This is a genomic window from Pantoea sp. X-Soil-MYKO-1785 (assembly GCF_059730675.1).
Genome location: NZ_AP036000.1, coordinates 978,034 through 1,034,136 on the forward strand (window position 1 = coordinate 978,034; position 56,103 = coordinate 1,034,136).

The 56,103-nt window shown below is 56.5% G+C and carries 55 protein-coding genes, 1 other RNA gene and 1 other annotated feature (2 of these 57 cut by a window edge); of the genes, 34 read left to right on the forward strand and 22 right to left on the reverse strand.

Annotated features, from left to right (window positions below):
* Nucleotides 1–149 carry the beginning of a lipoprotein gene (locus AC6I8D_RS04425; RefSeq protein ID WP_094120188.1) on the reverse strand. Its footprint begins 430 nt before the window's first position, so the window shows 149 of its 579 coding nt (coding positions 1–149); it begins with the start codon at nt 147–149; its stop codon lies beyond the left edge, outside the window.
* Nucleotides 150–435: 286 nt separating this feature from the next.
* Here AC6I8D_RS04425 and bolA point away from each other — a divergent pair, with 286 nt between their 5' ends.
* From bolA to AC6I8D_RS04470, 9 genes are all read left to right on the forward strand, one after another.
* Entirely contained in the window at nt 436–750 is a 315-nt protein-coding gene (gene bolA, locus AC6I8D_RS04430; RefSeq protein WP_159859905.1) for a transcriptional regulator BolA, read from the forward strand.
* A 295-nt stretch (nt 751–1,045) separates the two neighbouring features.
* Nucleotides 1,046–2,350 (forward strand): trigger factor, encoded by a 1,305-nt coding sequence (gene tig / locus AC6I8D_RS04435; RefSeq protein WP_312758281.1) that lies wholly within the window; start codon nt 1,046–1,048, stop codon nt 2,348–2,350.
* A gap of 334 nt (nt 2,351–2,684) precedes the next feature.
* On the forward strand, nt 2,685–3,308 hold the full coding sequence (gene clpP, locus AC6I8D_RS04440) for an ATP-dependent Clp endopeptidase proteolytic subunit ClpP (protein ID WP_031374675.1): 624 nt from the start codon (nt 2,685–2,687) through the stop codon (nt 3,306–3,308).
* A 134-nt stretch (nt 3,309–3,442) separates the two neighbouring features.
* Nucleotides 3,443–4,714, forward strand: coding sequence for an ATP-dependent protease ATP-binding subunit ClpX (gene clpX, locus AC6I8D_RS04445; protein WP_031374674.1), 1,272 nt, complete (start codon nt 3,443–3,445; stop codon nt 4,712–4,714).
* Nucleotides 4,715–4,900: 186 nt separating this feature from the next.
* Nucleotides 4,901–7,255: an endopeptidase La gene (gene lon, locus AC6I8D_RS04450; protein WP_497819695.1), complete on the forward strand. Its 2,355-nt coding sequence runs from the start codon at nt 4,901–4,903 to the stop codon at nt 7,253–7,255.
* 215 nt (nt 7,256–7,470) lie between these two features.
* Nucleotides 7,471–7,743 (forward strand): nucleoid-associated protein HU-beta, encoded by a 273-nt coding sequence (gene hupB / locus AC6I8D_RS04455; RefSeq protein WP_014606441.1) that lies wholly within the window; start codon nt 7,471–7,473, stop codon nt 7,741–7,743.
* A gap of 247 nt (nt 7,744–7,990) precedes the next feature.
* Nucleotides 7,991–9,859 carry a peptidylprolyl isomerase gene (gene ppiD, locus AC6I8D_RS04460; protein ID WP_497819696.1) on the forward strand — a complete coding sequence of 623 codons (1,869 nt, stop codon included), beginning with the start codon at nt 7,991–7,993 and terminating at the stop codon, nt 9,857–9,859.
* 139 nt (nt 9,860–9,998) lie between these two features.
* Complete coding sequence (locus AC6I8D_RS04465) at nt 9,999–10,352, forward strand: helix-hairpin-helix domain-containing protein (protein ID WP_497820653.1); 354 nt, start codon at nt 9,999–10,001, stop codon at nt 10,350–10,352.
* A gap of 100 nt (nt 10,353–10,452) precedes the next feature.
* Entirely contained in the window at nt 10,453–10,851 is a 399-nt protein-coding gene (locus AC6I8D_RS04470; RefSeq protein ID WP_312758276.1) for a YbgC/FadM family acyl-CoA thioesterase, read from the forward strand.
* Between the two features lie 121 nt (nt 10,852–10,972).
* Here the strand turns inward: AC6I8D_RS04470 and queC are convergent, their stop codons facing one another.
* Both queC and AC6I8D_RS04480 read right to left on the reverse strand, forming a co-directional pair.
* A complete protein-coding gene (gene queC, locus AC6I8D_RS04475; protein ID WP_497819697.1) occupies nt 10,973–11,668 on the reverse strand; it encodes a 7-cyano-7-deazaguanine synthase QueC in 696 nt (231 codons plus the stop codon).
* Between the two features lie 41 nt (nt 11,669–11,709).
* Entirely contained in the window at nt 11,710–13,428 is a 1,719-nt protein-coding gene (locus AC6I8D_RS04480; RefSeq protein ID WP_497819698.1) for an SgrR family transcriptional regulator, read from the reverse strand.
* Between the two features lie 93 nt (nt 13,429–13,521).
* Between AC6I8D_RS04480 and cof the strand changes: the two genes are divergently transcribed.
* Nucleotides 13,522–14,343: an HMP-PP phosphatase gene (gene cof / locus AC6I8D_RS04485; RefSeq protein ID WP_497819699.1), complete on the forward strand. Its 822-nt coding sequence runs from the start codon at nt 13,522–13,524 to the stop codon at nt 14,341–14,343.
* A 34-nt stretch (nt 14,344–14,377) separates the two neighbouring features.
* Here cof and AC6I8D_RS04490 read toward each other — a convergent pair whose 3' ends face one another.
* A complete protein-coding gene (locus AC6I8D_RS04490) occupies nt 14,378–15,412 on the reverse strand; it encodes a PLP-dependent cysteine synthase family protein (protein ID WP_031374667.1) in 1,035 nt (344 codons plus the stop codon).
* 116 nt (nt 15,413–15,528) lie between these two features.
* Here AC6I8D_RS04490 and AC6I8D_RS04495 point away from each other — a divergent pair, with 116 nt between their 5' ends.
* The 5 genes from AC6I8D_RS04495 (at nt 15,529) to amtB (ending at nt 21,467) form a co-directional block, all read left to right on the forward strand.
* Nucleotides 15,529–15,990 carry an Lrp/AsnC family transcriptional regulator gene (locus AC6I8D_RS04495; protein WP_031374666.1) on the forward strand — a complete coding sequence of 154 codons (462 nt, stop codon included), beginning with the start codon at nt 15,529–15,531 and terminating at the stop codon, nt 15,988–15,990.
* A 24-nt stretch (nt 15,991–16,014) separates the two neighbouring features.
* Nucleotides 16,015–17,784, forward strand: coding sequence for a SmdA family multidrug ABC transporter permease/ATP-binding protein (locus tag AC6I8D_RS04500; RefSeq protein WP_312053420.1), 1,770 nt, complete (start codon nt 16,015–16,017; stop codon nt 17,782–17,784).
* Entirely contained in the window at nt 17,777–19,552 is a 1,776-nt protein-coding gene (locus AC6I8D_RS04505) for a SmdB family multidrug efflux ABC transporter permease/ATP-binding protein (RefSeq protein ID WP_312758269.1), read from the forward strand. Before AC6I8D_RS04500 ends, AC6I8D_RS04505 begins: the two co-directional genes overlap by 8 nt.
* A gap of 257 nt (nt 19,553–19,809) precedes the next feature.
* Nucleotides 19,810–20,148 carry a P-II family nitrogen regulator gene (gene glnK, locus AC6I8D_RS04510; protein ID WP_003850469.1) on the forward strand — a complete coding sequence of 113 codons (339 nt, stop codon included), beginning with the start codon at nt 19,810–19,812 and terminating at the stop codon, nt 20,146–20,148.
* Between the two features lie 32 nt (nt 20,149–20,180).
* Entirely contained in the window at nt 20,181–21,467 is a 1,287-nt protein-coding gene (gene amtB, locus AC6I8D_RS04515; RefSeq protein WP_069727946.1) for an ammonium transporter AmtB, read from the forward strand.
* A gap of 47 nt (nt 21,468–21,514) precedes the next feature.
* Here the strand turns inward: amtB and tesB are convergent, their stop codons facing one another.
* Nucleotides 21,515–22,378, reverse strand: a complete 864-nt coding sequence (tesB, locus tag AC6I8D_RS04520; protein WP_031374662.1) for an acyl-CoA thioesterase II — start codon at nt 22,376–22,378, stop codon at nt 21,515–21,517.
* Between the two features lie 189 nt (nt 22,379–22,567).
* Between tesB and AC6I8D_RS04525 the strand changes: the two genes are divergently transcribed.
* Nucleotides 22,568–23,125 carry a YbaY family lipoprotein gene (locus tag AC6I8D_RS04525; RefSeq protein WP_312053425.1) on the forward strand — a complete coding sequence of 186 codons (558 nt, stop codon included), beginning with the start codon at nt 22,568–22,570 and terminating at the stop codon, nt 23,123–23,125.
* 40 nt (nt 23,126–23,165) lie between these two features.
* Here AC6I8D_RS04525 and AC6I8D_RS04530 read toward each other — a convergent pair whose 3' ends face one another.
* The gene (locus tag AC6I8D_RS04530) at nt 23,166–23,477 is read right to left on the reverse strand and encodes an MGMT family protein (RefSeq protein WP_497819700.1); all 312 of its coding nucleotides are present in this window, start codon (nt 23,475–23,477) and stop codon (nt 23,166–23,168) included.
* A 175-nt stretch (nt 23,478–23,652) separates the two neighbouring features.
* On the opposite strand from AC6I8D_RS04530, the gene ffs reads away from it, so the two are divergent.
* Nucleotides 23,653–23,749: signal recognition particle sRNA small type (gene ffs, locus AC6I8D_RS04535), an RNA gene on the forward strand.
* 139 nt (nt 23,750–23,888) lie between these two features.
* Here ffs and hha read toward each other — a convergent pair.
* The 3 genes from hha to AC6I8D_RS04550 form a co-directional block, all read right to left on the reverse strand.
* On the reverse strand, nt 23,889–24,104 hold the full coding sequence (hha, locus tag AC6I8D_RS04540) for a hemolysin expression-modulating protein Hha (RefSeq protein WP_031374659.1): 216 nt from the start codon (nt 24,102–24,104) through the stop codon (nt 23,889–23,891).
* Between the two features lie 25 nt (nt 24,105–24,129).
* The gene (gene tomB / locus AC6I8D_RS04545) at nt 24,130–24,507 is read right to left on the reverse strand and encodes an Hha toxicity modulator TomB (RefSeq protein WP_031374658.1); all 378 of its coding nucleotides are present in this window, start codon (nt 24,505–24,507) and stop codon (nt 24,130–24,132) included.
* Nucleotides 24,508–24,654: 147 nt separating this feature from the next.
* Nucleotides 24,655–25,008, reverse strand: a complete 354-nt coding sequence (locus AC6I8D_RS04550) for a hypothetical protein (RefSeq protein ID WP_497819701.1) — start codon at nt 25,006–25,008, stop codon at nt 24,655–24,657.
* A gap of 348 nt (nt 25,009–25,356) precedes the next feature.
* On the opposite strand from AC6I8D_RS04550, the gene AC6I8D_RS04555 reads away from it, so the two are divergent.
* Genes AC6I8D_RS04555 through AC6I8D_RS04565 form a run of 3 tightly spaced genes read left to right on the forward strand, consistent with a single transcriptional unit; the run spans nt 25,357 to nt 27,755 of the window.
* Nucleotides 25,357–26,031: a metal ABC transporter ATP-binding protein gene (locus AC6I8D_RS04555; protein ID WP_312053433.1), complete on the forward strand. Its 675-nt coding sequence runs from the start codon at nt 25,357–25,359 to the stop codon at nt 26,029–26,031.
* Nucleotides 26,022–26,861 carry a metal ABC transporter permease gene (locus tag AC6I8D_RS04560; RefSeq protein ID WP_312053434.1) on the forward strand — a complete coding sequence of 280 codons (840 nt, stop codon included), beginning with the start codon at nt 26,022–26,024 and terminating at the stop codon, nt 26,859–26,861. Before AC6I8D_RS04555 ends, AC6I8D_RS04560 begins: the two co-directional genes overlap by 10 nt.
* A gap of 15 nt (nt 26,862–26,876) precedes the next feature.
* Nucleotides 26,877–27,755, forward strand: a complete 879-nt coding sequence (locus tag AC6I8D_RS04565; protein ID WP_497819702.1) for a metal ABC transporter substrate-binding protein — start codon at nt 26,877–26,879, stop codon at nt 27,753–27,755.
* A 45-nt stretch (nt 27,756–27,800) separates the two neighbouring features.
* On the opposite strand, the gene ykgO is transcribed toward AC6I8D_RS04565, so the two are convergent.
* The 4 genes from ykgO to AC6I8D_RS04585 all read right to left on the reverse strand — a co-directional run bounded on the left by ykgO (nt 27,801) and on the right by AC6I8D_RS04585 (nt 32,975).
* The gene (gene ykgO, locus AC6I8D_RS04570; protein ID WP_031374653.1) at nt 27,801–27,941 is read right to left on the reverse strand and encodes a type B 50S ribosomal protein L36; all 141 of its coding nucleotides are present in this window, start codon (nt 27,939–27,941) and stop codon (nt 27,801–27,803) included.
* A gap of 11 nt (nt 27,942–27,952) precedes the next feature.
* A complete protein-coding gene (locus tag AC6I8D_RS04575) occupies nt 27,953–28,207 on the reverse strand; it encodes a type B 50S ribosomal protein L31 (RefSeq protein WP_031374652.1) in 255 nt (84 codons plus the stop codon).
* Nucleotides 28,208–28,606: 399 nt separating this feature from the next.
* Entirely contained in the window at nt 28,607–31,762 is a 3,156-nt protein-coding gene (locus AC6I8D_RS04580; protein ID WP_312053437.1) for an efflux RND transporter permease subunit, read from the reverse strand.
* Nucleotides 31,763–31,778: 16 nt separating this feature from the next.
* Nucleotides 31,779–32,975, reverse strand: coding sequence for an efflux RND transporter periplasmic adaptor subunit (locus AC6I8D_RS04585; RefSeq protein ID WP_497819703.1), 1,197 nt, complete (start codon nt 32,973–32,975; stop codon nt 31,779–31,781).
* Nucleotides 32,976–33,117: 142 nt separating this feature from the next.
* On the opposite strand from AC6I8D_RS04585, the gene acrR reads away from it, so the two are divergent.
* On the forward strand, nt 33,118–33,756 hold the full coding sequence (gene acrR / locus AC6I8D_RS04590) for a multidrug efflux transporter transcriptional repressor AcrR (RefSeq protein WP_497819704.1): 639 nt from the start codon (nt 33,118–33,120) through the stop codon (nt 33,754–33,756).
* On the opposite strand, the gene rsmS is transcribed toward acrR, so the two are convergent.
* From rsmS to priC, 3 genes are read right to left on the reverse strand one after another with little or no spacing between them, the layout of a single operon-like run.
* The gene (gene rsmS / locus AC6I8D_RS04595; protein ID WP_312758259.1) at nt 33,753–33,908 is read right to left on the reverse strand and encodes a pleiotropic regulatory protein RsmS; all 156 of its coding nucleotides are present in this window, start codon (nt 33,906–33,908) and stop codon (nt 33,753–33,755) included. The two genes, acrR and rsmS, sit on opposite strands and share 4 nt — an antisense overlap.
* Before the next feature lie 8 nt (nt 33,909–33,916).
* A complete protein-coding gene (locus AC6I8D_RS04600; protein WP_312758258.1) occupies nt 33,917–34,162 on the reverse strand; it encodes a GlsB/YeaQ/YmgE family stress response membrane protein in 246 nt (81 codons plus the stop codon).
* Between the two features lie 57 nt (nt 34,163–34,219).
* Nucleotides 34,220–34,750, reverse strand: coding sequence for a primosomal replication protein PriC (priC, locus tag AC6I8D_RS04605; RefSeq protein WP_497819705.1), 531 nt, complete (start codon nt 34,748–34,750; stop codon nt 34,220–34,222).
* 57 nt (nt 34,751–34,807) lie between these two features.
* Here priC and AC6I8D_RS04610 point away from each other — a divergent pair, with 57 nt between their 5' ends.
* From AC6I8D_RS04610 to htpG, 6 genes are all read left to right on the forward strand, one after another.
* Nucleotides 34,808–35,197: a DUF454 family protein gene (locus AC6I8D_RS04610; protein WP_312758255.1), complete on the forward strand. Its 390-nt coding sequence runs from the start codon at nt 34,808–34,810 to the stop codon at nt 35,195–35,197.
* A 144-nt stretch (nt 35,198–35,341) separates the two neighbouring features.
* Nucleotides 35,342–35,893: an adenine phosphoribosyltransferase gene (gene apt, locus AC6I8D_RS04615; RefSeq protein WP_312758254.1), complete on the forward strand. Its 552-nt coding sequence runs from the start codon at nt 35,342–35,344 to the stop codon at nt 35,891–35,893.
* 158 nt (nt 35,894–36,051) lie between these two features.
* Entirely contained in the window at nt 36,052–38,148 is a 2,097-nt protein-coding gene (gene dnaX, locus AC6I8D_RS04620; protein ID WP_497819706.1) for a DNA polymerase III subunit gamma/tau, read from the forward strand.
* Nucleotides 37,490–37,551: a sequence feature (DnaX frameshifting element), on the forward strand. It overlaps the preceding gene by 62 nt.
* 55 nt (nt 38,149–38,203) lie before the next feature.
* Nucleotides 38,204–38,533, forward strand: a complete 330-nt coding sequence (locus tag AC6I8D_RS04625) for a YbaB/EbfC family nucleoid-associated protein (RefSeq protein WP_031377860.1) — start codon at nt 38,204–38,206, stop codon at nt 38,531–38,533.
* A complete protein-coding gene (gene recR, locus AC6I8D_RS04630; RefSeq protein WP_031377861.1) occupies nt 38,533–39,138 on the forward strand; it encodes a recombination mediator RecR in 606 nt (201 codons plus the stop codon). The genes AC6I8D_RS04625 and recR overlap by 1 nt, the downstream gene beginning before the upstream one ends.
* Nucleotides 39,139–39,235: 97 nt before the next feature.
* The gene (gene htpG / locus AC6I8D_RS04635; protein ID WP_312053447.1) at nt 39,236–41,110 is read left to right on the forward strand and encodes a molecular chaperone HtpG; all 1,875 of its coding nucleotides are present in this window, start codon (nt 39,236–39,238) and stop codon (nt 41,108–41,110) included.
* 31 nt (nt 41,111–41,141) lie between these two features.
* On the opposite strand, the gene AC6I8D_RS04640 is transcribed toward htpG, so the two are convergent.
* Complete coding sequence (locus AC6I8D_RS04640; RefSeq protein ID WP_312053449.1) at nt 41,142–42,011, reverse strand: LysR substrate-binding domain-containing protein; 870 nt, start codon at nt 42,009–42,011, stop codon at nt 41,142–41,144.
* A 186-nt stretch (nt 42,012–42,197) separates the two neighbouring features.
* On the opposite strand from AC6I8D_RS04640, the gene AC6I8D_RS04645 reads away from it, so the two are divergent.
* The 4 genes from AC6I8D_RS04645 (at nt 42,198) to AC6I8D_RS04660 (ending at nt 46,267) form a co-directional block, all read left to right on the forward strand.
* Nucleotides 42,198–43,082, forward strand: a complete 885-nt coding sequence (locus tag AC6I8D_RS04645; protein WP_497819707.1) for a DUF6024 family protein — start codon at nt 42,198–42,200, stop codon at nt 43,080–43,082.
* Nucleotides 43,083–43,187: 105 nt separating this feature from the next.
* Nucleotides 43,188–43,832, forward strand: coding sequence for an adenylate kinase (gene adk / locus AC6I8D_RS04650; RefSeq protein WP_031376054.1), 645 nt, complete (start codon nt 43,188–43,190; stop codon nt 43,830–43,832).
* Between the two features lie 113 nt (nt 43,833–43,945).
* Nucleotides 43,946–44,905 (forward strand): ferrochelatase, encoded by a 960-nt coding sequence (gene hemH / locus AC6I8D_RS04655; RefSeq protein ID WP_312053453.1) that lies wholly within the window; start codon nt 43,946–43,948, stop codon nt 44,903–44,905.
* Nucleotides 44,906–44,962: 57 nt separating this feature from the next.
* Nucleotides 44,963–46,267, forward strand: coding sequence for an inosine/guanosine kinase (locus AC6I8D_RS04660; protein ID WP_312053455.1), 1,305 nt, complete (start codon nt 44,963–44,965; stop codon nt 46,265–46,267).
* A gap of 298 nt (nt 46,268–46,565) precedes the next feature.
* On the opposite strand, the gene ybaL is transcribed toward AC6I8D_RS04660, so the two are convergent.
* Nucleotides 46,566–48,260 carry a YbaL family putative K(+) efflux transporter gene (gene ybaL, locus AC6I8D_RS04665; protein WP_497819708.1) on the reverse strand — a complete coding sequence of 565 codons (1,695 nt, stop codon included), beginning with the start codon at nt 48,258–48,260 and terminating at the stop codon, nt 46,566–46,568.
* A 486-nt stretch (nt 48,261–48,746) separates the two neighbouring features.
* Between ybaL and ushA the strand changes: the two genes are divergently transcribed.
* The gene (gene ushA / locus AC6I8D_RS04670) at nt 48,747–50,513 is read left to right on the forward strand and encodes a bifunctional UDP-sugar hydrolase/5'-nucleotidase UshA (protein ID WP_312053459.1); all 1,767 of its coding nucleotides are present in this window, start codon (nt 48,747–48,749) and stop codon (nt 50,511–50,513) included.
* A 35-nt stretch (nt 50,514–50,548) separates the two neighbouring features.
* Here ushA and AC6I8D_RS04675 read toward each other — a convergent pair whose 3' ends face one another.
* Nucleotides 50,549–50,980, reverse strand: a complete 432-nt coding sequence (locus AC6I8D_RS04675) for a multidrug/biocide efflux PACE transporter (protein WP_069727958.1) — start codon at nt 50,978–50,980, stop codon at nt 50,549–50,551.
* 90 nt (nt 50,981–51,070) lie between these two features.
* On the opposite strand from AC6I8D_RS04675, the gene AC6I8D_RS04680 reads away from it, so the two are divergent.
* Complete coding sequence (locus tag AC6I8D_RS04680; protein ID WP_312053737.1) at nt 51,071–51,940, forward strand: LysR family transcriptional regulator; 870 nt, start codon at nt 51,071–51,073, stop codon at nt 51,938–51,940.
* Here the strand turns inward: AC6I8D_RS04680 and ybaK are convergent.
* The 3 genes from ybaK to copA all read right to left on the reverse strand — a co-directional run bounded on the left by ybaK (nt 51,937) and on the right by copA (nt 55,980).
* Nucleotides 51,937–52,416 (reverse strand): Cys-tRNA(Pro)/Cys-tRNA(Cys) deacylase YbaK, encoded by a 480-nt coding sequence (ybaK, locus tag AC6I8D_RS04685; protein WP_312053463.1) that lies wholly within the window; start codon nt 52,414–52,416, stop codon nt 51,937–51,939. The genes AC6I8D_RS04680 and ybaK overlap by 4 nt on opposite strands.
* Before the next feature lie 175 nt (nt 52,417–52,591).
* Nucleotides 52,592–53,395 (reverse strand): TraB/GumN family protein, encoded by an 804-nt coding sequence (locus tag AC6I8D_RS04690; protein WP_312053465.1) that lies wholly within the window; start codon nt 53,393–53,395, stop codon nt 52,592–52,594.
* A 68-nt stretch (nt 53,396–53,463) separates the two neighbouring features.
* The gene (gene copA / locus AC6I8D_RS04695) at nt 53,464–55,980 is read right to left on the reverse strand and encodes a copper-exporting P-type ATPase CopA (RefSeq protein ID WP_497819709.1); all 2,517 of its coding nucleotides are present in this window, start codon (nt 55,978–55,980) and stop codon (nt 53,464–53,466) included.
* Nucleotides 55,981–56,077: 97 nt separating this feature from the next.
* On the opposite strand from copA, the gene cueR reads away from it, so the two are divergent.
* On the forward strand, nt 56,078–56,103 hold the beginning of the coding sequence (gene cueR, locus AC6I8D_RS04700; RefSeq protein WP_031376061.1) for a Cu(I)-responsive transcriptional regulator. The gene runs 391 nt beyond the window's last position; only the first 26 of its 417 coding nucleotides appear in the window; the start codon lies at nt 56,078–56,080; the stop codon falls past the right edge of the window.

Consider the following 56,103-nt stretch of genomic DNA (forward strand, 5'->3'; position numbering starts at 1 on the left):
GCACCGTTGATGCTGACGGTGACGCCCATCAGGCCAGGATCCTGCTGCGGCAACTGAATTTTTGGCTGGATAGTAAGGGTATTATTGCTGCTTGCACAGCCGGCCAAAATAAACGCAGCCAGCAGCGGGAATAACAGTTTTTTCAACATACTTTTTCTCGTTGGTGTCGGGGGTTGGTTTGCAAAAACTGCCGTCATCATAGCATTGCCCGGCAGTGAAAAAAGCCCCGTCAAAGTGGAAAATGCGTATCAGGCGGATTTTAGAGTGGATCGTTTAGCGCCGGGTTTGCTGACGCTTTCCTCTGCGTTATCATGCGCGCCGACGAAGCGCGGGCCGCAAATCGAATATTTACCGTCCGGCTACGGGAAAGCGCGATAAAAGCGACTAATATTGAAAGAGATGGGGCACAGCGCTCGCCATTGAGGAGTAATACCCATGATTCGCGAACAAATAGAAGAAAAGCTGCGCCTGGCTTTTGAGCCGGCTCATCTGGAAGTGCATGACGAAAGTTATCGACACAATGTTCCTGCCGGGTCTGAGAGCCATTTTAAAGTGGTCATCGTCAGTGATTGCTTTGTGGGTCAACGTTTCCTGGCGCGGCATCGCTCCATCTACGGTGAACTCGCGGCCGAATTAGCCGGCAGCGTGCACGCCCTGGCGCTTCATACTTATACCCTGAAGGAGTGGGAAGGACTGCAGGATACAGTACTGGCCTCGCCTAACTGTCGCGGTGCCGGAACGCTCGCCTGATTACACTTCACAAAAACGGCCTGCGGGCCGTTTTTTTTGGCTTATTTAGCCAGAAACGCGATCTCCGGCTCAAAAAAGCAGCAAAGCTGCTGAAAAGTGGTGAGTTAGCGTCCTCGACTCATTCCGGCGATGTCGCTATAATGCTGCGTCTATTTTTCCGGAATGTCTTCGGGACGCTTCTGGTAACAGGGATCAGGTTCTCTTCACGGAAGCCGTCCCGGTTGTTGGATACGGCGCATTTCACTATGTGTGGTGTCTGAAGTTGACCGAGCACGTGATTTTTTGAGGTAACAAGATGCAAGTTTCTGTAGAAACCACTCAGGGCCTGGGCCGTCGCATTACGATTACTGTCGCTGCTGACAGCATCGAAAGCGCTGTAAAAAAAGAACTGGTTGACGTTGCCAGGAAAGTCCGCATCGATGGTTTCCGTAAAGGCAAAGTGCCGATGAACATCGTTGCGCAGCGTTACGGCGCTTCTGTCCGCCAGGACGTGCTGGGCGATCTGATGACGCGTAACTTCGTTGACGCCATCATCAAAGAGAAGATCAATCCGGCTGGCGCACCAAACTATGTGCCGGGCGAATACAAAGAAGGTCAGGATTTCACCTACGCGGTTGAATTCGAAGTTTACCCAGAAGTTGAGCTGAAAGGCCTGGAAAACATCGAAGTCGAAAAACCAGTGGTTGAAGTGACTGATGCTGATGTTGACACCATGCTGGACACCCTGCGCAAGCAGCAGGCTAACTGGATCGAAAGCGATGCAGCAGCCGGTCCGGAAGATCGTGCCACTATCGATTTCAACGGTTCCGTTGACGGTGAAGAATTCGAAGGCGGAAAAGCCTCTGATTTCGTACTGGCAATGGGCCAGGGCCGCATGATCCCAGGCTTTGAAGAAGGCGTTGTGGGTCACAAAGCGGGCGAGACTTTCACTATCGACGTGAAGTTCCCGGACGACTACCACGCGGAAAACCTGAAAGGCAAAGACGCGAAGTTCGAGATCGTGCTGAAGAAAGTTGAGACGCGTGAACTGCCAGAACTGACCGAAGAGTTCATCAAGCGTTTCGGCGTTGAAGATGGTTCTGTTGCCGGTCTGCGTACTGAAGTGCGTAAGAACATGGATCGTGAGCTGAAAGGCGCAATCCGCAACCGCGTGAAAACTCAGGCGATTGACGGTCTGGTCGCGGCGAACGACATCGACGTGCCCGCAGCCCTGATCGACAGCGAAATCGACGTACTGCGTCGCCAGGCTGCGCAGCGTTTCGGCGGCAACGAGCAGCAAGCGCTGGAACTGCCACGCGAACTGTTTGAAGAGCAGGCGAAACGCCGTGTCGTTGTTGGCCTGCTGCTGGGCGAAGTGATTCGTACCCACGAGCTGAAAGCTGACGAAGCCCGCGTTAACGCGCTGATCGAAGAGATGGCGTCTGCGTATGAAGATCCGCAGGAAGTGATCGAGTTCTACAGCAAAAATAACGAGCTGATGAACAACATGCGCAACGTCGCACTGGAAGAGCAAGCGGTTGAAGCGGTGCTGGCGAAAGCCAAAGTAACCGAGAAAGAGACCAACTTCCAGGATCTGATGAATCAGACCGCTCAGGCCTGATCACCGATTTAACCGTCTGTGCTAAGCCCGTGACTGAAAAGTCGCGGGCTTTTTTGTGTTTCGCGTTTGAGCGCACACTCTTTGTCGCTATTTGCCTAATTATTCGGCAAATTATTCACGCATCGCTTTTTCCGGGTTAGCGATTGAAGAAAAGGTTGTTATGCTTGAAACAACTGGGCAGCATCCCCAGATACAGGGAGTATGCAAGAAAACAGTTATGCTGACTGATTAGCCGTCCTGAGGTGTCGGAAACAGGCAGAGCGTGGTTTTTTCCGCTCGTCTTACGTAGAATCGGTACAGAATGTTGCCAATGAAATTTATCCAGGAGACGGTAATGTCATACAGTGGCGATCGTGAATATACAGCACCGCACAATGCGCTGGTGCCAATGGTGGTCGAACAAACTTCGCGCGGTGAGCGTTCTTACGACATCTACTCCCGTCTGCTCAAAGAGCGCGTTATCTTTCTGACCGGCCAGGTTGAAGATCACATGGCCAATCTGATTGTGGCGCAGATGCTGTTTCTGGAAGCAGAAAACCCGGAAAAAGATATCTACCTCTACATCAACTCGCCAGGCGGGGTGATTACCGCCGGGATGTCGATCTACGACACCATGAAATTTATCAAACCAGATGTCAGCACCATCTGTATGGGACAGGCCTGCTCTATGGGCGCCTTCCTGCTGACTGCGGGCACCAAAGGCAAGCGCTTCTGCCTGCCAAACTCCCGCGTGATGATCCATCAGCCACTGGGTGGCTATCAGGGTCAGGCGTCAGACATTGAAATCCATGCGCGTGAAATCCTGAAAGTTAAGCAGCGCATGAACGAGCTGATGGCTGAGCATACCGGTAAAACGCTGGAAGAAATTGAGCGTGATACTGAGCGTGACCGTTTCCTCTCGGCGAGTGAAGCGGTAGAGTATGGATTAGTCGATTCAATTCTGACGCATCGAGAATAAGACCCGACTTACCCTTGTCCTTACGCTATAGTTAACGGGATAAGGGTACCAGTTTGGGTTGAATGAATTTCGGCCGTCTCCGCACGGCCAGCGCCGTACGCCGGTATGGCCTGAGAACAAGAAGAGGTTAACTGATGACAGATAAGCGCAAAGACGGTTCAGGAAAGTTGCTGTACTGCTCTTTTTGCGGCAAAAGCCAGCATGAAGTGCGAAAGCTGATTGCCGGGCCGTCAGTGTATATCTGCGATGAGTGTGTTGATCTGTGTAACGACATCATTCGCGAAGAGATTAAAGAAGTTGCCCCGCATCGCGAACGTAGCGCGCTGCCTACACCGCATGAAATTCGCCATCACCTCGATGATTATGTAATCGGCCAGGAAAAGGCGAAGAAAGTGCTGGCTGTGGCGGTGTATAACCACTACAAACGCCTGCGCAACGGCGATACCAGCAATGGCATCGAACTGGGCAAAAGTAACATTCTGCTGATTGGCCCGACCGGTAGCGGTAAAACGCTGCTGGCAGAAACGCTGGCACGCTTGCTGGATGTGCCGTTCACCATGGCTGACGCCACCACGCTGACCGAAGCCGGTTACGTGGGTGAAGATGTGGAAAACATCATCCAGAAACTGCTGCAGAAGTGCGATTACGACGTGCAGAAAGCGCAGCGCGGCATCGTTTATATCGATGAAATCGACAAGATCTCACGTAAGTCTGATAACCCGTCGATTACCCGTGACGTTTCAGGTGAAGGCGTGCAGCAGGCATTACTGAAGCTGATTGAAGGCACCGTGGCTGCCGTTCCACCGCAGGGTGGACGTAAGCATCCGCAGCAGGAATTCTTGCAGGTTGATACCTCTAAGATTCTGTTTATCTGCGGCGGCGCATTCGCCGGACTGGATAAAGTGATTGCCCAGCGTGTGGAGACCGGATCGGGTATCGGTTTCGGCGCCACCGTAAAAGGCAAATCGCAGAAAGCCACCGAAGGTGAACTGCTTTCACAGTGTGAACCGGAAGATTTGATCAAGTTTGGTCTGATCCCCGAATTCATCGGTCGTCTGCCGGTAGTTGCTACCCTGAGCGAACTGAGTGAAGAAGCGCTGATTCAGATTCTGCGTGAACCGAAAAACGCCCTGACCAAACAGTACCAGGCGCTGTTTAACCTGGAAGGCGTTGAGCTGGAGTTCCGTGACGAGGCGTTAACCGCTATCGCTAAAAAAGCGATGTCACGTAAAACCGGCGCACGTGGTTTACGTTCAATCGTCGAAGGGGCGTTGCTGGAAACGATGTACGACCTGCCGTCGATGGATGATGTCGAAAAAGTGGTGATTGATGAATCAGTTATTGAAGGCCAGTCTGAGCCGATGCTGATTTACGGTAAGCACGAAGCGCAGGCTTCTGGCGAATAAATAAACAAATCATCCAGGTTGTCATCTTAAAAAAGGGGAAAATGTTTCCCCTTTTGCTTTTCTCGCCTCTGTGACGTTGAATGTCGGACGATCATCCCCATATACTCAGATACCTGTGGGTTTAACTGCATACCTGCCTGATGCGGTTCCCATCACCTGGCGGACATTAAACTAAGAGAGAGCTCTATGAATCCTGAGCGTTCTGAACGCATTGAAATCCCCGTGTTGCCGCTGCGCGACGTGGTGGTTTATCCGCACATGGTAATTCCGTTGTTTGTTGGCCGGGAAAAATCAATTCGGTGCCTCGAAGCCGCAATGGATCATGATAAAAAGATCATGCTGGTCGCACAGAAAGAGGCTTCAACGGATGAACCTGGCATTAACGATCTCTTCTCGGTAGGGACCGTTGCGTCTGTATTGCAAATGCTGAAACTGCCGGACGGTACGGTTAAAGTGCTGGTCGAAGGTTTGCAGCGCGCCCACATCACCACGCTGGCGGATAATGGTGATCATTTTGTGGCCGAGGCTGAATATCTGGTGTCGCCAGAGATTGAAGAGCGCGAGCAGGAAGTGCTGGTGCGCACCGCAATCAATCAGTTTGAAGGCTACATCAAACTTAATAAAAAGATCCCGCCTGAGGTTTTAACCTCGCTGAACAACATTGACGATGCGGCCCGTCTGGCTGACACCGTCGCTGCACATATGCCGTTAAAACTGGCAGACAAACAGTCTGTGCTGGAGATGTCCGACGTTAACGAACGTCTGGAATATCTGATGGCGATGATGGAGTCTGAAATCGATCTGCTGCAGGTTGAGAAGCGCATTCGCAACCGCGTCAAAAAGCAGATGGAAAAGAGCCAGCGTGAGTACTATCTGAATGAGCAGCTGAAGGCGATTCAGAAAGAGCTGGGCGAGATGGACGATGCGCCTGACGAGTACGAAGCGTTAAAACGCAAAATCGACGCGGCGAAAATGCCGGAAGAGGCGCGTGAAAAAGCTGAAGCTGAGCTGCAGAAGTTGAAGATGATGTCTCCGATGTCAGCGGAAGCGACCGTAGTGCGTGGCTATATCGACTGGATGGTGCAGGTTCCGTGGAATGCGCGCAGCAAAGTCAAAAAAGATCTGCGTAAAGCCCAGGAGACGCTGGATATCGACCATTACGGCCTTGAGCGCGTGAAGGATCGTATCCTTGAGTATCTTGCGGTGCAGAGTCGCGTCAGCAAAATCAAAGGTCCGATCCTCTGCCTGGTCGGACCGCCAGGGGTAGGTAAAACCTCCCTCGGTCAGTCGATCGCCAAAGCGACCGGACGTAAATATGTGCGTATGGCGCTGGGCGGCGTGCGTGACGAAGCCGAGATCCGCGGTCACCGTCGAACCTATATCGGTTCGATGCCGGGCAAGCTGATCCAGAAAATGGCCAAAGTCGGGGTTAAAAACCCGCTGTTCCTGCTGGATGAGATTGACAAAATGTCATCCGACATGCGTGGCGATCCGGCTTCAGCATTGCTGGAAGTTCTTGATCCAGAACAGAACATTGCGTTCAACGATCACTATCTGGAAGTCGATTATGACCTGTCAGATGTGATGTTCGTGGCGACGTCGAACTCCATGAACATTCCGGCACCGCTGCTGGACCGTATGGAAGTCATTCGTCTGTCGGGTTATACCGAAGATGAAAAACTGAACATCGCCAAACAGCATCTGCTGCCGAAACAGATTGAGCGTAACGCGCTGAAAGCCCATGAGATCACGGTCGAAGACAGTGCGATTGTCGGTATTATTCGTTACTACACCCGCGAAGCCGGGGTGCGTAGCCTTGAGCGTGAGCTGTCGAAACTGTGCCGTAAAGCGGTTAAGTCGCTGCTGATGGACAAGACGAAAAAGCACATCACCATCAATGGTGAAAACCTGAAGGATTTCCTTGGGGTGCAGCGTTTCGACTACGGTCGTGCCGACAGTGAAAACCGCGTGGGCCAGGTAACCGGTCTGGCGTGGACCGAAGTGGGTGGCGATCTGCTGACGATTGAAACCGCCTGCGTACCGGGTAAAGGTAAGCTGACCTATACCGGTTCACTGGGTGAGGTAATGCAGGAGTCGATCCAGGCTGCCTTGACCGTGGTGCGTGCGCGTGCCGAGAAGCTGGGCATCAACGGCGACTTCTACGAAAAACGTGATATCCACGTTCACGTTCCGGAAGGGGCAACGCCGAAAGATGGTCCAAGCGCTGGTATTGCAATGTGTACCGCGCTGGTCTCCTGTCTGACCGGTAACCCGGTGCGTGCTGATGTCGCCATGACCGGTGAAATCACCCTGCGCGGACAGGTACTGCCGATTGGCGGACTGAAAGAGAAGCTGCTGGCAGCCCACCGCGGTGGCATTAAAACGGTCCTGATCCCGGACGACAACAAACGCGATCTGGAAGAGATTCCACAGAACGTGATTGCCGATCTCGACATCCATCCGGTAAAACGCATCGAAGAAGTGCTGAATCTGGCACTGGAAAATGCACCGTACGGTATGCAGGTTGCGACCGCAAAATAGTGATTAACGGCATAAACCGTTAAAAAGCGAAGCTGGCAAGGCAATTGGCGCTTGCCAGCTTTTTTTTGTGCCGCTAATTTAGGTGGCTGCCGACGCGGTGTTCTCAGAGGAATTCCGTTGTTTCGACTCCACAGGCTTGATATAACTTTCTGCGCGTGCGTAACCGGCGGGAAGCGCGGGTACGATGTGAAATAATAAAAGAGGGGATGAAGAGAGTGAATAAGTCACAGTTGATCGACAAAATTGCTGCGGATGCTGATATTTCTAAAGCAGCAGCGGGACGTGTTTTAGATGCATTCATGGGTTCTGTTTCTGACGCGCTGAAAGGCGGCGACGAAGTAGCGCTGGTCGGTTTCGGCACTTTCTCCGTGCGCGAGCGTGCTGCACGCACTGGCCGCAACCCACAAACCGGCAAAGAGATTACCATTCCGGCCGGTAAAGTCCCGGGCTTCCGTGCTGGTAAAGCCTTGAAAGACGCAGTCAATTAATAACAACGAAAACGTTCATTGACGTATTTTCTTCAGTGGATCAGAGGACGGTTAACGCGTTCTCATGTAACATACGGGCACATCAATCAGATGTGCCTTTTTTGTTTTAACCGGCGATAATCAGGCCATAATATGGACCGGAGCCGGATTGAGGCTGACAGCGAAGTCTGCAGCTGCGTGATGCGTCAGGATACGGCGTATTGCGCCCGAGCTTTACATTCACACTACAGCGGAGTGTTGTCATACCATGATGGACAATTTACGCGCGGCGTCGAACCATGTCGTGCTCAAGATTATTTTGGGGTTGATTATCCTCTCCTTTGTGCTGACCGGCGTTGGCAACTATCTGATTGGCGGCAACAACGATTATGCGGCCAAAGTTAACGGTCAGGAAATCAGCCGGGCACAGCTGGAACAGGCGTTCAACAGCGAGCGCAGCCGTCAGCAGCAGATGCTGGGCGATCAATTTTCTCAGCTGGCCAGTAACGATGGCTACATGCAGCAGATCCGCCAGCAGGCGCTGTCGCAGTTAGTCGATCAGGCCCTGCTCGACAGCTACATCAAAGATTTGCATCTCAGCATCAGTGACGATCAGGTGAAGCAGGCGATTTTTAATCAGCAGGCTTTCCAGACCAACGGCAAATTCGATAACGCTAAATATCTCGCTCTGATCGGCAACATGGGCTTTTCTGCCGACCAGTATGCTGAAGCGCTGCGTAAGCAGCTCTCTAATCAGCAGCTGATCAATGCGGTGGCGAACACCGATTTCATGCTTAAGGGCGAAACCAGCAAACTGGTGGAGCTGGTTTCACAACAGCGTGTCATTCGTCAGGCGACGCTGGACGTCAATGCTCTGGCGGCTAAGCAGAGCGTGACTGATGACGAAATAAATCAGTATTACCAGCAGCATAAAACCAGCTTTATGGCACCGGAGCAGTTCCGTGTCAGCTACATCCTGATGGATGCAGCCAGCATGCAACAGGATGCCAGCGAGGCCGATATTCAGGCCTGGTACGACCAGCACAAAGCTGATTATACCCAGCCACAACGTAATCGCTACAGTGTGATTCAGACCAAAACGGAAGCGGACGCCAATGCGTTGCTGACCCAGCTGAAAGGCGGCGCCAGCTTCACTGAACTGGCGAAAAATAAATCCATCGACCCGATCTCTGCGCGTAAGGGCGGGGATATGGGCTGGCTGGAACCTGCGACCACGCCAGATGAGCTGAAAAATGCCGGTCTGACCGAAAAAGGCCAGATGTCCGGGGTGATTAAATCCTCAGTCGGTTTCCTGATTGTGCGTCTCGACGATATCCAGCCAGAGCAGGTTAAGCCGCTGGATGAAGTCCGTGATGCCATTGCGGCGAAAGTGAAGCAGGAGAAGGGCGTCGATGCCTTCTATAAACTGCAGCAGAAAGTCAGCGAAGCGGCCAGCAACGATAACGAATCGCTGGCGGGTGCCGAGCAGGTTTCTGGCCTGAAAGCCAAAGAAACCGGCTGGTTCAGCCAGGATGCGCTGCCGAAGGAACTCGACTTCGATGCGGTGAAACAGGCGATCTTTAACGGTGGGCTGGTAGGGCAGAATGGTGCGCCGGGCAACAACTCTGACATCATCAGCGTCGACGGTGACCGCGCTTTTGTGCTGCGCGTCAGCGAGCATAAGCCGGAAGCAGTGAAGCCGCTGGATCAGGTTAAAACGCAGATTGCTGACACCCTGAAACACGATAAAGCTACCCAGCAGGCGAAATCGCAGGCTGACAAGCTGCTGGCCGATCTGAAAGCCGGTAAACAGGATGCGTTAACTGCCGCAGGTCTGACCCTGAGCGCCGCTAAAACGGTCGATCGTAATGCCCAGGATCCGGTTGCACAGGCGGCTTTCAATCTGCCACAGCCGACGGAGAATAAACCGTCGTGGGGCGTGAGCGAAGATATGCAGGGCAATGTGGTGCTGGTGGCGGTAGATAAAGTCACTACCGGCAGCATGCCGCAGGCGCAGATCGATGAAATGGTCAAAGGCGTAACGCAGAATAATGCCCAGCTGACGTTTGAAGCCCTGCTGCAAAATCTGCGTAAAGAGGCCAAAATTAAGTACGGCGCAGCCGCACAAATGCAGTAAGCCTCGCAGAACCTGCGCAACAACTGAAATAATTAAAGGCCGCATTCGCGGCCTTTTCCATATCTGTCATCTGGCTTTTGAAGCCGAACGGCGGGGATGCCATCCTGTGGCGGCTGTTAACCACAAGGAGAAACACAGCATGGCTAAATCCACTTTATGTGCCCTCTATTTTTCACTCGCGCTGGGCGGCGCGTTGTACCAGACCTCACTTTCAGCCGCACCTGCGCCCGCTTCGGACAGCAGCGCTGTCGCGGAAAATGCTTTGCCAGCCACGCCATCGGCAGGGGTCCCGGGGCAGGAACAGGTCAGTATTAATCAGGCAACAGCCGAGCAACTCTCTGCGGCCATGAACGGTGTCGGGCTAAAGAAGGCGCAATCAATCGTCAGCTACCGTGAGCAGTACGGGCCGTTCAGCGCTATTCAGCAGTTAAACGAGGTACCGGGTATCGGCAATTCGCTACTGGAGCGCAATGCAGCTCGCCTGAAATTGTGAAGCGCCACGCATCTCTGATGCTTTATCTGCTGTAGCAGAACGACTCTGCTACAGTGAACAGGTCCAACCAGTTCACTCGCAGCAGCAGGAGAGCATAAACATGCAGACCACAATCAAAGTGCGCGGCTACCATCTTGATGTCTATCAGCACGTTAACAACGCGCGCTATCTCGAATTCCTCGAGGAGGCGCGCTGGCAATGGCTGGAAGAAGTTGAGGCGTTTCACTGGTTGCTGGAACAGAAACTGGCGTTTGTGGTGGTGAATATCAATATCAACTATCGTCGTCCGGCGGTGCTGGGCGACGTACTGGCAATCGACAGCCAGATTACTCAGCTAAACGGTAAAAGCGGAATTATTGCCCAGCGGGTGTTGCTGGCGGGAGAAGAGACAGTGGTTGCTGATGCCGCGCTGACCTTTGTGTGCATCGATCTGCGAACCCAGAAGGCGGTCGCGCTGGAGGGTGAATTGCGTGAACGACTGATGCGCCTGATGGCCTGAGTGCCTGAGTGCCTGAGTGCCTGAGTGCCTGAGTGCCTGAGTGCAGCGTGGCGCATCATGATCGTGGTTTAGCATGATGAAGCAGAGGCGGCAACGGTGCATGATTGCCGCCCTGATGTGATTACTTCAGGCCGGTTTTGTCCTTCATGGCGGCCATGATGCCGGCACGATCGTTAAGGTAGCCCTGCAGGCCATTGGCGCGTAAATGACAGGCGGCACAGTCACCGCAGCCATCGCCTTTCACGCCGTTGTAGCAGGTCAGGGTCTGCTCGCGCACCAGCGGCAACTGCTGCCAGTAGTCCGCCAGCGCCCAGGTTTCAGCTTTATTCAGCCACATCAGTGGGGTTTCAAAACGGACTTCACGCGCCATACCCAGGCTGACCGCATGATTCAGTGCTTTGACAAACTCATCGCGACAGTCGGGATAGCCGGAAAAGTCGGTTTCACATACCCCGGTAATCACCGCTTCCGCTTCAACCTGATAGGCATAAACCGACGCCAGAGTCAGGAACAGGATATTGCGGCCCGGTACGAAGGTGCTCGGCAAGCCGCTGGCGTTGGGATCGTAGGTCGGAACCGGAATGTTATCCCGCGTCAGGCTGCTGACGGCCAGATCGTTCAGCATTGTCACATCCAGCACTTTATGGGCGCGTGCGCCCAGCCTGATGGCCAGCTCGCGAGCTACCTCGATCTCTTCGCGATGACGCTGACCATAATCGAACGTGACACAGTGAACTTCATCGTATTGCTGTAACGCCTGAACAAGGCAGGTGGTGGAATCTTGTCCACCGCTAAAAACGACAACGGCGCGTTTCATGCTATTTTCCCGATGGTGAGTTATAGGCTTATGGTAATGCCTCACTCCGCCGCTGAACAGCTGCGCGGGCGATCAATCGGCGGCGGGATCCAGGCGCGACTGAAATCGAACCAGCCCAGGGTGTTCAGCTGAATGCCTTCAACGCCGGGTGGGGCGTAAATCTGATAGCGGTAATTGAACAGCGGCAGCAGGATTCCGGCGCGCATCATCTGATGATAGAGCTGATGCAGGGCCTGGCCACGCGCTTCACCGTCGGCCAGTTGCTGCAGGGTCAGCAGTTGCGCTTGTACTGCTTCACCCTGGGCGGTAGACATGAAAGGATGCCACACTCTGTCGAGCTGTAACCAGCCAGCCAGGGTAAACACCGGCGCATCCCCGATCAGCCGATCTCCCATCACGATATCCGCTTCATCAAGTTGCGGCACGCTGTGCCAGCTTTTAACTTCATGAAACACCACCCGCAGCGTGCAGCCGTGCTGCTGCAATAGCTGGCGCAGCGCCTCAGCGGTCTGGTGCAGTTCCACCGGTAGCTGATAATACAGCGTCAGGCTGGCAGGCAGCGACAGTGATTCGGCATCAATTAGCGGCACCGGCCAGCCTGGCACTAACTCCTGACTGGGGGTAATCAGCCCTTCATCAAGCGGCAAGCGCGCAATAATGCCGCTTTGCTGGATCAGCTGGAACAGCCGTCGTGCCTGAGCAGGCGTAAAACCGGCGCGTGGCCGACAGAGCAGATAGCAAAAGCCGAGGCTGATACTGCTGCTAACCGGTTGCAGGGACTTCAGATCGCTGGCGTCGCCAATCGCAATCTGCACCGGATGACGGCAACTGCTGCCGAGCATTGGATCAAACAGCTGTGGGGTAATCCAGTACTCCACCGCCTGCAGCAACGGCAGACGCAGATGCCAGCGGGGATGGCTTTCGATTCTCACCAGTTCCGGGGTGAAGTGCATTAGCTTCCAGGGACCACTGCCGATGCTGGCCTCGTCGGGATGTGGCAGCAGACACAGCAGGTGGGCGAGACGATGGGGCAGCCAGAAATCGCTGCGCCGCAGGGTAAACCGCACCGCGAGCGGATGCGGCGCATCGATGTCGACCACCTCAGCCAGCAGCGTGCTGACCCGCGGGTCCTGTAACAGCTGTTGTAACTGCGTGACCAGCTGATTGGCCCGAATCGGCTCGTCGTTATGCCACACCAGTTGCGGGCGTAACCAGAACAGCCAGCGGCAGGCGGACGCATCATGTTGCCAGTGGTGGGCCAGATCCCCGACCGGCTCATCCTGCTCAAAACGGGTCAGCCCGGAATAGAGCTGACGCACCAGATGCTGTTCGGCCCGGCCGGTGATCTGTCGCGGCTCGGTGCTCTCCAGCGGACGATAGTACGGAATGCGCAGGACCGGGGAATCGTTCTGCCACTGCCCGCCCATTAGCGGCCGCAGCATATTAATCAGCCGTTCCGGCGGGAGATCCAGCAATTGCAGCGCGTCGGCCGTATCACCGGCATCCAGCTGGCGTTGCAGTAACTGCTGACGCAGCTGCTCAGGCGAGCACAGAAACTGCAGCTGGCCCTGCTTGCCGCGACCCGGCTCGCCGTGCCATTGCAACCAGCCAGCATGCTGCCATTGCGACAGCAGGGTACGCAGATGGCGCTCACTACAGATGCAGTGACGCGCCATCTCGGCAACGCAGGTTTGCTGGGCCGCCCCCTGACTTTGCTGCCACAGGCGCTGAAACTGATTAAGACGGTTAAGCTGACGCATAGTAAACCCGGAACAGTTTTTTCAAAGTATTCACTATTAGTTCCGTAATTAACAGGCAATAGTAGGGCTCATCTTTACAGCAGAGGAATGATTATGGTGCGCTTAGCCGCTTTCGATATGGATGGCACCCTGTTACTGCCCAATCATCAGTTGGGCCAGCAAACGCTGGCAAGCCTGCATGCCCTGCATCAGCGCGGCATTCATCTGGCGCTGGCCACCGGTCGTCACCTGCTGGAGATGCAGATCCTGCGGCAACAGATGATCCTGCCAGCGTGGCTGATCACCGGAAACGGCACCCGGATACACGATCAACTGGGTAATCTGCTGTTTGCCCAGGATCTGCCGCCTCAGGTGGCGGAAGAGGTGATCCACAGCCACTGGCAGACCCGCGCCAGCATCCATATTTTCAACGATCGGGGCTGGTTCACCGATCGTCCACAGCCGGACCTGCTGGCGGCTCATCAGATGAGCGGATTCCACTATCAGCTGCGCGATTTAAAAACTATGCCGGCACATCAGGTCACTAAGATCTGTTTTGTCGATCATCATCTGTCGCTCTGCCAGTTAAAAACGCAGCTGGATGCCGCGCTGGGCGAGCAGGCCAATATCTGTTTCTCTGCCGCTGATTGCCTTGAGGTGTTGCCGAAAAACTGCAACAAAGGCAGCGCCCTGGCACGGCTCTGCGCGGGTCTTTCATTGACCCTGGCAGACTGCATGGCGTTTGGTGATGCGATGAACGATCGGGAGATGCTGGCGCAGGCGGGGCACGGTTTCATCATGGGCAATGCGATGGCGCAGTTAAAGGCGGCGTTACCGCATCTGCCGGTACTAGGGCATTGCGAGACACAGGCGGTGTCTCACTATTTAAATCACTGGCTGGCGACACCCCACCTCGCGTATTCCCCCGAATGCTGAGGATTGCCGTGTACCGGACAGGACGTCCGGTTTTTTATTCCAGTTCGCGCTGCCACGGCGTGATATCACCGATGTGTTTTGCTACCCACTCCGGCTGATAATAGCTATCCGGATAACGCTCGCCGCTGTCACACAGCAGCGTCACCAGCGCGCCCTGCTGGTTAGCCGCCCGTAAACGTTTCGCGACCTGCATCATGCCCCAGAAATTGGTGCCGGTAGAGGCACCGGGTTTGCGTCCAAGAATTTTTTCCAGCTTCAGCATGGCGGCCAGCGTCGCGCCATCGGGGACTTTGATCATTTCGTCAATCACGTCTGGCATAAACGAAGGCTCTACCCGCGGACGGCCAATGCCTTCAATCAGGCTGCCGCGCGTGCTGGTCAGGCTGGCATCGCGCTGATGCCAGTAATCAAAAAATACCGAGTGCTGCGGATCGACCACCAGTAACTTCGTGGAGAAACCCTGATAGCGGATATAACGTCCCAGCGTAGCGGACGTGCCGCCGGTACCGGCGCTCATGATCAGCGTATGGGGAACCGGATAGGGCTCATGCTGCATTTGGCGAAAAATGCTTTCGGCAATGTTGTTGTTACCGCGCCAGTCGGTTGCCCGCTCGGCATAGGTAAACTGATCCATAAAGTGGCCGTTCAGCTCGCGCGCCAGCCGTTCAGATTCAACGTAGAGCTGGCAGGGATCGTCAACGAAATGGCACTGTCCGCCATAAAAGGTAATCTGCTCAATTTTCCGTTTCGCCGTGCTGGCGGGCATTACCGCGATAAACGGCAGGCCGAGCAGCCGTGCGAAGTACGCCTCAGAAACCGCAGTGCTGCCTGACGAGGCTTCAATGATTGGCGTATCCTGCTTAATCCAGCCGTTCGCCAGGCCATACAGAAACAGTGACCGCGCCAGTCGGTGCTTGAGGCTGCCGCTCGGATGGGTGCTCTCATCTTTCAGGTAAAACCAGATGCCGGGATAATCCGCCAGATCGAAACGGATCAGGTGGGTTTCAGCCGATCGTTGAAAATCGGCGTTAATTTCGTTGATAGCGTGGCGAATCCAGCAACTGTGCATCTTAGGCGTCCGGCAGAGAGAGTGGCGGCTATTTTAAGGCACGAGCAGGAAAAAGAGATTGCAATATTGACGCTAAAATAGCGCTAATGGAGAAAATCATTCTCTCGGAGTGGCGAATGTTAGATAAAACTGACCTGAAACTGCTGGCGTTGCTGCAACGCGATTGTACCCTGTCGCTGCAGGCATTAGCCGAGGCGGTCAACCTCACTACCACGCCCTGCTGGAAGCGCCTGAAAAAGCTTGAAGATGATGGCATTATTCGCGCTCGGGTGGCGTTGCTGGATGGCGAAAAAATCGGATTGTCACTGACGGCGTTTATGTTTGTGAAAACCCAGCAGCACAGTCGCGACTGGTATCAGGCGTTTGTCTCGGTGGTCAATAGCATGCCGGAAGTGATGGCCTTTTACCGGATGGCCGGTGAGTATGATTATCTGCTGCGCATCCAGGTGGCCGACATGAAAAGTTATGATGCTTTCTACAAGCGGTTAGTCAACGGCGTCCCAGGCCTGATTGATGTAACCTCCAGCTTCGCCATGGAAGAGATTAAATACACCACGGCCTTACCTGTCGCCCCATAAAGGCATGAGAGTGAGAACAGCGTTGTGCGATTATTCAGTCAATTAAGTTGGTATTTTCTGCGTGAGTGGCGGCGCTATCTGGGCGCGGTCACCCTTCTGATCATTATTGCCATTCTGCAACTGTTGCCGCCGCATGTGGTCGGGGTCATTGTCGATGGCGTGACGCAAAACAGCATGAGCATGAGCCGCATCATGCTGTGGATCGGCGTAATGCTGGCGACCGCGGTGGTGGTTTATCTGCTGCGCTACGTCTGGCGCGTGTTGCTGTTTGGTGCCTCTTACCAGCTGGCGGTCGAGTTGCGTGAAGATTTCTATCGCCAGCTGAGCCGTCAGCAACCCGCATTTTACCTGCGCCACCGTACCGGTGACCTGATTGCGCGCGCCACTAATGATGTCGATCGGGTGGTGTTTGCCGCCGGTGAAGGGGTGCTGACGCTGGTCGACTCACTGGTGATGGGCTGCGTTGTGCTGCTGGTGATGAGCACCCAAATCAGCTGGCAGCTGACGCTGCTTTCACTGGTACCGATGCCGATCATGGCGATCGTCATTCATCGCTACGGCAATCAGCTGCACCATCGCTTTAAGGTGGCGCAGGCCGCTTTCTCCAGCCTCAACGATCAGACGCAGGAGAGCCTGACCAGCATCCGGATGATCAAATCCTTTGGGCTGGAACAGCATCAGTCGCAGCAGTTCTCTGACATCGCCCGCGATACCGGTGAAAAGAACCTGCGGGTGGCGCGGGTGGATGCCCGTTTCGATCCCACTATCTATATCGCCATCGGTTTTTCAAATCTGCTGGCAATCGGCGGCGGCAGCTGGCTGGTCTGGCACGATCAGATGACGCTGGGTCAGCTCACCAGTTTTGTGATGTATCTTGGCCTGATGATCTGGCCGATGCTGGCGCTGGCGTGGATGTTTAACATCGTCGAGCGCGGCAGCGCCGCCTGGAGCCGTATCCGCGCGCTGCTGGCGGAAGCACCAGCGGTCGAAGATGGCGATAAAACCCTGCCGCCGGAACCGGGCAACCTGCAGGTAGCGATCCGTGAATTTCACTATCCGGCCAGTGCCGGTCCGGTGCTGAGTCAGGTCAGTTTCGAACTGAAACCTGGCGAAATGCTGGGGCTGTGCGGCCCGACCGGCAGCGGCAAAAGTACGCTGCTCAGCCTGATCCAGCGCCATTTTGATATCCAGCAGGGCGATATCCGCTATCACCAGATTCCGCTGCCACAGCTGCGGCTGGACAGCTGGCGCAGCCGGCTGGCGGTGGTCAGTCAGACCCCGTTTCTGTTTTCCGACAGCGTCGCCAGTAACATCGCGCTGGGAAAACCGGGGGCGACCCAGCAGGAAATTGAGCAGGCCGCCACGCTGGCCTGCGTTCACGAAGATATTCTGCGGCTGCCGCAGGGCTATGAAACCGAGGTCGGGGAGCGTGGCGTGATGCTGTCGGGCGGGCAGAAGCAGCGTATCTCGATTGCGCGCGCGCTGCTGCTGAACGCGGAAATCCTGGTGCTTGATGATGCGCTGTCGGCGGTAGATGGCCGTACCGAGCATGAAATACTGCACAATTTGCGCCAGTGGGGACGGGGCCGGACCCTGATCATCAGCGCCCACCGTTTATCGGCGCTGACGGAAGCCAGTGAAATTCTGGTGCTGCAGCATGGCACCATCGCGCAGCGTGGCGATCATGATACGCTGGCGGATCGCCCGGGCTGGTATCGCGACATGTACCGTTATCAGCAGCTGGAAGCCGCGCTGGATGACGATGAGAATGAGAAAGGAGTGCCGCATGGCTAAGTCTGCCCGCTTGTGGCCCACCCTGAAGCGCCTGTTAAGTTACGGCAAGCCGTGGCGGAAATCCCTGTCGCTGGCGGTGGGCATGTTATGGATTGCCGCCGCCGCCGAAGTGACCGGGCCGGTGCTGGTCAGTTACTTCATCGATAATCTGGTGGCGAAACATCAGATGCCGTGGGGGCTGGTTGCCGGGCTGGTGGTGAGTTTTATCCTGCTGCAGCTGCTGGCGGCCGCGCTGCACTACTGGCAGGCACTGCTGTTTAACCGCGCCGCCATTGGCGTAGTGCAGCGCTTGCGCAGCGACGTGATGAATGCCGCGCTGTGCCAGCCGCTCAGCGCCTTCGACACCCAGCCGGTCGGACAGATTATTTCGCGCGTCACCAATGACACCGAAGTGATCCGCGATCTCTACGTTACGGTGGTGGCGACGGTACTGCGCAGCGCGGCGCTGGTAGGTGCCATGATGGTGGCGATGTTCAGCCTCGACTGGCGTATGGCGCTGGTGGCGATGATGATCTTCCCGCTGGTGCTGGTGGTGATGCTGATTTACCAGCGTTACAGCACGCCCATTGCCCGCCGGGTTCGCAGCTATCTGGCCGACATCAATAACGGCTTCAACGAAGTAATCAGCGGCATGAGCGTGATCCAGCAGTTTCGTCAGCAGGCGCGTTTTGGCGAGCGGATGGGGGAGGCGAGTCGTTCGCACTATCTGGCGCGGATGGAAACGCTGCGGCTTGACGGTTTTCTGCTGCGGCCGTTGTTAAGCCTGTTTTCAGCCATGGTGCTGTGCGGATTGCTGATGCTGTTCAGTTTCTCGGTGCCCGGCGTGTTTGAAGTCGGGGTACTGTACGCCTTTATTACCTATCTGGGACGGCTGAATGAGCCGCTGATTGAGCTCACCACCCAGCAATCGATGTTGCAGCAGGCGGTGGTCTCGGGCGAGCGGATCTTCGAGCTGATGGATGCGGCGCAACAGCAGTATGGACCCGACGCACGGCCGCTGGCCTCCGGTCGTCTGACCCTGAAAAACCTCAGTTTTGCCTATCGCGAAGATCGTGACGTGCTCAGCGAGATCAATCTTGAGGTGCCGTCACGCAGTTTTGTGGCGCTGGTCGGGCATACCGGCAGCGGTAAAAGCACCCTGGCGAATCTGTTAATGGGTTACTACCCGATTACCCGCGGTGAGATTCGCATTGATGACCGTCCGATTGGTGAACTCAGCCATGCGGTGCTGCGGCGGGGGATCGCCATGGTGCAGCAGGATCCGGTGGTGCTGGCGGATACGCTACTGGCTAACGTCCGGCTCGGCCGCGACATCAGCGAACAGGCGGTCTGGACGGTGCTGGAGCAGGTGCAGCTGGCCCCTCTGGCGCGCGCATTGCCTGACGGCATTCACACCCGGCTCGGCGAGCAGGGCAACAATCTGTCAGTGGGTCAAAAGCAGCTGCTGGCGCTGGCGCGGGTTCTGGTCGATCTGCCGCAGGTGATGATCCTCGACGAGGCGACAGCCAATATCGACTCGGGCACCGAGCAGGCGATTCAGCAAACGCTGCGAACCCTTCGCCAGCACAGTACGCTGGTGGTGATTGCGCACCGACTCTCAACCATTACCGAAGCCGATAACATCCTGGTGCTGCATCGTGGCAGGGTGGTCGAGCAGGGGAATCACGCGCAATTACTGGCGCTGCAGGGCCGTTACTGGCAGATGTATCAGCTGCAGCAGGTAGGCGATGATCTGGCGACGGGCATCCCCTTAACAACCGCAGGCTGAGTTGCACCTTTTTTGCGCGGTTTTATCAGAATAATCTGTATAAATGCACGCCTTTGATGCCTGGTGCACCAAAGGAGTGCATTCGCTTTTCTGGCGGTGCGCCATTCTCTGCGCTGCTGACTGATCCCCGACAAAACACGCCTTGCCTCGTCTCGCCTCGTTGATTGATTCCACGGTTTTTTTATTTATGGCACAGGCTTTGCTTAGATCCCTGCGTGTCCGTGAGACTCACTCATTTAATCGCTGGAGGGGATCCAATGAAGCTGGTTACCGTCGTAATTAAGCCATTCAAGCTGGAGGATGTGCGTGAAGCGTTATCTTCTATCGGCATTCAGGGGCTGACCGTCTCCGAAGTAAAAGGTTTTGGTCGTCAGAAAGGCCATGCGGAGCTGTACCGTGGCGCAGAATACAGCGTGAACTTCCTGCCTAAAGTCAAAATTGACATCGCCATCGCTGACGATCAGTTAGACGAAGTGGTGGATGTCATCAGTAAAGCGGCTTACACCGGCAAAATTGGCGACGGTAAAATTTTCGTGGCTGAACTGCAGCGCGTCATTCGTATTCGTACCGGCGAGACCGACGAAGCCGCTCTGTAATTAAGACTCAGTACTGTGATGGGATGGAAAAAATGAATAAAGTTTTCGCTAAGTTGGGCCTCACCAGCCTGGCACTGTTACCATCGCTCGCGATGGCTGCACCTGCCGTTGCGGACAAGGCTGATAACGCATTTATGATGATTTGCACCGCGCTGGTGCTGTTTATGTCAATTCCAGGTATTGCGCTGTTTTACGGCGGATTGATTCGCGGCAAGAACGTTCTCTCGATGCTGACGCAGGTGGCGGTCACCTTCTCACTGGTCTGCGTATTGTGGATGGTTTACGGCTATTCACTGGCCTTCAGCGAAGGTAACGCCTTCTTTGGTGGCTTCGGCTGGGCGATGCTGAAAAACATCCAGCTGACTGCAGTAATGGGCAGCTTCTACCAGTATATCCACGTTGCCTTCCAGGCGTCGTTTGCCTGTATCACCGTCGGCCTGATTGTCGGTGCCATCGCTGAACGTATCCGCTTCTCTGCCGTGCTGATTTTTGTCGGCGTTTGGCTGACTCTGGCCTATCTGCCTATCGCACACATGGTGTGGGCGGGCGGCTTCCTGGCCCAGGATGGCGCGCTGGACTTCGCTGGCGGCACCGTGGTGCACATCAATGCCGCCGTTGCCGGACTGGTTGGTGCTTATCTGGTTGGCAAACGTGCTGGCTTCGGCAAAGAGGCGTTCAAACCGCATAATCTGCCTATGGTCTTCACCGGTACCGCCATCCTCTATGTCGGCTGGTTCGGTTTCAACGCCGGTTCTGCCTCGGCGGCTAACGAAATTGCGGCGCTGGCGTTCCTGAATACCGTTGTCGCCACTGCAGGCGCGGTGCTGTCATGGACCTTTGGTGAGTGGGCGGTACGCGGTAAACCTTCACTGCTGGGCGCCTGTTCTGGCTTTATTGCCGGCCTGGTGGCTATCACTCCAGCCTGTGGTTACGTCGGCGTCGGCGGGGCGTTGATTATTGGTCTGGTGGGTGGACTGGCCGGACTGTGGGGCGTCACCACTCTGAAGAAATGGCTGCGGGTGGACGATCCCTGCGATGTGTTTGGCGTGCACGGCGTCTGCGGCATCGTGGGCTGTATCCTGACCGGCGTCTTCGCCTCTTCTTCACTGGGCGGTGTCGGCTACGCAGAGGGCGTAACCATGGGCCATCAGGTGTGGGTGCAGCTGTTCAGCGTCGGCCTGACCATCGTCTGGTCTGGCGTAGTCGCCTTCATCGGCTTCAAACTGGCGGACATGATTGTCGGACTGCGCGTGCCGGAAGAGCATGAGCGTGAAGGACTGGACGTTAACAGCCACGGCGAGAACGCCTATAACCAGTAAGTTTGCATCGACAGTGTGAAATCGGGGGCGAGCGATCGCCCCTTTTTTTATTCGCTGCGCTGCCGCATTACCCCTTCCTGCACCGTCGACGCCACCAGCACGCCTTGCTGATTATAGAATTCGCCACGGACAAAACCGCGCGCGCCAGAAGCGGAGGTGCTGACCACGCTGTACAGCAGCCATTCGCTGAAGTCGAACGGACGGTGGAACCACATCGAGTGATCGATAGTGGCGACCTGCATATCCGCCTCGAGGAAGCCTTTACCGTGCGGCTGCAGCGCCACCGGCAGGAAGTTAAGATCGGAGGCATAGCCCAGCAGATATTGATGGATGCGCAGATCGTCCGGCAGCGTGCCGTTGGCGCGGATCCATACCTGACGCTCAGGTTTATCGACGTGGCCCTTGAGCGGATTGTGCAGCTGCACCGGGCGAATCTCCAGCGGCCGTTCAGCGATAAACTTCTCGCGCAGTTTTTCCGGCAGCAGATGCGCCATTTTCTGCGCCATCACCTGCTCAGACAGCAGATTGTCAGGACCGGCAACCTCCGGCATGGCATTCTGATGTTCAAAGCCGCTTTCCGGTGCCTGGAATGAGGCGGTCATATAAAAAATTGGCTGACCGTTCTGAATGGCGCTGACCCGACGGGCGCTGAAGCTTTTGCCGTCACGCAGGGTTTCGACATCATAAATAATCGCCTTCTGGCTATCGCCGGGGCGCAGGAAGTAGCTGTGAAACGAGTGGATAATGCGATCTTCCGGCACCGTCTGCTTGGCCGCATACAGCGCCTGACCCACTACCTGACCGCCAAACACCTGGCGCAGCCCAAGATCTTCACTCTGGCCGCGGTATAAGCCTTCTTCCAGTTTTTCCAGATTTAATAAATTCAGCAGATTTTGCAGTGCCTGGCTCATGGCGGATTCCTCAATATAGTGACCGGCTCAGTGTGAAAGATCCGACCAGTTTACGTCAATCAGACTTTCCTCTTTGCTGCGGCCAGGCAAAATCCCGATTTTGTGCCAGTATTAAGCACATACGGCGAGTGAAGCGCTGTACGCAGGATTCGCTGCCGAAATCATTTTGATCAAAAGGAGACGACATCAATGAAACTCTGGCATGTGTTCAGTGGGGTAGTTATGGCGGTTGCTGTTGCAGGATGCGCCGACAAAGGTAAACCGGTGCCAACGCCAACGTTAGGATCGGCAGTGGCAGGACAGCAGGCGGCGATTGCGCAGCCTAACGTCAGCGGTTCGGTCTATATTCGTCAGCGTATTGCGCTGCCGCCGGATGCGGTATTAACCGTTACGCTGTCTGACGCCTCCGTGGCGGATGCGCCATCGAAAGTGCTGTCGCAGCGCGTAGTGCGTACTGAAGGTAAACAGGCACCGTTCCAGTTCGTGCTGCCGTTTAACCCAGCCGACATTCAGCCGAATGCGCGTATTCTGCTGAGCGCCGCTATCTCTATCGACGGCAAACTGGCCTTTATTACTGAAGGCGTGAAGCCGGTGATCAACCAGGGCGGCACCAAAGCTGAACTGCTGCTGGTACCGGTACCGTCTATGGCGATGCCAACCCAGCCGGGTGCAGCCACCAGCGTACCCTCGACCTCACCGACTCAGGTGACGCCGTCGGCTGCGGTTCCAGCGCCTACCAGCATGTAATGCCTTGTGGGGCGACGCTGTCGCCCCTTTTTCGCTGCGTTTAAAAGCGCCAGCGGTAAGCCTCCAGATCAATGTGACCCTCATCACTCACCTCTATGCCTTCTGCCTCAAGTGCATCACGCTGACGAAACAGTCCGTCCCCCTGCAATGAGATCGCCCCATGACGGTTAACCACCCGATGCCAGGGCAGGGTGCTGCCTTGCGGTAACCGACTCAGCACGCCGCCAACCTGACGTGCGGCGCGCGGTGAACCGGCCAGCTGAGCGACGTCGCCATAGGTGGCTAAGCGACCCGCTGGAATGGCAGCAACGATCTGCCAGATGCGTTGCTGAAAGCTGTCAGGTTGATCCATCTGCTTATCCGGTCAGGAAAAAGGATTCAACTTTAGCACGCGTGGCGTCGGCCGACAGCGGGCAAAGCAGCGGTTGTTCAAGAAACCAACGGTCGTCCCGACTGCGCTTGCAATTGCCAGGGCCTTCCCCGATAATGCCTGCGCTCTCGTAATGAGGGCTTTTCAATGGGGGCCCTGTTGGTTCTCCCGCAATGCTAGCTTGTGAACTCGGTCAGGTCCGGAAGGAAGCAGCCGCAGCAGGTGACGCGTGTGCCGGGATGTAGCTGGCAGGGCCCCCACCCATTTCCCCCGCATAAAAAATCCCCCCATCAGATTGCAGACAGGCGAAACTCGCCTGAGGCCGATCCTTTGCCGGCAGGCGAGATGATGAAAAGCGAAGGTTGAGACAGTCGAACGAAAGGGCTGCGCGAATTAACGCACAAATTTCCACACCGAACCCGGGACTTTATCGTAGAGCTTGTTCATCGTCAGTTCAGCCAGGCGATGATCGGCTGCAGAGTAAAATACCGCTAACTCATCTTCAGGTAATTCATACTTATTTTTTTCAATGACCCTTTCAAGGGTATCGATTGAGCGACAGCGGCGCAGTCGCATCAAATAATCCGTTTTAGTCAGGTTTTTGTTCATAAATAAACCGTTCTCACGTCAGTACTTATAATGAATGGCTCGGTTGCTGGAGAAAAGCGCACTCTTCAGTGAACAGGTTAAATAAGCGTTTTGCTGAACGTTGCCATCGTTGCAGATCCTGAGTGTTGACACCGTAGTTGCTGAACAACATAAAGGTATCATCAAGATATTCATCGATTTGCGAAATCAGCGCTTCATCTTCAACGTGCTTAATTTTGTAATTCATGGTGAAAGAGGCGATATGCTCGATCAAATCATTGAGCTGTAAATTGCTTTCAGAAGTGGGATCATTAACCCAGCCGTGATGGCTATCCGTTAATGTTGCCATGCTCTCGTCAAACAGACTCTCACACAGGTATTTAAGCTGGGCAATATCATGCCGTTTCGGTGAGTATTCGTCCATCTTTTTCCCCTCCATAACTAGCACAGTTGCCGCAGGGCGGCGATATAGGGTTAAGCGGCCAGGAAGCGATTTATCAGGCAGTTATTAAACGGGATGCGTAAAATATAGTGTAAAACCATTAGTTCTGCTCACCTCCATTACTAAATATTACAATTCATCGCTGGGAGAGGGGCGCTGATTGGCGATCACATCAAACTCAAGCGCACCGGGCTCAATATGAAAGCTGACCCGGTCAGAATGGCTCACGATTTCATTTAGATCCTGGCAGGGACTAAATACGTTCCAGTCAAAATCATAAAGTAACTTAAAACTATTCGGGCCCTGTTTTTCGACAGAAATAATTTTCAGACTGCCTGGAACTAACCGGGCGTTTTGAGAATACCACTGTAAATCGCCTACCAGTCCGGCTGATATTTTGAGAATATTCCGCTGAATAATCGCTGCTATTTTTTCGCAGTCCGTTTCGTCCTGCTCAATATCACATTCAATACGTGACAGCATACCTGATCCACTAATAACAGTTGATAAACCTATCATTGGTTTTCTGCAACCGCTTTGCAAGCCAGCCGTGGATGAAATTGTCTATTTCTGTCATTTACCGATCCCCGACGCCACAAAACTGCCTGCTGGCAGGATTTGCCTCATCCATTACCCGAATAACCGTTATTTTTTGATACACATTGGCTGCTGTTCACCGCGGTAGCATTCGGTAGAATAAGTGTTATGTTATAACATTATGGATATAGCAATGCAGCAGAGTGGACTTTTGATGTCACTGGCAGGACGACTGGCGGTGGCGATGATCCTGATTGCGTTACTGACGATGGCAATGTGGTGGGGTGTCAGCGAATGATTGCGTTTAATGCACTGCAGGTGGGGTACCAGGGGCAAGGGGTAACGCCAGCGATAACCGGCCGGCTAATGCCCGGCAGCATGACCGCGCTGGTGGGCGCAAACGGCAGCGGCAAATCGACGTTGCTGAAAACCATCGCCGGCTTATTACCGCCGGTGAAAGGCGAGTGCCGGTTGCAGGTGAGCCGCCGTGATACCGGCTGGCTGCCCCAGCGCAGCGAACTGGAAACCCGTTTTCCGCTGACGGTGTATGAACTGGTGTCGATTGGCTGCTGGCCGCGCTGCGGCTGGTTTGGTGGCATCAACCGGGCGCTGCGTCAGGAGATCTGGCAGGCGCTGGACGCGGTGCAGATGCGAGATTATGCCGATGCGCAACCGGTCACCTTATCTGGCGGCCAGCTACAGCGGGTGTTGTTTGCCCGGCTGATGCTACAGCGCAGTCGGTTATGGTTGCTGGATGAACCCTTTAACGGCATTGACAGCCAGACCGTCAGCTTACTGATGTCGATTCTCGAGCAGCAGCAGCGGGCGGGTACCACCTTGCTGGTGGTCCTGCACGATCGTCCTCTGGTCGCGCGTTACTTCAGCGATCTGCTGTCGCTGGATGATGGCACCTTCACGCATCGCCCCGTCAGGCGCTTTCCGTTACAGGAGGCCGCGCCGTGTCGCTGATTCAGCCTTTCCTTGAGTTTGGTTTCATGCGGCGTGCGCTGGTGGCCTGTATCGCGCTGGCGGTCAGCGCTACCCCGCTGGGGGTATTTCTCTCGCTACGTCGCATGAGCCTGATTGGTGATGCACTTTCGCATGCCGTATTACCCGGTGCTGCTATTGGTTACCTGATTTCCGGACTGTCGCTGGTGGCGATGGGCATTGGCGGATTAATTGCCGGGCTGGCGGTGGCGCTGCTCTCCGGCGCGGTCAGTCGCTATACACCGCTGAAAGAAGATGCCAGCTTCGCCGGTTTTTATCTGGGCTCGCTGGCGCTTGGCGTGACGCTGGTCTCACTGCGCGGTTCAAGCGTGGATCTGCTGCACGTATTGTTCGGATCGCTGCTGGCGGTTGATAACGGCGCGCTGCTGCTGGTCGGCGGCATTGCCGCCTTCACCCTGATCCTGCTGGCGATACTCTACCGGCCGCTGGTGATTGATGCTTTTGACGGTGACTTTCTGCGGGCGCAGGGCAGGTGGAGTGCGCCGCTGGTACATGGCCTGTTTCTGATGCTGGTGGTGCTCAATCTGGTGGCGGGTTTCCAGGTACTCGGCACGCTGATGTCGGTCGGATTAATGATGCTGCCCGCCGCCAGCGCCCGCTTCTGGAGTCGCCATCTCGCCGCCATGCTGGCGATTGCCATCCTGATGGCCGTGATCTCAGCTCTGGCTGGTCTGATGCTCTCCTGGCACTTTTCACTGCCGGCCGGGCCTGCCGTGGTGCTGAGCGCCGCGATGCTGTTTTTTGTTTCGATTCTGACAGGGCCGTGCGGTGGCATTTTGCGCCGCCATTAATCTTAAGGGGTATTGATGAAGAAATTACCGGTTAGTCTGGCGCTGGCTGCGCTATTTGTCGCGCCGTTGTCGATGGCAAAAACGGTCGATGTGGTCGCCAGTTTTACCGTGCTGGCGGACATTGTTAAACAGGTCGGCGGTGACCATGTGAAGGTTAAAAGCCTGGTCGGGCCGGATGGCGATCCGCACACCTTTGAACCGACGCCGCAGGACAGCCAGGCGCTGGCAAAAGCCGATCTGGTGTTTGTCAGTGGTTTAGGCCTGGAAGGGTGGATGGATCGGCTGGTCAGCGCGTCGGGTTATCGCGGCCAGCCGGTGGTCGCCTCAACCGGCATTATCACCCGGAGCATGGAGGAAGAGGGAAAAACCATCACTGATCCCCATGCCTGGAACAGCATGCAAAACGGCGTGATTTATGCGACTAACGTGATGAATGCGCTGGTAAAGGCTGATCCGGAGGATGCTGCGCAGATCCGCCAGCGCGGTGAAAACTATATTCAGCAATTGCAGGCGCTGGACCGCTGGGCAAAAACGGCTTTTGACAGCGTGCCCGCCAAACGACGCAAGGTGCTGACCAGCCACGATGCGTTTGGATATTTTGGTCAGCGATACGGCATCACGTTTCTTGCACCGGTCGGTTTTTCCACCGAAGCAGAGGCCAGCGCCAGTGAAGTCGGGCGTCTGATCACCCAACTGAAGCAGCAGCATATCCAGCGTTACTTCATTGAGAATCAGACCGATCCGCGGCTGGTGAAGCAGATTGCCAGCGCGACCGGCGCACAGCCCGGCGGTGAGCTTTATCCTGAAGCGCTGTCAACGGCAGCGGGCCCGGCACCTACCTATGAAGCGGCATTCAAACATAACGTCAACGCGATGCTGAAAAGCATGCAATAAACATAAAAAAGGCCGGGCATGCCCGGCCAGTCATCACGACACAAACTAGCGTTTTTTCTTTCTTCCCTGGACCGCTTTGAAGCGCGGATTGGTTTTGCAAATCACGTAAATACGGCCTTTGCGACGCACCACTTTGCAATCCCGGTGGCGCTTTTTTGCTGAACGCAGCGAGCTTAATACCTGCATCGTCCTCTCCCTTACTTATGACCCAGGAAGCGACCAAAACGCTGGTTGAAGCGTGCGGTGCTGCCCTCTTTGGCGAAATCTTTCTGTTTACCGGTATAAAACACGTGCGAGGCTGAAGAGACATCAAGCGTCACGTAAGGCAGGGTTTCGCCTTCGAATTCCACGGTACGGTCGGTGCGGATAGTCGAACCGATTTTGAACCAGACGTCAGCCGAAGTGTCGTGAAACACCACGTGGCGATACTCAGGATGAATAGCGGTTTTCATAATAATGCCTCTTTTGTAATGTTATAATGTAACAATATTATGCGCCGGCTCTGTTGAGATTGCAACTACCGGGAAGAGCGGAGCTAAAAGTGAGGGCAGGGAAGCGCAGAGCCGGCAGTCATACTCCTGGCAGAGTCAGCGCGACCCGTCAGACAGTAAGCAGCAGCAGGTAACAGGCAGCAGAAAGGCCAGCGCAACCCGCCAGCACGACCCGTCAGTGAGGGAACGACAGCAGGCAGCAGAAAGACCAGCGCGGCCCGTCAGTGAGGGAACGACAGCAGGCAGCAGAATGACCAGCGCGGCCTGTCAGTAAAGAACAGCAGCATCATCGCGCCCGCCAACCAGCAGCCGCCATAAAAAAAGGCCGCTTGCGCGGCCTTTTATATTGTCAGTCAGATGTTAGTGCGTCTGGTTGTGTTCAACCGGATGACCTTTTTCGATCTCCGCTTTGTTCTTACCGAAGCGGCGACGCACCACCACGAAGAACACCGGAACGAAGAAGATAGCCAGCGCGGTTGCGGTAACCATACCGCCCATTACGCCGGTACCAACGGCGTTCTGCGCACCAGAACCGGCTCCGGTACTGATCGCCAGCGGCAGTACCCCGAGAATAAACGCCAGTGACGTCATCAGGATAGGACGCAGACGCATACGACAGGCTTCCAGCGTCGCTTCAACCAGCCCTTTGCCCTCTTTCTCCATCAAATCTTTGGCAAATTCGACGATCAGAATGGCGTTCTTCGCCGAGAGGCCAATGGTTGTCAGTAACCCCACCACGAAGTAGACGTCGTTACTTAAACCACGCAGCGTGGTGAAGATCAGCGCACCGACTACCCCGAGCGGTACCACCAGCATCACGGAGAACGGAATCGACCAGCTCTCATACAACGCGGCGAGACAGAGGAAGACCACAATCAGCGAGATTGCATACAGCGCCGGCGCCTGGTTGCCTGACAGACGTTCCTGATAAGACATCCCGGTCCAGTCATAACCGATACCGGCAGGCAGTTTTGCTGCCAGCTCTTCCATCAGGTCCATTGCCGCACCGGAGCTTTTACCCGGCGCAGCCTGTCCGAGGATCTCCATCGCAGGCAGACCGTTGTAACGCTCAAGACGCGGTGAACCGTACTGCCATTTCGCCGATGAGAAGGCCGAGAAGGGCACCATGGTTCCGCTGCCGTTGCGGACATACCACTTACCAATGTCGTCCGGCAGCATACGCGAGTCTGCCTGACCCATAACGTACACCTTCTTCACACGACCGCGGTCGATGAAGTCGTTGACGTATGAGCCACCCCACGAGGCCGCCAGCGTGGTATTGATATCGCTTAACGATACCCCCAGCGCCTGTGCTTTCTCCTGGTCGACGATCAGCTTGTACTGCGGCGTATCTTCCAGTCCGTTCGGACGGACGCCCACCAGCGTATCGGGATGCTGAGCGATCATGCCGAACAGCTGGTTACGCGCCTGGGTTAATTTTTCGTGACCCAGGTTAGCCTGATCGATCAGTTCAAAGTCGAAGCCGGTGGCATTACCCAGTTCGATAATCGCTGGCAGGTTAAATGGAATCACCATCGCATCTTTGATCGCGCCCAGCGCCTGCATGGCACGGCCCGCAATCGCCGGCACCTTCAGATCGCTGCTGCTACGTTCATCCCACGGCTTGAGGCTGACGAAGGCGATACCGGTATTCTGTCCACGACCGGCAAAGCCAAAGCCGTTAACGGTAAATACCGACTTAACCGAGTCTTTCTCTTTGGTCAGGAAGTAGTCGGTCACCTGGTCCAGCACTTTCTGGGTACGTTCCTGGGTTGCGCCAGCAGGCAACTGCGCCTGTGCCAGCAGCAGACCCTGGTCCTCTTCAGGTAAGAATGAAGAAGGTAAACGCAGGAACAGAAACGCCATGCCGACCACGATGACCAGATAGATCACCAGATAACGGCCAGTGCTGCGAATGATGTGGCCAACGCTGTCGACGTAATGGTTGGTGCTCTTGTCGAACAGACGGTTGAACCAGCCGAAGAAACCGGTGGTTTTACCGTGATCGCCTTTTTTCACCGGCTTCAGCAAGGTGGCACAGAGGGCTGGCGTCAGGATCAACGCCACCAGCACGGACAGCGCCATCGCCGAAACGATAGTAATGGAGAACTGACGGTAGATAACTCCGGTCGATCCGCCAAAGAAGGCCATCGGGATAAATACCGCCGACAGCACCAGGGCGATACCGACCAGCGCACCCTGAATCTGCTCCATCGAACGTCGGGTCGCTTCTTTTGGCGGCAGTCCCTCTTCCGCCATCACACGCTCAACGTTCTCGACCACCACGATGGCGTCATCCACCAACAGACCGATGGCCAGCACCATCCCGAACATCGTCAGGGTGTTGATCGAATAACCAAAGGCGCTGATAACCGCAAAGGTCCCTAACAGCACCACCGGCACGGCAATCGTTGGGATCAGCGTGGCGCGGAAGTTCTGCAGGAACAGATACATCACCAGGAACACCAGCACGATCGCTTCTAACAGCGTTTTCACCACTTCGAAGATAGAGATCTTAACGAATGGCGTGGTGTCGTACGGATAAACCACTTTCAGACCGGCAGGGAAAGAGGACTGCAGTTTTCCCAGCTCCGCTTTCACCGCATTTGCGGTATCCAGCGCATTGGCGCCGGTCGCCAGTTTAATACCGATACCGGAGGCCGGTTTGCCGTTATAACGGGCGATGATCTCGTAGTTTTCAGCGCCGAGTTCAATTTTCGCCACGTCACGCAGACGCACCTGCGAGCCATCCTCATTCACTTTGAGCAGGATTTTGCCGAACTCATCGGTAGAGGTCAGACGGGTCTGCGCAATGATAGAGGCGTTCAGCTGCTGGCCCGGCACCGGCGGCGTACCGCCTAACTGACCGGCAGCAACCTGGGCGTTCTGAGTATTCAGCGCGCTGATGACGTCAACCGGCGTCAGGTTGTAGTTATTCAGCTTGTGCGGATCCATCCAGATACGCATCGCATACTGCGCACCAAACACCTGAGTGTCACCGACGCCAGGCGTACGGCTCAGCGGGTCTTTGATGTTAGATGAAACAAAGTCAGAAATATCATTCTGAGTCATGTTGTCATCATCACTGATGAAGCCGGCGACCATCAGGAAGCTGCTGGAGGATTTTTTAACCTGAATCCCCTGCTGTTGCACTTCCTGCGGCAGCAGCGGCATCGCCAGTTGCAGTTTGTTCTGCACCTGAACCTGCGCGATATCCGCATCGGTACCTGACTCAAACGAAATGGTCAGCGTCAGCGTACCGGATGAGTCACTGCTCGAGGACATATACATCAGTCCATCGATACCGTTCATGTTTTGTTCGATGACCTGGGTCACCGAATCCTGCAGTGTTTTCGCATCCGCACCTGGGTAGGTGGCCTGAATCTCAATCGCCGGCGGCGCAACATTAGGATATTGCTCGATCGGAAGTTTGAGAATCGATAGCGCACCAGCCAACATGATGATGATGGCGAGCACCCACGCAAAGATGGGGCGATCGATAAAGAACTTAGCCATGAATCAACGGCTCCTGTTATGACGATGACTTATCAGATGGCGACTTTGAATCGGGTGCAGCTTTAGCATCGTCTGAGACTTCTTGTGGGGTGACCTGCGCGCCAGGTTTAGCACGTTGCAGACCGGTACTGATCACACGATCACCCGCTTTCACGCCGTCGGTCACTAACCACTTATCGCCAATCGCTTGTGCGGCCGTAACGGTACGCGCTTCCACTTTATTGTCTGCACCTACCACCATCACGGTTGCCTGACCGGTTGGGGTACGGGTTACCGCCTGTTGCGGAACCAGCAGCGCAGTAGGGTTGGTGCCTTCATCCAGCCGCGCACGCACGAACATGCCCGGTAACAGCGTGTGGTTCGGATTCGGGAAGATCGCGCGCAGGGTGATAGAGCCGGTGGTTTCATCGACAGTAACGTCAGAGAATTCCAGCGTACCTGGCTGAGAGTAAGTGCTGCCGTTCTGCATCAGCAGCGTCACGTTGGCTTTACCGTCGTTCTGCTTCAGCTGACCGGATTCCAGTTCGGAACGTAAGCGCATGAAATCTTCGCTCGACTGGGTAACGTCAACGTACATCGGGTCAAGTTGCTGCACGGTGGCCAGCGCGGTGGTTTGCGCGCTCTGCACCAGCGCACCTTCGGTGACCGATGATTTGCCGATGCGGCCGCTGATCGGCGAGGTGACTTTGGTATAAGCCAGATTGATACGTGCGGTTTCGACATTAGCCTTAGCTACCTGAACTGCGGCTGCGTTCTGCGCGGCCGTAGCGACGGCGGTGTCATAGTCCTGCTGACTGATATATTTGGTGCCAAGCAGCGGCTTGTAACGTTTTACGGTCAGCTGCGCAATGCGGGCATTAGCTTCTGCCTGCACCAGATCGCCTTTTGCACTGTCATAGGCGGCCTGATAGGTAGCTGGATCGATCTGATAAAGCGACTGACCCGCTTTGACATCGCTGCCTTCAATAAAATTACGCTTCAGAATGATACCGGAAACCTGAGGGCGCACTTCGGCCACACGAAATGCAGAGGTACGGCCAGGTAATTCGGTGGAAATTTTCAGTGGCTCGGTTTTTAACGTGACTACGCCCACTTCTGGCGCCTGTTGTTGGGCGGCTTGTTCGGATTTATTGTTATCACATCCTGTTAACAAAAAGCTGCCTGATAGCATCAGGACGGCCGCCAGAGGCGATAATCCTCTGATTTTATTCATAAATAAACCTCTAGTGTCCGATATCAATTGATCAATGGATCACAATCCGAAGAACCCATTGCTGCGTCAAATCGCGGGTCATGCTATGGTACATACATTCATAAATGTATGTAAACTTACCCGTCTGTAAAAAAAGTCCCTTATGGCACGAAAAACCAAAGCACAAGCACTTGAAACGCGGCACCAAATTCTTGATGCCGCCATCGTCCTGTTCTCGCAACAGGGCGTTTCTGCCACTTCACTGGCGGATATTGCTGCGGCGGCCAGCGTCACGCGGGGGGCCATCTACTGGCATTTCAAAAATAAAGCCGATGTTCTGCATGAAATCTGGCTTCGTTGTGATGCCGGGCTGGATGACGTGGAACTTGAGTATCAGACAAAATACCCGGGCGATCCACTATCTGTTTTACGCGCCATGTTGGTCTATATCTTTGACGCAACAGCAAACGATCCACAACGCCGCGCTTTAATGGAGATCATTTTCCATAAATGCGAATTTGTTGGCGAAATGGCGGCGCTAAAGAATATCCAGCAAAGTTTACTGCTCGAATGCTACGACAAAATAGAAGATGTTCTCCGTCAGTGTATCGAAGCGGAACAGCTTCCAGGCAGCCTTAACACCCGTCAGGCCGCGCTGATTATGCGCGGTTACGTTAACGGCATGATGGAAAGCTGGTTATTTACGCCGGAAAGCTTTGATTTAGCCAGCGATGCGCCGGCGCTGGTCGACGCTTTTATCGATATGCTGCGTCTCAGCCCGACCCTGGCCGCCCGCAGCTAAGCTGGCGGCAGGCGATCGCGTTTATTTTCGAAATCGCGCTGCACCATCGCCAGCGCAGATAATACTGTCTCCACCGGCAGCTGATGCTCTTCCAGCAACTGAATTAAATCGACCGCCAGTTTAACGTCATCCGGGGCATTCTCCAGCGACATCTCGCCTCCTATATACGCAGTTTTGCTGCCACCAGCAGCATTAACAGAGAACCGGCAATCGCCATGCCTAACGCGCCGATATGCAGCGTCGCCAGGCTACCCAGTTCAAAATAGCTGGCAATATAGCCGCCAATCAGTGCGCCAATCATCGACAGCGTCAGGGTCGCGAACAGACCGCCGGGTCGGCCCGGCATCACGATGCGCTTAAGCAACCCTAACAGCAATCCACTGAGTAGCCAGATGAATAAACCCATTATTCTCCTCCGTACCGAACCCTATCGAGTATAGAAGCGCTTTTTTACCGTTGCGCTTTATTCCTCTTGCTGGCCGCCTCGCAGCGATAATCCCCACTCTACCGAACGAATCGCCTGTCGGCAGCGTGCCAGACGGCCTTCTAACGTCTCCAGATCGTGTTTCAGCTGGCGCTGCACCGCCAGGGTTTCTGCCAGCGCCAGCCGCTGTTCACGCTGATCGATCATCGCCAGCAGGCGTCGCTCATATTCACGATACTCCTGATATTTCGCGGCGCGTGGGTTGCTCAGCGGCTTTTCCCGGCGGGTGCGCAGCTGTTGCGTGCTCGCTTCACGTTGCAGCGCGGCAATTTGATCGACCAGCCGCTCAGCCAGCCAGGCGCTGCGGTCCGGATCGCTGTTGCTGTCGCACAGCCGGGTGAAGTTCTGTTCCACCTCCGCCAGATAATCGGCGAGGCGGGTGCCTTTGCTGCGAAACAGCTGGCTGTCGAAGCGGGGCAGCCGGCACTGTCCGTCGGGGTGTGCCGCAATATCCTGACGCAGCGTAATAAGGAGGTGCTGCAGACGCTGCTGGGCGGAGATCGGGCTCATGGCGTCAGGCTCAGTTGTGCTAACGTAAGGGAATCAGGAAAGAGTTGGGCGGCATTCATGCAACGCATTGTGTTATTAACCCTCGGCTGGCTGGCGATTGTGCTGGGAACCCTGGGCATTGTATTACCATTATTACCTACCACGCCATTTATGCTATTGGCCGCGTGGTGCTTTGCCCGCTCCTCGCCGCGCTTTCATCACTGGCTGCTGTGGCGCTCGCCGTTTGGCCGTTATCTGCGCCACTGGCAGCAGCATCGCGCCATGCCGCCGGGGGCCAAAGGGCGGGCTATCTGCATGATTGTGGTGACCTTTGCGATTTCTATCGCGCTGGTCTCACTCTGGTGGGTGCGGATTATGCTGTTGATGATGCTGGCGGCACTGCTGCTGTTTATGTGGCGAATACCGGTGGTGGCAGAAACAGCGGACGCGCCGCCGCCGCCGCGATAAAGTTGCATTTATCCGGTCATTTGCTTAGATTTGGGCGTCTTCGTGCGTGGCTTCCCTTTGTGAATTGACTTCCGCTGAGCCTTTTACCAGGTATTGGCGCTATTGAAGCTGCGCGAAACAGAATTTTTTACCAGGCGTATCATTATGACCGACACTGCGCAGCAGCTTGAATTGATTAAAAACAGCATCAAAAGCATTCCTGATTATCCCAAGCCGGGCATCCTGTTCCGTGATGTCACCAGCCTGCTGGAAGATCCTAAAGCCTATGCCGCCTCCATCGCGCTGCTGGTGGAGCGCTACCGTGACAAAGGCATCACCAAAGTGGTGGGCACCGAAGCACGCGGTTTCCTGTTCGGCGCGCCGGTGGCGTTAGGTCTGGGCGTGGGCTTTGTTCCGGTGCGTAAGCCAGGCAAGCTGCCGCGTGAAACCTACAGCGAGTCTTACGAGCTGGAGTACGGCACCGATCGGCTGGAACTGCACAAAGATGCGATTCAGCCAGGCGATGTGGTGCTGGTAGTTGACGATCTGCTGGCAACCGGCGGCACCATTGAAGCGACCGTTAAGCTGATTCGTCGCGCAGGCGGTGAGGTCCGGGATGCCGCTTTCATTATCAACCTGTTCGATCTGACCGGTGAAACGCGCCTGAAAGCCCTTGGCGTTGAGAGCTACTGCCTGGTCAATTTCCCCGGCCATTAAGCCCTTTTTTCGGCCTTGCCAGGCGGCAGGGTCGTCACGCCTGCTCGTTCAAGATAACGAGTGCCAGGCAAAAGCGTAGCTGGTAGACTACTGCAATCCTGTACAGGGGTTGCAGAGCGTCTGCGCTCATCTTTTCCATCCAACTTCGTCGAATCCACATGAGCTATCAGGTACTTGCGCGAAAATGGCGTCCCCAGGCTTTTGCTGATGTTGTCGGTCAGGAACACGTTCTGACGGCGCTGGCGAATGGATTGTCTCTGGGACGTATCCACCATGCTTATCTCTTCTCCGGCACACGCGGCGTAGGGAAAACCACCATTGCGCGTCTGCTGGCCAAAGGCCTTAACTGCGAAACCGGTATCACCGCCACGCCATGTGGCCAATGTGATAATTGCCGGGAGATTGAGCAGGGCCGTTTTGTCGATCTGATTGAGATCGATGCCGCGTCGCGTACAAAAGTCGAAGACACCCGCGATCTGCTCGATAACGTGCAGTACGCGCCGGCGCGCGGCCGCTTCAAAGTCTATCTGATTGATGAAGTGCACATGCTGTCGCGTCACAGCTTCAATGCGCTGTTGAAAACGCTTGAAGAGCCACCGTCACACGTTAAATTCCTGCTGGCAACCACCGATCCGCAGAAGCTGCCGGTGACCATCCTGTCTCGCTGCCTGCAGTTTCATCTCAAAGCGCTGGATGTCGATCAGATCCGCCAGCAGCTTGAACATGTTCTGCAGCAGGAGCAGATCGACAGCGAAACACGGGCGTTGCAGCTACTGGCGCGCGCGGCTGACGGCAGCATGCGTGATGCGCTGAGTCTGACCGACCAGGCGATTGCAATGGGGCAGGGCGCGGTGACCAGCAGCACGGTCAGCGCCATGCTCGGCACGCTGGATGACGAACAGCCGCTCGGTCTGCTTGAAGCGCTGGTAGAGGGCGATGGTCAGCAGGTGATGTCGCTGTTGAGTCAGGCCGCATCGCGCGGTGTGGAGTGGGAAGCGCTGCTGGTTGAAATGCTGCGCTTACTGCATCAGATTGCCATGGTGCAGCTGTTGCCAGCCTCGCTGAATGACGACGACGAAAGTAACGCGCTCAGGCTGCGTGAACTGGCACGCGTGGTGCCGCCAGCCGATCTGCAGCTCTACTATCAGACCTTGCTGATGGGCCGTAAAGATCTGCCGATTGCGCCAGATCGCCGGATGGGCGTTGAGATGACGCTGCTGCGGGCGCTGGCCTTCCACCCTAAAGCCGCAGTGGCGGAACCGATTGCCCGGCCGACGTTAACGCAACAGTCGGCCCCGGTCGCGCCGGTGGAACACGCGTCGTCGCCGCAGGGAATGGCACCCTCGGCTCCGCCGGCTGGCCGGCCAGTAACCGCGCCGTCGTCTTCCGCGCAGGCTCAGCCGCCAGCCCGGCCAGCCGCTTCCGCGCCGTCGCCGGTTGCCGCGTCGTCCAGCCAGCAGCAGATTGCTGCGCAGCCGCAGATGGCCGCGCCCGATGCTGCGCCGCAGGCCGCGACGCCACCGCCTGCTGCCGCCGCGGATAATGCCCTTTCCAGTTCCACCAGTCAGCTCCTGCAGGCGCGCACCCAGCTGTTGCGTCAGGGAGCGAACAAGCCAAAAAAGAGTGAGCCGGCGGCGCCAGGTGCGCGGCCGGCCAACTCCGCGCTGGAGCGGCTGGCCTCGGTTACCGAGCGCAGCCAGCAGCGTATCCGCGAGCGTGAGCCTGCTGCGCCGGTAAAAGAAGAGGCGTATCGCTGGAAGGCGCAAACCCAGCCGGTGGTGGTGGCGGAACCGGTTGCCACGCCAAAGGCCTTGCGTTCTGCGCTGGAGCATGAGAAAACCCCTGAGCTGGCGGCGCGTCTGGCGGAAGAAGCGCAGCAGCGCGATCCGTGGGCGGCTGAAATTGCTTCGCTGCCGCTGCCTAAACTGGTGCAGCAGCTGGCACTGAACGCCTGGAAAGAGACCACCGAAACCGGTGTCTGTCTGCATCTGCGTTCCAGCCAGCGCCACCTTAATTCGGCATCTGCTCAGCAGGTGTTAAGCGCCGCCCTGAGTGAGGCTGCCGGGCAGGCAGTTGAACTCTCGGTGGTTGAAGACGATAATTCATCGGTGTTGACCCCACTTGAGTGGCGTCAGGCCATTTACGAAGAGAAACTGGCGCAGGCGCGTCAGTCGATCACTGGCGATACCCACATTCAGACGTTACAGCGGTTTTTCGATGCCGATCTGGATGAAGAGAGTATCCGACCTGTTTGAACACGCTGCCGCTATCTCAACGATAGCGTTGTGGCCTCAGCTGAGAGAGAAAACTATGTTTGGTAAAGGCGGATTGGGCAACCTGATGAAACAGGCCCAGCAGATGCAGGACAAAATGGCCAAGGTTCAGGAAGAGATCGCCGCGCTGGAAGTGACCGGTGAATCAGGCGCAGGCCTGGTGAAAGTCACCATCAACGGTGCTCACAACTGCCGCCGCGTCGAAGTCGATCCCAGCCTGCTGGAAGATGACAAAGATATGCTGGAAGATCTGATCGCTGCGGCGTTCAACGATGCTGCACGCCGCATCGATGAAACCCAGAAAGAGAAGATGGCGTCTGTCTCCTCCGGTATGCAGCTGCCACCAGGCTTCAAGATGCCGTTCTGATGCAAACCAGCCCACTGCTTGAATCATTGATGGAGTCGCTGCGCTGTCTGCCCGGCGTTGGGCCGAAATCGGCGCAGCGCATGGCTTTTCAGCTGCTGCAACGCGATCGCAGCGGCGGGATGCGCCTGGCGCAGGCACTGACCCGGGCGATGTCGGAAATCGGCCACTGTGCCGATTGCCGTACCTTTACCGAGCAGGAGATTTGCACCATCTGCGCCAATCCACGGCGTCAGCAGAATGGTCTGATCTGCGTGGTAGAGAGCCCGGCGGATATCCACGCCATTGAGCAAACGGGCCAGTTTGCCGGCCGTTACTTCGTGCTGATGGGGCACCTGTCGCCGCTTGACGGCATTGGCCCGGCCGATATCGGTCTGGATCGCCTTGAGCAGCGACTGGAAAGCGAAACCATCCAGGAAGTCATCCTCGCCACCAACCCGACGGTGGAAGGGGAAGCGACTGCGAACTATATCGCCGAGCTGTGCGGTCAGTATGGCGTAGACGCCAGCCGCATCGCGCACGGAGTGCCGGTTGGCGGTGAGCTGGAAATGGTCGATGGCACCACGCTCTCCCATTCGCTGGCGGGCCGCCACAAGATTAAATTTTAACCACTTGCCGGTGTTGTGACAGACACCGGCTTGAAAACCCCGCCGTCATCCCCACATCAACCTCAACGTTTGTTCAACCTGTTTTGTTGAGGTAGCAATGACCATGAAAGGACAAGAGACCCGTGGCTTTCAGTCGGAAGTAAAACAACTTCTGCACCTGATGATCCATTCTCTCTATTCAAACAAAGAGATTTTCCTGCGTGAGCTGATTTCCAACGCCTCGGATGCGGCAGACAAACTGCGTTTCCGTGCGCTGTCGGATGCCAGCCTGTATGAAGGCGACGGTGAACTGCGCGTCCGTCTCTCTGTTGACAAGGACAACCGCACCCTGACCCTGAGCGACAACGGTATCGGTATGCGCCGTGATGAGGTGATTGAGAACCTCGGTACCATCGCAAAATCGGGTACTAAAGCGTTTCTTGAATCGCTGGGCTCCGATCAGGCGAAAGACAGCCAGCTGATTGGACAGTTCGGGGTGGGCTTCTACTCCGCCTTCATCGTGGCGGATAAGGTCACGGTGCGGACCCGTGCGGCCGGTGCCTCGGCTGACGAAGGCGTATTCTGGGAATCGGCGGGCGAGGGTGAATATACCTTAGCGGAGATTGAGAAAGCCGACCGCGGTACCGAAATCACCCTGCATCTGCGCGAAGGCGAAGATGAATTCCTCGACGCGTGGCGCGTTCGCAACATCATCAGCAAATATTCCGATCACATTGCGCTGCCGGTTGAAATCGAAAGCAAAGATGAAGAGAGCGACAGCACCCACTGGGAAAAAATTAACAAAGCCCAGGCGCTGTGGACCCGCAACAAGTCTGAGATCAGCGACGAAGAGTACAACGAGTTTTACAAGCACATTGCCCATGACTTCAGCGATCCGGTCGCCTGGAGCCACAACCGGGTGGAAGGCAAGCAGGAATACACCAGCCTGCTCTACATCCCGGCGCGCGCACCGTTCGACATGTGGAACCGCGATCACAAGCACGGCCTGAAACTTTACGTGCAGCGCGTCTTCATTATGGACGACGCCGAACAGTTTATGCCGAACTATCTGCGCTTCGTCCGCGGTCTGATCGACTCGAATGACCTGCCGCTTAACGTCTCCCGTGAGATCCTGCAGGATAGCCGGGTCACCCAGAGCCTGCGCGGCGCACTGACCAAACGCACCCTGCAGATGCTGGAAAAACTGGCGAAGGACGACAGTGAAAAATACCAGACATTCTGGAAAGAGTTCGGTCTGGTGCTGAAAGAGGGCCCGGCAGAAGATCACGCTAACCAGGAAGCGATTGCGAAACTGCTGCGTTTTGCCACCACTCAGAGCGAAGGCGCGGCGCAAACCGTTTCGCTGGAGGATTACGTCAGCCGGATGGTGGAAGGTCAGGAGAAGATTTACTACATCACCGCAGACAGCTATGCCGCCGCGAAGAGCAGCCCGCACCTGGAGCTGTTCCGTAAGAAAGGCATTGAAGTGCTGCTGCTCTCCGATCGCATCGATGAGTGGATGATGAGCTACCTGACTGAGTTCGACGGTAAAACCTTCCAGTCGGTGAGCAAAGCGGATGATTCGCTGAGCAAACTGGCCGATGAAGAGACCGAAGAGCAGAAAGAGGCGGAAAAAGCGCTGGAGCCGTTTGTTGAGCGGGTGAAAACCCTGCTGGGCGAGCGGGTGAAAGAGGTGCGTCTGACGCATCGTCTGACCGACACGCCAGCGATCGTCACCACCGATGCCAACGAAATGACCACCCAGATGGCGAAGCTGTTTGCTGCGGCCGGTCAGGAAGTGCCGGAAGTGAAGTACATCTTCGAGATCAACCCGGATCATTCGCTGGTGAAACGCGTGGCGGACACCCAGGATGAAGCGCGCTTCGGCGAGTGGATCGAACTGTTACTCGATCAGGCGCTGCTGGCAGAACGCGGCACGCTCGACGATCCAAACCAGTTTATCCGTCGCATGAATCAGCTGCTGACGGCATAACGAAAAAGCCGGTGATCATCACCGGCTTTTTTTATGGCTGCGCGGCCTCACGCAGCCAGTCCCGAAACAGACAGATTTCCGGCTCAGGATGGCGGCTGTGTCGGGTCAACATCCAGGTCGCACGTTCGACGCGAACAAACCCCAGCGGCGCGATCAGCGTGCCATCCTCCAGCTCCTGCCGCACCAGCAGATGGGGCGCCATTAACACGCCCAGCCCACTGCGCGCCGCCTGGATACCCAGAGTCAGACTATCGAAATGCTTACCGCCGCTAAAGTTGCCGCTGATACCGGTTTTTTCCGCCCATTCTGACCAGGCGTGCAGCCGCGTATCGGCGTGCAGCAGCGGCAGGGCGCGCAAATCGTTGCCGCTCTGCAACTGGTGGGCAAACTGCGGCGCGCACAGCGGACCAATCTCATCCTGGCTGATCAGCATGGCGTCAATGTCGCTCTCGGGGCGCGCGCTGTGGCTCAGAATCAGCACATCGACATGTTCACTGCGCAGCTGCGCCAGATCCGTCAGCGGCTGGAAACGGATCTCAATCTCGGGATAGCGCTGGTAAAAGCTGGCGATGCGTGGAATCAGCCACTGTGACAAAAAGCTCGGGGCGCAGGAGACGCTGATATACTGGCGCAGGCCGGTGCGGATGGTTTCACAGCTGCTGCGCAGTTCACTGAACGCCTGCTGACAGCTCAGCAGCAGACGTTCACCGTGTGAGGTTAACTTCACGCGGCCGTTGCTGCGGACAAACAGCGGTTTGCCCATCCAGCTCTCCAGCTGCCGTATCTGATGGCTGATCGCACTGTGCGTGACGTGCAGGCGCTCCGCCGCCACGCTAAAGCTGCTGTGTAATGCCGCCTGGTGAAAATAGTGCAGCGCCCTCAGCGGTGGCAGTCCGGTCATCCTCATCCCCTGTTTAAAAATCTAACAAGGATTGTTCATTTATATCATTTTAAAGTCCAGCCGCATTGACCTACTCTACAGGGCAGATTCTGGCGGGTTGACTCAGCATACTATCTGTGTGTTCCCCTGATATTCCGCCGCACGTCACCTTCTCTTATGCCGCACTACAACCAAAACGAGACGCTCATGGCATACGCTCCATCTCCCTCTGCCACGCCGTCAGAAACGCGCGACCGTTTGCGCCTGGCACTGTCCCGTTTTTACAAGCTGGAGCAGTTTGATCTCTTCTTCGCCCCTTCGCTGCATGTGGCGCGGGTGCTGCTGTCACAGCTGTTTCTTCGCCAGGAGCAGGCGCGCAATCAGACACGCTACGCCTCACACTATCCGGTGACCGAACTCAACGTTCTGCCGGCGATCCCGCTGATGGCCGGCAACATCATGCTGGTGCCGCACGTCGATTTGCCCAACGCGCGGGTTCGCCCGCTGCGCGATTGCCAGAATCAGGGCGTCACTGAGGCGAGCGAAAGCTTTGCCAGCGTGCTGCACCATAATCTGATCGATGATGCGCATCTGTTTGTCACCCGGCTGGATCGTCACGCCGAGATCTGTGGCGATCTGGTGCTGGTGGCGCTGCGAACCTGTGATTTCAGTACGCTGGTGCGCAGCGAACTGCGCCTGTTTGAACAGGGGCTGAGTCTGACGGCTGTCGACGCGGCGCTGCGCCGTTTTGACGATCCACAGTGGCGGCCGTATAACGCCGCGACCGTGGATGCACTGTCGCTTCCCGGCCCGCTGTCACTGCACTCCAGCCATCAGCCCGGCTTGCCTTTTGCCAGCTTTAACCTGCCGCCGGCGATCATCACCACCCTGTGTGACGCGGATGATGTGGTGAAATGGCCACAGCAGGCGCGGCTGCAGCTTAACGCCAACGTGCGCGGCAGCGGCAAAAAGAGCATCAATATGACCCACCAGCTGGGCAAGCGATTGCAGACCTTATTGGGGTGCGGCGGTAAATCTGAAAAAGGCGCGGGCCGCTCGACAGGCGCTGCTATCGGGCCGGAAAGGCAGTAGAGTAGACGGGTGCGATCCGCGCCCTTCCTTGTGATGAGCGGGTCATAATGGTATGTTCTTCGCCTTCTCAGATAGATCAATGCGATTCGCAAGGGGATTTACGCAATGCGTATTATTCTGCTCGGAGCTCCGGGCGCAGGTAAGGGGACTCAGGCCCAATTCATCATGGAGAAATATGGCATTCCGCAAATCTCCACCGGCGACATGTTGCGTGCAGCGGTAAAAGCAGGCAGCGAGCTGGGCAACCAGGCGAAAGCCATTATGGATGCCGGCAAACTGGTAACCGATGAGCTGGTGATTGCGCTGGTTAAAGAGCGTATCACTCAGGAAGACTGCAAAAATGGTTTCCTGCTGGACGGTTTCCCACGCACCATTCCTCAGGCGGATGCGATGAAAGAAGCCGGGATCACCGTTGATCACGTGCTGGAGTTCGCCGTACCGGACGAACTGATCGTTGAGCGTATCGTCGGCCGTCGTGTTCATACCCCATCTGGCCGGGTTTACCATGTCACCTTCAATCCACCGAAAGTGGAAGGTAAAGATGACGTTACCGGTGAAGAGCTGACCACCCGTAAAGACGATCAGGAAGAGACCGTGCGTAAGCGCCTGGTGGAATACCATCAGATGACCGCACCGCTAATTGCCTATTACAGCAAAGAAGCGGAAGCCGGTCACACCGCCTATCACAAAATCGACGGCACCCGTAAAGTGACCGAAGTGAGTGCCGAGCTGGCGAAGATCCTCGGCTAAGCACCCTGGGGCCGGTATTACTGGCCCCTTTTGCAGTAATTGCTTTTACCTCCCACTAATTCCGCTACAATTTCCTCGTTTTCACGCATCCCCGTCGTCATCAAGGAATCACAATGAGGCAAGATAAGCCCGGCGTGTTACTGGTTAATTTAGGTACGCCAGACGCCCCAACCACACCTGCTGTTAAACGCTACCTGAAACAGTTTTTAAGCGATCCTCGCGTGGTCGATACGCCGCGCTGGCTCTGGTGGCCGATCCTCAATGGCGTGGTGCTGCCGTTTCGCTCGCCGCGCGTCTCTAAGCTCTACGCCTCGGTCTGGATGGAAGGCGGTTCGCCGCTGCTGGTTTACAGCCAGCGTCAGCGTGATGCGCTGGCGGCGCGCGTCGATATGCCGGTTGAGCTTGGCATGAGCTACGGAAATCCCAGCATGAAAAGTGCGGTAGATAAGCTGATGGCGCAGGGCGTAACGCGCCTGATCGTGCTGCCGCTCTACCCGCAGTTCTCCTGCTCGACCGTGGCGGCGGTGTGGGATGGTTTAACCGCGGTATTCAAAGATTACCGTTCGTTGCCTGAGGTGCAGTTCATCCGCGATTACGCCGAACATCCGGCCTATATCGCCGCGCTAAAAGCGTCAGTAGAGCGCTCTTTCGCGCAGCATGGTCAGCCCGATCTGCTGGTAATGTCGTTCCACGGCATCCCGCAGCGTTTCGCTAATGAAGGCGATGACTATCCTCAGCGCTGTGCCGATACCACTGCGGCACTGACCAAAGCGCTGGGTCTGCGTGACGACCAGTTTATGCTGACCTTCCAGTCGCGTTTCGGCCGTGAACCCTGGCTGATGCCTTACACTGACGAAACCATGAAAAGCCTGCCGGCCAAAGGCATCAGGCATGTGCAGGTCATGAGCCCCGGCTTCTCTTCAGACTGTCTGGAGACGCTGGAGGAGATCAGCGGTGAAAACTGTGAAATCTTCATGCACGCCGGTGGCGAAAAGTTTGAGTACATTCCGGCGCTCAACGCCGACGAAGCCCACATCGACATGATGGTGCAGCTGGTCAACGCACGCCGTTAAATCGAAGGCAGAGAGTGTGATATCATTCTCTGCCTGTTTTTCCAGACGGCACTCCCGATGAAATTTCCCGGCAAACGCAAATCCAAACACTACTTCCCGGTCAGCGCACGCGATCCCCTGTTACAACAGCCTGCTCAACACGATGTTGACGCGGGAAGCTGGGTAGTCGGCATCGATCAGACGCTGGTCGATATCGAAGCGAAAGTCGATGAGGCTTTCCTGACCCGTTATGGCCTGAGTGCCGGTCATTCCCTGGTGATCGACGATGCCGTCGCGGAAGCGCTCTACAACGAACTGATGCGCGATGCGCTGATCACCCACCAGTTTGCCGGTGGCACCATTGGCAACACGCTGCATAACTTCTCGGTGCTGGCCGATGATCGTTCAGTGCTGCTGGGCGTGATGTGCAACAATATCCAGATCGGCGGCTATGCCTATCGCTATCTGTGCAATACCTCCAGCCGGATGGATCTCAACTATCTGCAGGGGGTTGATGGTGCGATTGGCCGCTGCTTTACGCTGATTGGTGAGAATGGCGAGCGGACGTTTGCCATCAGCCCGGGCCAGATGAATCAGCTGCAGCCCGATAACGTGCCGGAGTCGGTGATTGCCGGTGCTTCAGCGCTGGTGCTGACGTCTTACCTGGTGCGCTGCGCTGAGGGTGAACCGATGCCGCAGGCCACCTTACGGGCGATCGAATACGCCAAACGTCATAATGTGCCGGTGGTGCTGACGCTCGGCACCAAACACGTGATTGGCGATAATCCCCAGTTCTGGCGCGACTTCCTGCGCGAACACGTCACTATCGTGGCAATGAATGAAGAGGAAGCTCTGGCGCTGACTGGCGAAGCCGATCCGCTGCTGGCCTCGGATATGGCGCTGGAGTGGGTGGATCTGGTGTTGTGCACCGCCGGGCCGACCGGCCTTTACATGGCTGGCTATACCGAAGAAGAGTTCAAACGTAAAACCAACCATCCGCTGCTGCCGGGTGCTATCGCCGAGTTTAACCAGTATGAGTTCAGCCGGGTCATGCGCCAGCAGGATTGCCAGCAGCCGCTGCGGATTTTCTCGCACATTGCGCCTTACATGGGCGGACCGGAGAAGATCATGAACACCAACGGTGCCGGGGATGGCGCGCTGGCGGCGTTGCTGCATGATATTACCGCCAACAATTACCATCGCCTCAACGTGCCCAATTCCAGCAAGCACGCCCGCCCTTATCTGACCTATTCATCGCTGGCACAGGTGTGTAAATATGCCAACCGCGTCAGTTATCAGGTTCTGAATCAGCATTCGCCGCGTTTAACCCGCGGGTTGCCGGAGCGGGAAGACAGTCTGGAAGAGTCTTACTGGGATCGTTAAGCTGCCCGCCACAGGATGTGAAGACAGCTGAAACTCAAATAAGGCTGAATCTGGCAGCAATAGATTAGCTCAACGCGCAGGGTACAGGGTCAGAAGAGGAAAGCCGCCCGCCGCCCGGATAAAAATGCCGGGCGCGTTTTTAGACAACGCAAAGCGCTGGCCCGGCTACGGGCGCACCTCAGGGATGAGGTGCATAATCGCGCGGGCCGGGCGAGTCAGGAATTGGCTTTTACGTCTTTCCGATCTGACCGCGTTCCCTGTGCTGGCACGCTCTCACCGCTCTCCGGGCCTGACTGAATCAACGCACTACGTCGCAGGCCTGTAAATCTTCGCCCTGCGTCATCTCATCCTGCAAAATCTGCAGCATGCTGCTGGCAATTTCACGCTCGCCCATCACCACCCGGGTTGCACCGCGCTCCATGATATATTCCACTTCATCGTCGTAATGCGCCCGGGCGATGATCTCAATATTCTGGTGCTTCTCACGCGCGGCGGTCACGACTTCACCCGCTTCATAGCCATTCGGGATAGTCAGCAACAGCCAGCGGGCGCAATCCAGCCGCGCCAGCTCCATGGTTTCAGTCCGGGCTGCATTGCCCAGCACCGCTTTAATGCCTTGTTCACGTAGCGCTTCGACGCGTGGACGGGAATTCTCCACCACCACCAGCGGCACGTTAGCCTCAATCAGCTTCTGGCCAATCAGGCTGCCGACCCGGCCATAGCCGACGATGACCGCGTGATTGCAGAACTCCACCGGGAGCTGCTTCTCTTCCTCGATCGCCTCTTCCAGCGTCTGCTCTTCCATGGTTTCGGTTTTCGCCAGAAAACGCTCCAGCAGGGTAAACAGGATCGGGTTGATCATGATCGACAGGATAGCCGCCGCCAGCACCAGATTGCGGCCTTCATTGCTCAGCAGGCCGAGCGAAATGCCAAGTCCGGCCAGAATAAAGGCGAACTCGCCAATCTGCGCCAGGCTGACCGAAATGGTTAAGGCGGTGCGGCGGGAGTGGCCCAGCAGCGTCACCAGCAGCCAGGCAGCAACGGATTTACCCACCACGATAATCACCAGCGCACCCAGCACCGCCAGCGGCTGCGTCACCAGAATCGCCGGGTCAAACAGCATGCCGACCGAGACGAAGAACAGCACGGCGAAAGCATCGCGCAGCGGCAGGGTATCGCGGGCAGCGCGGTGGCTCAGTTCAGATTCGTTCAGCACCATCCCGGCAAAGAAGGCGCCGAGCGCGAATGAGACATCGAAGAATTCAACCGCGCCAAACGCAATCCCCAGCGCCAGCGCTAACACCGCCAGCGTAAACAGTTCGCGTGAGCCGGTGGCGGCGCTGCGGGCGAGGATCCACGGAACGGCACGCCGTCCGACCACCATCATCAGCACCATAAAGGCGGCCACTTTACCGATGGTCCACAGCAGGTCCCACGCCAGCAGTCCGGCGCTGGCGTTACCCTGTTCCATCATGCCGGCAATCGCTGGCAGCAATACCAGCGTCAGCACCATCACCAGGTCTTCAACAATCAGCCAGCCAATGGCGATCTGGCCCCGCTGGCTATCAATTAACTGACGCTCTTCTAACGCCCGCAGTAACACCACGGTACTGGCGGTGGAGAGACAGAGGCCAAACACCAGGCCGGTCATCCACGACCATCCCAGCGTCCATGACAGACCCATTCCCAGCAGCGTCGCAACCGCTATCTGTGCAACCGCACCGGGAATGGCGATCGACTTTACCGACATCAGGTCTTTTAACGAGAAGTGCAGGCCAACGCCAAACATCAGCAGAATCACCCCCAGCTCCGCCAGTTCCGGCGCGAGGTTAGTATCGGCGACAAAACCTGGCGTAAAGGGACCGGCCAGCACGCCAGCCAGCAGGTAGCCGACCAGCGGTGAAATGCGCAGGCGGTTTGCCAGCATCCCAAGGAGAAATGCCAGAACCAGTGCTCCGACAATGGTGGTAATCAACGGTGTGGTGTGATGCATGCCTGTCTCCTTGTATGCAAATGTATCCGCTTGTAACAAAGAAGTTTAATGCAAAATGGACGCTTTCGCTGAGCAATTTGCGGGAAGAGCAGAAAAAATCGGTTAAATGAGAGAAAAACGTAACCGAAAGGCCATTTTGGTTGCTTATCGTTAATATCGGCTGCTGTGATGCTTTATTAAGGGCCGGATAAATAAAGATTACTTCGGTTAAATGACCTAAGCGTGACGCGTATCAATGGCTAATCGCCATCTTCGCCGGCGAAACCCTCGTCTGGCCCGGATTTGTCAGGCTGTCAGCCCTCAGGAGAATGGAATCCGCTTTATCGGCTATTTAATGCGCTGTCAGCCGGAGCGTAATCTGCCATCAGTGATGCCTGCCGCGTGCTTTAGCCTTGAGTTCATCATAATAATGTGCGAAACAGTGGGGCAGCCCGGTGAGCGAACCCGCAGAGATAAACGGGCCAGACAGAAATAAGGAGATTAACGGTGTTGTTATCACGATGGGCAGGATCGAGCGTTGCGCTAGTACTGGCGCTAATGCCGCTGTTTTCTCAGGCTGCAGAGTCTGACCGCACGTACCGCTTTAGCCTGCTGCACACCAATGATGAACATGGCCACTTCTGGTTCAATCCGCAGGGTGAATATGGTCTGGCAGCACAGAAAACGCTGATGGATACGCTGCGCTACGACGTGCAGGCGAAAGGCGGCGGCGCATTAATCCTCTCGGCGGGCGACGTCAACACCGGGGTACCGGAATCGGATGAACTGGATGCCGAACCCGATTTTCGCGCCATGAACCTGATTGGCTACGATGCCATGGCGCTCGGCAACCATGAGTTCGACAAGCCAATTGCGGTGCTGCGTAAGCAGGAAAAGTGGGCGCGATTCCCACTGCTGGCAGCCAATGTCTATCAGAAGAGCAGCGGCGAGCGGATGTTTAAACCGTGGGCGGTGTTCAATCGTCTCGGCCTTAAAATTGCGGTGCTGGGACTGATTACGCCTGACACTGCCCGGCTGGCCAACCCGGCGGGTTTAACCGACGTCGAATTCCGCGATCCGATCGCCGAAACCATCAAAGCGGTAGCAGAGTTACGCGCCAGCGAGAAACCGGACGTGATTGTCGCCCTGACGCACCTCGGCCACTACGACGACGGCAAGCACGGCAGCAACGGAATCGGTGATGTTACGCTGGCGCGCAGTCTGCCCGCCGGCACCCTCGACCTGATCGTCGGCGGTCACTCGCACGATGCGGTCTGCATGGAAAAAGAGAACGTCAGCGTAAAAAATTATCAGCCTGGCCAGCCGTGTCAGCCCGATAAACAGAACGGCATCTGGATCATGCAGGCGGATAAATGGGGCAAATATGTCGGGCGCGGCGATTTCACCTTCCGTAATGGTCAGGTCACGCTGGAGGCGTACCAGCTGCTGCCGGTCAACCTGAAGCACCTGGTGAAGAACGCTGACGGCAGCGAAACCTGGCTCACCTGGCAGCAGGAGATCCCGAAAAACAGCGCGATGATGAAGCTGCTGATGCCGTTTCAGAAACGGGCTGAGGCAAAACTGACCGTTAACGTCGGCAGCGCGGAGGGGGATTTCAATGGCGAAAAAGAGCAGGTGCGCTTTGAGCAGACCAATCTCGGCCAGCTGATTTTACGGGCGCAGATGGCGCATACCCAGGCTGACTTTGCGGTGATGAGCGGCGGCGGTATCCGCACTTCCCTGAAAAGCGGCAAACTGAGCTGGCGCGATCTGCTGCAGGTTCAGCCGTTCGGCAATCAGGTCGTGTCGGTGAGCCTGACCGGTGCCGAGATTAAAAAATATCTGGCGGTGGTGGCCAATATTCAGCCTGACTCAGGTGGCTACGCCCAGTTTGCTGGCATCAGCCTGACGGCCGACGGCAAACAGGTCAGCGACATCCGCATCAACGGTAAGCCGCTCGAAGAGACGCAGCACTATCGGATGGCGACCAACAGCTTTAATGCTGCCGGGGGCGACGGCTATCCGCGGCTGGATAATCATGCCGGTTTCGTGAACAGCGGCGCGGTGGATGCCCAGGTGCTGCGCGACTGGATCAAGGCGCATGCGCCGATCAAGGCCAGTGACTACCAGCCGCAGGGACAGATAGTGCATCTCACCGACGAGCAGATCAGGCAGCGTGATGAGGCGGCGGAGAAAGCGCGTAAACGCAACTATCCTAAAATGATTCTGGCGTGGATCTGGCCGTGGGGGAATGAAACAGCACGGGCGCATTGAACGTTTCGGGAGGCGCTTGCGCCTCCCGATTGTCGTTATGCCTGACAGGATTTGCGGCTGATCCAGCGCTCGCGCAGTTTGTCCCACACCCAGTTATACGCCATGGTGTAGGGCAGGAAGAACAGGAAGAAGGCGACTTCCACCAGAAACGCCTGCCACAGCGAAATATCCAGCATCCAGGCCGCAATCGGCAGGCCAATCAGGATAAATCCCCCTTCAAAACCCAGCGCGTGCATCACGCGCACGCCAGCACTGCGCTTCTGGCCAGGCGGGTGCAGCCGATCAAATCCGCTGTTGTAGATCATGTTCCACAGCATCGCGACGGTAGACAACATAATCGCCAGCGATCCCATCTGGAACAGCGGCTTATTCATCGCCCATGCGGCCAGCGGCGAGACGGTCAGAATCGCCAGCGTTTCAAAACAGACGGCATGTAAAATACGTTCTTTTAGTGAGCGGGTACGCATGACTTAACTCTCCTCGGGTTATGCCAGGCATTCTCTCACTGCGGAATGCTAAAATGAAATGAACACCTATCGAAAAAAGCGATGGATAAGATGCGTTACTCCCCGGAATCCCTTGAGGCCTTTGTCCAGACCGTGACCAGCGGCTCGTTTTCTGCAGCCGCGCGGGCGCTGGGGAAAAGCCAGTCCACTATTAGTGCAGCGGTGGCGAACTTAGAAGACGACCTCGGTTTTGTGCTGTTCGATCGGGGTGGACGCCAGCCGGTATTAACCGAGCAGGGACGACGCGCGCTGCCGCAGGTGCAGCAAATTCTCGCCGCCAGTGAGCGACTGGATGCGCTGGCGATCCGCTTATCGCAGGGCGTGGAGCCGCGGTTAAGCTTTGCCGTCTCTGATTTCTGGCAAACCGATCATCACGAACATCTGCTTAAGCAGTTTGACGCACGCTTTCCGGAAATTGAACTGGAGTGCATGATTGCGGAAGATGGCGATGTGCTGGATCTGTTGCAGGCCGGGCGGGTCCATCTCGGGGTGGTGCGGGCGCAACCCGCGCTGCCGGCGGATATCGCGGTGGCACGCCTGCAGGTGGAGGCTCAGATGGCGGTTTATCTGCACCATCAGCATCCGCTGGCGACGCTTAAAACCCTCAGTGAGAGTCAGCTTGAAGCGGTGCGCCATCTGCGACTGAATACCTGGGTCGAGCAGCGCGAACCGACCTCAATGGGGCGCATCTGGTCAGCACCGACCTATTTATTGCTGCTGGAAATGGCGGAGCAGGGCTTTGGCTGGACCATTCTGCCACGCTGGCTGGTCAGGCAGTTTGGCCATGGCGTGTTGCAGGAGCTGCCGCTGCCGGGCTGGCCGCAGCATATCGCGGTTGAGGTAATCTGGTCGCGCCGCAATCCGCCGGGTCCGGCGGGACGCTGGATGATCGATCAGCTGTGCGCCCAGCCGCGGGTTTAATCGTGGCGGGCGATATCCGCCAGCGGGGCAGCCAGCAGGCGGGCAAGTTCCTGCGGTGCCAGTTCAATGTCCAGCCCGCGCTTGCCGCCGGAAATAAAGATGGTGGCAAAGTCGGCAGCAGAAATATCAATCACCGTCGGCAGCCGTTTCTTCTGGCCGAGCGGACTGATGCCGCCGATCAGGTAGCCGGTCACCCGCTGCGCCTGCTGTGGATCGGCCATATCCACTTTTTTAGCCCCCAGCGCTTTGGCGACTTTTTTCAGATCGAGCTGGGTTGATACCGGCGTGACCGCCACCGCCAGCTGTTTTGCCTCGCCATTCAGCGCCACCAGCAGCGTTTTATAGACCTGACGCGCATCCAGATTCAGTTTACGCACCGCCTCATCACCAAAATGGGTTTCGCTGCTGTCGTGTTCATAGGGGTGCAGAGTGAAGCTGACTTTTTGTTTTTCCAGTAGTTTTACTGCAGGTGTCATATCGGTCCCTTCCTAAGAAAAATCTTATTGCACCCGATCGTCGAATAAAGGTGGCGAAATTTTGTGCTTTGCGCGAGAATTGGCCGCGCGCCAGCAATCTGATTGCTGAGCGATAACCAAAATCATAAACAAATTTCTCTTTGACGGGCCGGTAGCATTATCGGCTCTCTTTTTTTCAGCGCGTCTTCAGCATCCCGGGCAAGTTATCCTCACCGTAAAGATGCAGCGCACCGACCGCCACCACGTAGTCTCCCGCCGCTAAGGCCTGCAGTTTATCCCGCCACTGCGCATTACGCTGACCGATCAACGTATCATTGAGCGCCTGACTAAACGTGGCCGGCAGAGCAATCTGCGGCTGGCGCGGCGGGGTATCCAGCCACCAGCTCACCATCATTTGCAGCAGCCGCGCATTGGTATGCCAGTGGGTCAGCGTATCCTGCAGCAGCGCCATGCCGTCATCCGGCAGCGTATTCAGCAGCGCAATCTGCGCTTCCGCCCCCTCCAGCTCAATCACCGGCTTGTTCCAGCGCTTTGCCGCCTGCAACAGCTGATAATCAATGCCGTAGTCGGGCCGCAAACCCAGCCGTTGCGCCTGCTGCGCCTGCAACATCAGCGCAATCTGCCAGGCGGGCAGGGTGTCGAACGAACCGAGCGACAGGTTCAGCTCGTGACACAGCCCGGTGAGCGTCTGCAGGGCATCATCTTCAAGCCGGGTTGCCAGCGGGGGACGCTCCGCGCTGCCATCAAACGGCGAACCGCCCTGGGTAATATCCGCTTCGACAATCAGCGCGTCGGCCTTTTGCAGCTGACGCAGCAGCCGCGACGGCAGCGGCTGCATATCCCGCGTTCCCATGTGAATACTGCCTACCAGGTGCAGATGACATGCGCCAAGCCGGACATCCATCGCGGGCCAGCGGTAGCTGGCGGGAAAAAGTTGGCTGATGAAGCCGCGCAGTGAGCGCCAAACGTTGCCTGTCATTCCCGGTCCTTCGCTATTTAAAACTCCATGCTAGCGGCTTCAGGCGGCGAAAAACAGCGCCGAAACGGCTATTGCTGGCGCGGCGGCTGATAGCGCAGCAGGCGATTGGCGTTGGCAACCACCGTAATTGAGGAGAGCGCCATCGCAGCGCCCGCCACAATCGGGCTGAGCAGGGTGCCGGTCAGCGGGTAGAGCACGCCAGCCGCCACCGGAATACCAATACTGTTATAAATAAAGGCCCCGAACAGGTTCTGGCGGATATTACGCAGCGTGGCTGACGAGATAGCTAATGCATCGGCGACGCTGTTGAGGTCGGCGCGCATCAGCGTAATACCGGCGGTTTCAACCGCCACGTCGCTGCCGCCGCCCATCGCAATCCCGACCTCAGCCTGGGCCAGTGCGGGCGCGTCGTTAATACCGTCACCGACCATGGCGACGCGCCGGCCCTGCTGCTGTAACTGCGCAATCGCCGCTGCCTTGCCTTCCGGCAGCACGCCGGCGATCACCTCATCAATTCCCACCTCAGCCGCAATCGCCTGCGCGGTATTCTGGTGGTCACCGGTGAGCATAATCAGGCGGTAACCCGACTGATGCAGCCGTTTCAGAGCGGTGGCGCTTTCCGGCCGCAGCGCATCGCGCAGGGCGATCAGGCCGATCAGCTGGCCCTGTTCAGCCAGTAACACCGGTGTCGCACCCTGTTGCGTCAGGCGGTCGATATCCGCCATCGCGGGCTGATAATCGACCCCGTTCTCCTCGAGCAGGGCGGCATTACCCAGCAGTAACGCTCTGCCATCCAGTATGCCGCTGACCCCTTTGCCGCGTATTGTACGAAATTGTGCCAGTGACGGCGCACCGGCGAGGTCAGCCGCGGCAACAATCGCTTTAGCCAGCGGATGGCCGGAGGAATATTCCAGCGCGGCAGCGGTCTGCAGTACCGACTCACGGCTGGCATCGCCCCAGACCCGCACCTCGCTGACCTGCGGTGTACCGGCCGTCAGGGTGCCGGTTTTATCGAACACCAGCGTGTCGATCTGGCTGGCACGCTGCAACGCATCGGCGTCGCGAACCAGCACGCCGAGTTCGGCGGCCCGACCCACGCCAGCGATAATCGACATCGGGGTCGCCAGTCCTAATGCGCAGGGACAGGCAATAATCAGCACGGTGGTGGCGATCACCAGCATATAGGCGATTTGCGGTTGTGGCCCGAACAGGTACCAGATGCCGCCGCTGATCAGCGCAATCGCCACCACCACCGGCACGAACACCGCTGAAATGCGATCGGCTAAGCGGCCGACGTCAGGTTTGCTGCTCTGGGCCTGGCGTACCAGCCGGATTATGCGTGACAGGGTAGTGTGGCTGCCGGTTGCACGGGCTTCAAACTGCACCGAGCCATCCTGCACCAGCGTACCGGCAAACACCGCCTCACCCGGGCCTTTGCTTTGCGGCACCGCTTCACCGGTCAGCATCGCCTCATCAAACCACGCCTCACCAGCGGTAATCTCCCCATCGACCGGCACCCGATCGCCGGTCACCAGACGCAGCATCATGCCCGGCTGCACCGCGCTAAGGGGAATTAAGCTATCGCCCTGTTCATCGGCCAGTCGCGCCTGCGCCGGAGTCAGATCGAGCAGGCGTTCCAGCGCTTTTGACGATCGCTGACGCGCCCGCTGCTCCAGCGCATGTCCGAGGTTGATCAACCCGAGGATCATCACGCTGGCTTCAAAATAGAGATGCCGCGCCTGCGACGGGAAAAAGTCGGGCCACAGCACCACGCTGAACGAGTAGATCCAGGCCGCGGCGGTACCCAGCGCCACCAGCGTATCCATGGTGGCACTGCCGTTGCGCGCACTGCGCCAGGCGCTGCGATAAAAATGTCCGCCGGTAAGCACCATCACCAGCAGCGTAATGGCCCCCAGCGTCAGCCACAGGCTGTGGTTGCTGGCGGTCAGCATCATGTTGTCGCCCAGCATGCCCCAGATCATCAGCGGCACGCCAAAAGCTAAGGCCCCTGCTGCCTGCCAGCTAAAACGGCGCATTGCGCTGCGGGCGCTCTGCTGCTGTTTTTCACGCCGCTCCTGCTCATCATCGACCACCTGCGCGCCATAACCGGCGGCATCCACCGCCGCGATCAGCTGCTGCGGATCGGCTTCGCCCAGCACCAGCGCGCTGCGTTCGCCCAGGTTAACCCGGGCCTGACTGACGCCAGCCACCTGCTGCAACGCTTTTTCTACCCGGCTTACGCAGCTGGCACAGGTCATGCCCTCAATCAGCAGCATGTGAGCAGGAACGGTTTTTTCTGCCGGACGGGAAAGCGATTCCGTTGTCAGCGCCTCCGGCGGCGGCTCCGATGCTGTCAACGGCTCAGGCTTTGGGGAGCTGTCAGCCGTTTTCAGCGTGGCGTGATAACCAGCCTGTTCGACGGTCGCGATCAGGTCGGCCGCATCGGCCGCACCGGAAACCCGCGCTTCCTGCTGCGTGACTTCGGCCTGCTCAACATCGTCCCGCTGTTCCAGCGCTTCTTTTACCCGTTTGACGCAATGGCCGCAGGACAGACCGTCCAGGGCCAGAGAAATGGTATGTGACATGATGAACTCCTTGGGTGATCAGATTTGACCGGGTGGTCAGTTTCGATTCATGATTAAGCATAAACCTTCCATCAAGGGGAAGGTCAAGGGGAGCAAAATGAACATCAGCGATGTGGCGAAAAA

Bases quoted from the DNA above. Each gene is read 5' to 3' on its own strand.
- bolA (WP_159859905.1), top strand. From the start codon at position 436: ATGATTCGCGAACAAATAGAAGAAAAGCTGCGCCTGGCTTTTGAGCCG.
- tig (WP_312758281.1), top strand. From the start codon at position 1,046: ATGCAAGTTTCTGTAGAAACCACTCAGGGCCTGGGCCGTCGCATTACG.
- clpP (WP_031374675.1), top strand. From the start codon at position 2,685: ATGTCATACAGTGGCGATCGTGAATATACAGCACCGCACAATGCGCTG.
- clpX (WP_031374674.1), top strand. From the start codon at position 3,443: ATGACAGATAAGCGCAAAGACGGTTCAGGAAAGTTGCTGTACTGCTCT.
- lon (WP_497819695.1), top strand. From the start codon at position 4,901: ATGAATCCTGAGCGTTCTGAACGCATTGAAATCCCCGTGTTGCCGCTG.
- ppiD (WP_497819696.1), top strand. From the start codon at position 7,991: ATGATGGACAATTTACGCGCGGCGTCGAACCATGTCGTGCTCAAGATT.
- AC6I8D_RS04465 (WP_497820653.1), top strand. From the start codon at position 9,999: ATGGCTAAATCCACTTTATGTGCCCTCTATTTTTCACTCGCGCTGGGC.
- AC6I8D_RS04470 (WP_312758276.1), top strand. From the start codon at position 10,453: ATGCAGACCACAATCAAAGTGCGCGGCTACCATCTTGATGTCTATCAG.
- queC (WP_497819697.1), bottom strand. From the start codon at position 11,668: ATGAAACGCGCCGTTGTCGTTTTTAGCGGTGGACAAGATTCCACCACC.
- AC6I8D_RS04480 (WP_497819698.1), bottom strand. From the start codon at position 13,428: ATGCGTCAGCTTAACCGTCTTAATCAGTTTCAGCGCCTGTGGCAGCAA.
- cof (WP_497819699.1), top strand. From the start codon at position 13,522: ATGGTGCGCTTAGCCGCTTTCGATATGGATGGCACCCTGTTACTGCCC.
- AC6I8D_RS04490 (WP_031374667.1), bottom strand. From the start codon at position 15,412: ATGCACAGTTGCTGGATTCGCCACGCTATCAACGAAATTAACGCCGAT.
- AC6I8D_RS04495 (WP_031374666.1), top strand. From the start codon at position 15,529: ATGTTAGATAAAACTGACCTGAAACTGCTGGCGTTGCTGCAACGCGAT.
- AC6I8D_RS04505 (WP_312758269.1), top strand. From the start codon at position 17,777: ATGGCTAAGTCTGCCCGCTTGTGGCCCACCCTGAAGCGCCTGTTAAGT.
- glnK (WP_003850469.1), top strand. From the start codon at position 19,810: ATGAAGCTGGTTACCGTCGTAATTAAGCCATTCAAGCTGGAGGATGTG.
- amtB (WP_069727946.1), top strand. From the start codon at position 20,181: ATGAATAAAGTTTTCGCTAAGTTGGGCCTCACCAGCCTGGCACTGTTA.
- tesB (WP_031374662.1), bottom strand. From the start codon at position 22,378: ATGAGCCAGGCACTGCAAAATCTGCTGAATTTATTAAATCTGGAAAAA.
- AC6I8D_RS04525 (WP_312053425.1), top strand. From the start codon at position 22,568: ATGAAACTCTGGCATGTGTTCAGTGGGGTAGTTATGGCGGTTGCTGTT.
- AC6I8D_RS04530 (WP_497819700.1), bottom strand. From the start codon at position 23,477: ATGGATCAACCTGACAGCTTTCAGCAACGCATCTGGCAGATCGTTGCT.
- hha (WP_031374659.1), bottom strand. From the start codon at position 24,104: ATGAACAAAAACCTGACTAAAACGGATTATTTGATGCGACTGCGCCGC.
- tomB (WP_031374658.1), bottom strand. From the start codon at position 24,507: ATGGACGAATACTCACCGAAACGGCATGATATTGCCCAGCTTAAATAC.
- AC6I8D_RS04550 (WP_497819701.1), bottom strand. From the start codon at position 25,008: ATGCTGTCACGTATTGAATGTGATATTGAGCAGGACGAAACGGACTGC.
- AC6I8D_RS04555 (WP_312053433.1), top strand. From the start codon at position 25,357: ATGATTGCGTTTAATGCACTGCAGGTGGGGTACCAGGGGCAAGGGGTA.
- AC6I8D_RS04565 (WP_497819702.1), top strand. From the start codon at position 26,877: ATGAAGAAATTACCGGTTAGTCTGGCGCTGGCTGCGCTATTTGTCGCG.
- ykgO (WP_031374653.1), bottom strand. From the start codon at position 27,941: ATGCAGGTATTAAGCTCGCTGCGTTCAGCAAAAAAGCGCCACCGGGAT.
- AC6I8D_RS04575 (WP_031374652.1), bottom strand. From the start codon at position 28,207: ATGAAAACCGCTATTCATCCTGAGTATCGCCACGTGGTGTTTCACGAC.
- AC6I8D_RS04580 (WP_312053437.1), bottom strand. From the start codon at position 31,762: ATGGCTAAGTTCTTTATCGATCGCCCCATCTTTGCGTGGGTGCTCGCC.
- AC6I8D_RS04585 (WP_497819703.1), bottom strand. From the start codon at position 32,975: ATGAATAAAATCAGAGGATTATCGCCTCTGGCGGCCGTCCTGATGCTA.
- acrR (WP_497819704.1), top strand. From the start codon at position 33,118: ATGGCACGAAAAACCAAAGCACAAGCACTTGAAACGCGGCACCAAATT.
- rsmS (WP_312758259.1), bottom strand. From the start codon at position 33,908: ATGTCGCTGGAGAATGCCCCGGATGACGTTAAACTGGCGGTCGATTTA.
- AC6I8D_RS04600 (WP_312758258.1), bottom strand. From the start codon at position 34,162: ATGGGTTTATTCATCTGGCTACTCAGTGGATTGCTGTTAGGGTTGCTT.
- priC (WP_497819705.1), bottom strand. From the start codon at position 34,750: ATGAGCCCGATCTCCGCCCAGCAGCGTCTGCAGCACCTCCTTATTACG.
- AC6I8D_RS04610 (WP_312758255.1), top strand. From the start codon at position 34,808: ATGCAACGCATTGTGTTATTAACCCTCGGCTGGCTGGCGATTGTGCTG.
- apt (WP_312758254.1), top strand. From the start codon at position 35,342: ATGACCGACACTGCGCAGCAGCTTGAATTGATTAAAAACAGCATCAAA.
- dnaX (WP_497819706.1), top strand. From the start codon at position 36,052: ATGAGCTATCAGGTACTTGCGCGAAAATGGCGTCCCCAGGCTTTTGCT.
- AC6I8D_RS04625 (WP_031377860.1), top strand. From the start codon at position 38,204: ATGTTTGGTAAAGGCGGATTGGGCAACCTGATGAAACAGGCCCAGCAG.
- recR (WP_031377861.1), top strand. From the start codon at position 38,533: ATGCAAACCAGCCCACTGCTTGAATCATTGATGGAGTCGCTGCGCTGT.
- htpG (WP_312053447.1), top strand. From the start codon at position 39,236: ATGACCATGAAAGGACAAGAGACCCGTGGCTTTCAGTCGGAAGTAAAA.
- AC6I8D_RS04640 (WP_312053449.1), bottom strand. From the start codon at position 42,011: ATGACCGGACTGCCACCGCTGAGGGCGCTGCACTATTTTCACCAGGCG.
- AC6I8D_RS04645 (WP_497819707.1), top strand. From the start codon at position 42,198: ATGGCATACGCTCCATCTCCCTCTGCCACGCCGTCAGAAACGCGCGAC.
- adk (WP_031376054.1), top strand. From the start codon at position 43,188: ATGCGTATTATTCTGCTCGGAGCTCCGGGCGCAGGTAAGGGGACTCAG.
- hemH (WP_312053453.1), top strand. From the start codon at position 43,946: ATGAGGCAAGATAAGCCCGGCGTGTTACTGGTTAATTTAGGTACGCCA.
- AC6I8D_RS04660 (WP_312053455.1), top strand. From the start codon at position 44,963: ATGAAATTTCCCGGCAAACGCAAATCCAAACACTACTTCCCGGTCAGC.
- ybaL (WP_497819708.1), bottom strand. From the start codon at position 48,260: ATGCATCACACCACACCGTTGATTACCACCATTGTCGGAGCACTGGTT.
- AC6I8D_RS04675 (WP_069727958.1), bottom strand. From the start codon at position 50,980: ATGCGTACCCGCTCACTAAAAGAACGTATTTTACATGCCGTCTGTTTT.
- AC6I8D_RS04680 (WP_312053737.1), top strand. From the start codon at position 51,071: ATGCGTTACTCCCCGGAATCCCTTGAGGCCTTTGTCCAGACCGTGACC.
- ybaK (WP_312053463.1), bottom strand. From the start codon at position 52,416: ATGACACCTGCAGTAAAACTACTGGAAAAACAAAAAGTCAGCTTCACT.
- AC6I8D_RS04690 (WP_312053465.1), bottom strand. From the start codon at position 53,395: ATGACAGGCAACGTTTGGCGCTCACTGCGCGGCTTCATCAGCCAACTT.
- copA (WP_497819709.1), bottom strand. From the start codon at position 55,980: ATGTCACATACCATTTCTCTGGCCCTGGACGGTCTGTCCTGCGGCCAT.